This window comes from Thermosynechococcus sp. (assembly GCF_046299655.1).
GTDB lineage: Bacteria > Cyanobacteriota > Cyanobacteriia > Thermosynechococcales > Thermosynechococcaceae > Thermosynechococcus.
Genome location: NZ_JBKBHZ010000001.1, coordinates 1 through 56,229, shown reverse-complemented (window position 1 = coordinate 56,229; position 56,229 = coordinate 1). Strand labels below are relative to the sequence as shown.

At 53.4% G+C, this 56,229-nt stretch carries 57 protein-coding genes and 2 pseudogenes (1 of these 59 only partly in view); 37 read left to right on the top strand and 22 right to left on the bottom strand.

Going from position 1 to position 56,229, the window contains the following annotated elements; all coding sequences use genetic code 11:
- Window positions 1-1,371 carry the 3' portion of a 1-acyl-sn-glycerol-3-phosphate acyltransferase gene (locus ACK4HN_RS00295; RefSeq protein WP_409869323.1) on the top strand. The gene continues 3 nt to the left of window position 1, outside the view, so 1,371 of the gene's 1,374 nt are visible here — the last part of the coding sequence; the start codon falls outside the window, past its left edge; the stop codon is at window positions 1,369-1,371.
- Window positions 1,372-1,390: 19 nt separating this feature from the next.
- On the opposite strand, the gene ACK4HN_RS00290 is transcribed toward ACK4HN_RS00295, so the two are convergent.
- The 6 genes from ACK4HN_RS00290 to ACK4HN_RS00265 all read right to left on the bottom strand — a co-directional run bounded on the left by ACK4HN_RS00290 (window position 1,391) and on the right by ACK4HN_RS00265 (window position 5,923).
- Window positions 1,391-1,639, bottom strand: coding sequence for a hypothetical protein (locus tag ACK4HN_RS00290; RefSeq protein ID WP_409869324.1), 249 nt, complete (start codon window positions 1,637-1,639; stop codon window positions 1,391-1,393).
- Between the two features lie 135 nt (window positions 1,640-1,774).
- Window positions 1,775-2,341, bottom strand: a complete 567-nt coding sequence (locus tag ACK4HN_RS00285; protein WP_409852785.1) for a DUF2808 domain-containing protein — start codon at window positions 2,339-2,341, stop codon at window positions 1,775-1,777.
- 150 nt (window positions 2,342-2,491) lie between these two features.
- Window positions 2,492-2,773, bottom strand: coding sequence for a hypothetical protein (locus ACK4HN_RS00280; protein ID WP_409869325.1), 282 nt, complete (start codon window positions 2,771-2,773; stop codon window positions 2,492-2,494).
- Between the two features lie 62 nt (window positions 2,774-2,835).
- Window positions 2,836-3,621, bottom strand: coding sequence for an HAD family hydrolase (locus ACK4HN_RS00275; protein WP_409852779.1), 786 nt, complete (start codon window positions 3,619-3,621; stop codon window positions 2,836-2,838).
- Between the two features lie 33 nt (window positions 3,622-3,654).
- Window positions 3,655-4,353, bottom strand: a complete 699-nt coding sequence (locus ACK4HN_RS00270) for an FxLYD domain-containing protein (protein WP_409877068.1) — start codon at window positions 4,351-4,353, stop codon at window positions 3,655-3,657.
- Between the two features lie 142 nt (window positions 4,354-4,495).
- Window positions 4,496-5,923, bottom strand: coding sequence for a RecQ family ATP-dependent DNA helicase (locus ACK4HN_RS00265; RefSeq protein ID WP_409869328.1), 1,428 nt, complete (start codon window positions 5,921-5,923; stop codon window positions 4,496-4,498).
- A 178-nt stretch (window positions 5,924-6,101) separates the two neighbouring features.
- Here ACK4HN_RS00265 and ACK4HN_RS00260 point away from each other — a divergent pair, with 178 nt between their 5' ends.
- Both ACK4HN_RS00260 and ACK4HN_RS00255 read left to right on the top strand, forming a co-directional pair.
- Complete coding sequence (locus ACK4HN_RS00260) at window positions 6,102-6,569, top strand: hypothetical protein (protein WP_409869329.1); 468 nt, start codon at window positions 6,102-6,104, stop codon at window positions 6,567-6,569.
- A gap of 381 nt (window positions 6,570-6,950) precedes the next feature.
- Window positions 6,951-7,481, top strand: coding sequence for an NYN domain-containing protein (locus tag ACK4HN_RS00255; RefSeq protein WP_298612717.1), 531 nt, complete (start codon window positions 6,951-6,953; stop codon window positions 7,479-7,481).
- A gap of 54 nt (window positions 7,482-7,535) precedes the next feature.
- Here ACK4HN_RS00255 and petD read toward each other — a convergent pair whose 3' ends face one another.
- Window positions 7,536-8,021, bottom strand: coding sequence for a cytochrome b6-f complex subunit IV (gene petD, locus ACK4HN_RS00250; protein ID WP_409852577.1), 486 nt, complete (start codon window positions 8,019-8,021; stop codon window positions 7,536-7,538).
- Between the two features lie 105 nt (window positions 8,022-8,126).
- A complete protein-coding gene (petB, locus tag ACK4HN_RS00245) occupies window positions 8,127-8,774 on the bottom strand; it encodes a cytochrome b6 (protein ID WP_409852579.1) in 648 nt (215 codons plus the stop codon).
- A 291-nt stretch (window positions 8,775-9,065) separates the two neighbouring features.
- Here petB and ACK4HN_RS00240 point away from each other — a divergent pair, with 291 nt between their 5' ends.
- From ACK4HN_RS00240 to nusB, 9 genes are all read left to right on the top strand, one after another.
- Window positions 9,066-9,422 carry a hypothetical protein gene (locus tag ACK4HN_RS00240; RefSeq protein ID WP_409870400.1) on the top strand — a complete coding sequence of 119 codons (357 nt, stop codon included), beginning with the start codon at window positions 9,066-9,068 and terminating at the stop codon, window positions 9,420-9,422.
- A 143-nt stretch (window positions 9,423-9,565) separates the two neighbouring features.
- The gene (locus tag ACK4HN_RS00235) at window positions 9,566-10,852 is read left to right on the top strand and encodes an ABC transporter substrate-binding protein (protein ID WP_409877067.1); all 1,287 of its coding nucleotides are present in this window, start codon (window positions 9,566-9,568) and stop codon (window positions 10,850-10,852) included.
- A 2-nt stretch (window positions 10,853-10,854) separates the two neighbouring features.
- On the top strand, window positions 10,855-11,346 hold the full coding sequence (locus ACK4HN_RS00230) for a YajQ family cyclic di-GMP-binding protein (protein ID WP_409870396.1): 492 nt from the start codon (window positions 10,855-10,857) through the stop codon (window positions 11,344-11,346).
- A 13-nt stretch (window positions 11,347-11,359) separates the two neighbouring features.
- Entirely contained in the window at window positions 11,360-11,899 is a 540-nt protein-coding gene (locus tag ACK4HN_RS00225; RefSeq protein WP_409877065.1) for a DUF2854 domain-containing protein, read from the top strand.
- A gap of 178 nt (window positions 11,900-12,077) precedes the next feature.
- Window positions 12,078-14,033, top strand: coding sequence for a molecular chaperone DnaK (gene dnaK / locus ACK4HN_RS00220; RefSeq protein WP_409877064.1), 1,956 nt, complete (start codon window positions 12,078-12,080; stop codon window positions 14,031-14,033).
- A gap of 17 nt (window positions 14,034-14,050) precedes the next feature.
- Window positions 14,051-15,172, top strand: coding sequence for a molecular chaperone DnaJ (gene dnaJ, locus ACK4HN_RS00215; RefSeq protein WP_409870356.1), 1,122 nt, complete (start codon window positions 14,051-14,053; stop codon window positions 15,170-15,172).
- Between the two features lie 43 nt (window positions 15,173-15,215).
- Window positions 15,216-16,325 carry a tetratricopeptide repeat protein gene (locus ACK4HN_RS00210; protein WP_409870354.1) on the top strand — a complete coding sequence of 370 codons (1,110 nt, stop codon included), beginning with the start codon at window positions 15,216-15,218 and terminating at the stop codon, window positions 16,323-16,325.
- Window positions 16,326-16,358: 33 nt separating this feature from the next.
- On the top strand, window positions 16,359-17,018 hold the full coding sequence (locus tag ACK4HN_RS00205; RefSeq protein ID WP_409870352.1) for a DUF502 domain-containing protein: 660 nt from the start codon (window positions 16,359-16,361) through the stop codon (window positions 17,016-17,018).
- Between the two features lie 25 nt (window positions 17,019-17,043).
- Window positions 17,044-17,682, top strand: coding sequence for a transcription antitermination factor NusB (nusB, locus tag ACK4HN_RS00200; RefSeq protein WP_409870350.1), 639 nt, complete (start codon window positions 17,044-17,046; stop codon window positions 17,680-17,682).
- On the opposite strand, the gene ACK4HN_RS00195 is transcribed toward nusB, so the two are convergent.
- Entirely contained in the window at window positions 17,661-18,095 is a 435-nt protein-coding gene (locus tag ACK4HN_RS00195) for a hypothetical protein (RefSeq protein ID WP_409870348.1), read from the bottom strand. The two genes, nusB and ACK4HN_RS00195, sit on opposite strands and share 22 nt — an antisense overlap.
- Before the next feature lie 259 nt (window positions 18,096-18,354).
- Here ACK4HN_RS00195 and ACK4HN_RS00190 point away from each other — a divergent pair, with 259 nt between their 5' ends.
- A complete protein-coding gene (locus ACK4HN_RS00190; RefSeq protein WP_409877063.1) occupies window positions 18,355-18,588 on the top strand; it encodes a hypothetical protein in 234 nt (77 codons plus the stop codon).
- Here the strand turns inward: ACK4HN_RS00190 and aroB are convergent.
- From aroB to ACK4HN_RS00170, 4 genes are all read right to left on the bottom strand, one after another.
- Window positions 18,585-19,691, bottom strand: coding sequence for a 3-dehydroquinate synthase (aroB, locus tag ACK4HN_RS00185; RefSeq protein ID WP_409877062.1), 1,107 nt, complete (start codon window positions 19,689-19,691; stop codon window positions 18,585-18,587). The genes ACK4HN_RS00190 and aroB overlap by 4 nt on opposite strands.
- 35 nt (window positions 19,692-19,726) lie before the next feature.
- The gene (locus ACK4HN_RS00180) at window positions 19,727-20,992 is read right to left on the bottom strand and encodes an AmpG family muropeptide MFS transporter (RefSeq protein WP_409877061.1); all 1,266 of its coding nucleotides are present in this window, start codon (window positions 20,990-20,992) and stop codon (window positions 19,727-19,729) included.
- 56 nt (window positions 20,993-21,048) lie between these two features.
- Window positions 21,049-23,649, bottom strand: a complete 2,601-nt coding sequence (locus tag ACK4HN_RS00175) for a glycogen/starch/alpha-glucan phosphorylase (protein ID WP_409877059.1) — start codon at window positions 23,647-23,649, stop codon at window positions 21,049-21,051.
- A 163-nt stretch (window positions 23,650-23,812) separates the two neighbouring features.
- Window positions 23,813-24,244, bottom strand: coding sequence for a hypothetical protein (locus ACK4HN_RS00170; protein WP_409868467.1), 432 nt, complete (start codon window positions 24,242-24,244; stop codon window positions 23,813-23,815).
- 129 nt (window positions 24,245-24,373) lie between these two features.
- Between ACK4HN_RS00170 and murA the strand changes: the two genes are divergently transcribed.
- Complete coding sequence (gene murA / locus ACK4HN_RS00165) at window positions 24,374-25,693, top strand: UDP-N-acetylglucosamine 1-carboxyvinyltransferase (RefSeq protein ID WP_409868468.1); 1,320 nt, start codon at window positions 24,374-24,376, stop codon at window positions 25,691-25,693.
- Here murA and ACK4HN_RS00160 read toward each other — a convergent pair.
- From ACK4HN_RS00160 to ACK4HN_RS00145, 4 genes are read right to left on the bottom strand one after another with little or no spacing between them, the layout of a single operon-like run.
- Window positions 25,649-26,221 (bottom strand): hypothetical protein, encoded by a 573-nt coding sequence (locus tag ACK4HN_RS00160; protein WP_409868469.1) that lies wholly within the window; start codon window positions 26,219-26,221, stop codon window positions 25,649-25,651. The genes murA and ACK4HN_RS00160 overlap by 45 nt on opposite strands.
- Window positions 26,221-26,850 (bottom strand): methyltransferase domain-containing protein, encoded by a 630-nt coding sequence (locus ACK4HN_RS00155; protein WP_409868470.1) that lies wholly within the window; start codon window positions 26,848-26,850, stop codon window positions 26,221-26,223. Before ACK4HN_RS00155 ends, ACK4HN_RS00160 begins: the two co-directional genes overlap by 1 nt.
- Window positions 26,847-28,655, bottom strand: a complete 1,809-nt coding sequence (locus ACK4HN_RS00150) for a proline--tRNA ligase (RefSeq protein ID WP_409868471.1) — start codon at window positions 28,653-28,655, stop codon at window positions 26,847-26,849. Before ACK4HN_RS00150 ends, ACK4HN_RS00155 begins: the two co-directional genes overlap by 4 nt.
- A 53-nt stretch (window positions 28,656-28,708) precedes the next feature.
- Window positions 28,709-30,595, bottom strand: coding sequence for a hypothetical protein (locus ACK4HN_RS00145; RefSeq protein ID WP_409868472.1), 1,887 nt, complete (start codon window positions 30,593-30,595; stop codon window positions 28,709-28,711).
- Window positions 30,596-30,816: 221 nt separating this feature from the next.
- Between ACK4HN_RS00145 and ACK4HN_RS00140 the strand changes: the two genes are divergently transcribed.
- From ACK4HN_RS00140 to ACK4HN_RS00120, 5 genes are all read left to right on the top strand, one after another.
- On the top strand, window positions 30,817-31,758 hold the full coding sequence (locus tag ACK4HN_RS00140; RefSeq protein ID WP_409868545.1) for a DMT family transporter: 942 nt from the start codon (window positions 30,817-30,819) through the stop codon (window positions 31,756-31,758).
- Window positions 31,759-31,801: 43 nt separating this feature from the next.
- Window positions 31,802-32,590: a 3',5'-cyclic-AMP phosphodiesterase gene (cpdA, locus tag ACK4HN_RS00135; RefSeq protein ID WP_409877057.1), complete on the top strand. Its 789-nt coding sequence runs from the start codon at window positions 31,802-31,804 to the stop codon at window positions 32,588-32,590.
- A gap of 69 nt (window positions 32,591-32,659) precedes the next feature.
- Complete coding sequence (locus ACK4HN_RS00130; protein ID WP_409877056.1) at window positions 32,660-34,345, top strand: B12-binding domain-containing radical SAM protein; 1,686 nt, start codon at window positions 32,660-32,662, stop codon at window positions 34,343-34,345.
- Between the two features lie 94 nt (window positions 34,346-34,439).
- Complete coding sequence (locus tag ACK4HN_RS00125; RefSeq protein WP_409877055.1) at window positions 34,440-34,784, top strand: ArsR/SmtB family transcription factor; 345 nt, start codon at window positions 34,440-34,442, stop codon at window positions 34,782-34,784.
- A 79-nt stretch (window positions 34,785-34,863) separates the two neighbouring features.
- Window positions 34,864-36,495, top strand: coding sequence for a CTP synthase (locus ACK4HN_RS00120; protein WP_409849111.1), 1,632 nt, complete (start codon window positions 34,864-34,866; stop codon window positions 36,493-36,495).
- On the opposite strand, the gene ACK4HN_RS00115 is transcribed toward ACK4HN_RS00120, so the two are convergent.
- Window positions 36,478-36,738, bottom strand: coding sequence for a ferrous iron transport protein A (locus tag ACK4HN_RS00115; RefSeq protein WP_409849109.1), 261 nt, complete (start codon window positions 36,736-36,738; stop codon window positions 36,478-36,480). The genes ACK4HN_RS00120 and ACK4HN_RS00115 overlap by 18 nt on opposite strands.
- The gene (locus ACK4HN_RS00110; protein WP_409868475.1) at window positions 36,735-38,912 is read right to left on the bottom strand and encodes a CHASE2 domain-containing protein; all 2,178 of its coding nucleotides are present in this window, start codon (window positions 38,910-38,912) and stop codon (window positions 36,735-36,737) included. The genes ACK4HN_RS00115 and ACK4HN_RS00110 overlap by 4 nt, the downstream gene beginning before the upstream one ends.
- A gap of 348 nt (window positions 38,913-39,260) precedes the next feature.
- Between ACK4HN_RS00110 and ACK4HN_RS00105 the strand changes: the two genes are divergently transcribed.
- From ACK4HN_RS00105 to ACK4HN_RS00080, 6 genes are all read left to right on the top strand, one after another.
- Window positions 39,261-40,301, top strand: coding sequence for a LysR family transcriptional regulator (locus ACK4HN_RS00105; RefSeq protein ID WP_409868476.1), 1,041 nt, complete (start codon window positions 39,261-39,263; stop codon window positions 40,299-40,301).
- A gap of 106 nt (window positions 40,302-40,407) precedes the next feature.
- Window positions 40,408-40,677, top strand: coding sequence for a 30S ribosomal protein S15 (gene rpsO / locus ACK4HN_RS00100; RefSeq protein ID WP_409868477.1), 270 nt, complete (start codon window positions 40,408-40,410; stop codon window positions 40,675-40,677).
- Between the two features lie 5 nt (window positions 40,678-40,682).
- A complete protein-coding gene (locus tag ACK4HN_RS00095; RefSeq protein WP_409868478.1) occupies window positions 40,683-41,144 on the top strand; it encodes a PAM68 family protein in 462 nt (153 codons plus the stop codon).
- 168 nt (window positions 41,145-41,312) lie between these two features.
- Window positions 41,313-41,459: a hypothetical protein gene (locus ACK4HN_RS00090; protein WP_409868479.1), complete on the top strand. Its 147-nt coding sequence runs from the start codon at window positions 41,313-41,315 to the stop codon at window positions 41,457-41,459.
- A 192-nt stretch (window positions 41,460-41,651) separates the two neighbouring features.
- Window positions 41,652-42,812: a ferredoxin--NADP reductase gene (petH, locus tag ACK4HN_RS00085; protein ID WP_409868480.1), complete on the top strand. Its 1,161-nt coding sequence runs from the start codon at window positions 41,652-41,654 to the stop codon at window positions 42,810-42,812.
- A gap of 199 nt (window positions 42,813-43,011) precedes the next feature.
- Window positions 43,012-43,296: a hypothetical protein gene (locus ACK4HN_RS00080; RefSeq protein ID WP_409868481.1), complete on the top strand. Its 285-nt coding sequence runs from the start codon at window positions 43,012-43,014 to the stop codon at window positions 43,294-43,296.
- On the opposite strand, the gene ACK4HN_RS00075 is transcribed toward ACK4HN_RS00080, so the two are convergent.
- Window positions 43,293-44,666: an isochorismate synthase MenF gene (locus tag ACK4HN_RS00075; RefSeq protein WP_409868482.1), complete on the bottom strand. Its 1,374-nt coding sequence runs from the start codon at window positions 44,664-44,666 to the stop codon at window positions 43,293-43,295. The two genes, ACK4HN_RS00080 and ACK4HN_RS00075, sit on opposite strands and share 4 nt — an antisense overlap.
- Before the next feature lie 128 nt (window positions 44,667-44,794).
- Here ACK4HN_RS00075 and msrB point away from each other — a divergent pair, with 128 nt between their 5' ends.
- From msrB to ACK4HN_RS00025, 10 genes and pseudogenes are all read left to right on the top strand, one after another.
- Entirely contained in the window at window positions 44,795-45,202 is a 408-nt protein-coding gene (gene msrB / locus ACK4HN_RS00070; RefSeq protein WP_409868483.1) for a peptide-methionine (R)-S-oxide reductase MsrB, read from the top strand.
- A gap of 208 nt (window positions 45,203-45,410) precedes the next feature.
- Window positions 45,411-45,563 carry a hypothetical protein gene (locus ACK4HN_RS00065; protein ID WP_409868484.1) on the top strand — a complete coding sequence of 51 codons (153 nt, stop codon included), beginning with the start codon at window positions 45,411-45,413 and terminating at the stop codon, window positions 45,561-45,563.
- Window positions 45,564-45,620: 57 nt separating this feature from the next.
- Window positions 45,621-45,950, top strand: a complete 330-nt coding sequence (locus ACK4HN_RS00060; protein ID WP_409868485.1) for a hypothetical protein — start codon at window positions 45,621-45,623, stop codon at window positions 45,948-45,950.
- A gap of 23 nt (window positions 45,951-45,973) precedes the next feature.
- The gene (locus tag ACK4HN_RS00055; RefSeq protein WP_409868486.1) at window positions 45,974-46,201 is read left to right on the top strand and encodes a GAF domain-containing protein; all 228 of its coding nucleotides are present in this window, start codon (window positions 45,974-45,976) and stop codon (window positions 46,199-46,201) included.
- Between the two features lie 19 nt (window positions 46,202-46,220).
- Window positions 46,221-46,379 (top strand): annotated as a pseudogene (locus ACK4HN_RS00050) (ATP-binding protein); the annotation flags it as partial.
- Window positions 46,380-46,673: 294 nt separating this feature from the next.
- Entirely contained in the window at window positions 46,674-47,249 is a 576-nt protein-coding gene (locus ACK4HN_RS00045; RefSeq protein WP_409849086.1) for a cell division protein SepF, read from the top strand.
- Window positions 47,224-48,045, top strand: coding sequence for a pyrroline-5-carboxylate reductase (gene proC / locus ACK4HN_RS00040; RefSeq protein ID WP_409877054.1), 822 nt, complete (start codon window positions 47,224-47,226; stop codon window positions 48,043-48,045). The genes ACK4HN_RS00045 and proC overlap by 26 nt, the downstream gene beginning before the upstream one ends.
- A 6-nt stretch (window positions 48,046-48,051) precedes the next feature.
- Window positions 48,052-48,492, top strand: coding sequence for a hypothetical protein (locus ACK4HN_RS00035; protein WP_409868488.1), 441 nt, complete (start codon window positions 48,052-48,054; stop codon window positions 48,490-48,492).
- Complete coding sequence (gene dapA, locus ACK4HN_RS00030) at window positions 48,489-49,379, top strand: 4-hydroxy-tetrahydrodipicolinate synthase (RefSeq protein WP_409868489.1); 891 nt, start codon at window positions 48,489-48,491, stop codon at window positions 49,377-49,379. The genes ACK4HN_RS00035 and dapA overlap by 4 nt, the downstream gene beginning before the upstream one ends.
- A 60-nt stretch (window positions 49,380-49,439) precedes the next feature.
- Window positions 49,440-51,185 (top strand): ribonuclease J, encoded by a 1,746-nt coding sequence (locus ACK4HN_RS00025; protein ID WP_409868490.1) that lies wholly within the window; start codon window positions 49,440-49,442, stop codon window positions 51,183-51,185.
- A gap of 93 nt (window positions 51,186-51,278) precedes the next feature.
- Here ACK4HN_RS00025 and ACK4HN_RS00020 read toward each other — a convergent pair.
- Window positions 51,279-51,368 (bottom strand): annotated as a pseudogene (locus ACK4HN_RS00020) (DUF2442 domain-containing protein); the annotation flags it as partial.
- 368 nt (window positions 51,369-51,736) lie between these two features.
- The gene (locus ACK4HN_RS00015) at window positions 51,737-53,029 is read right to left on the bottom strand and encodes an AMP-binding protein (protein ID WP_409868491.1); all 1,293 of its coding nucleotides are present in this window, start codon (window positions 53,027-53,029) and stop codon (window positions 51,737-51,739) included.
- A 50-nt stretch (window positions 53,030-53,079) separates the two neighbouring features.
- On the opposite strand from ACK4HN_RS00015, the gene rsfS reads away from it, so the two are divergent.
- Window positions 53,080-53,499, top strand: coding sequence for a ribosome silencing factor (gene rsfS / locus ACK4HN_RS00010; protein ID WP_409877053.1), 420 nt, complete (start codon window positions 53,080-53,082; stop codon window positions 53,497-53,499).
- Window positions 53,500-53,667: 168 nt separating this feature from the next.
- Window positions 53,668-56,229 (top strand): cation-translocating P-type ATPase (locus tag ACK4HN_RS00005; protein WP_409877051.1); only part of this gene is annotated, 2,562 nt, incomplete at its 3' end.

Below are 56,229 nucleotides of genomic sequence, written 5' to 3'. Positions count from 1 at the left end.
TCCAGTGTGGTTGCGACTGCCCAACCCCCGTTGCATTTTCTCCCCCAGCGGTTTAGCTACCCAGTGTGGTGGACTGTGGCGCGACTCTTGCCCTTCTATATCCGCTATGGCCTTGGTCTCAATCGGGTGGAAGGGGTGAATGTTGAGACCCTTGCCCGTTATTACCAGCAGTTTCAACAGGGTCAGGTGCGGCTCCTTATCGCCTTTCGCCATCCCTGTACGGATGATCCTTTGGTAATGGGCTATTTGATGTGGCATCTGTTGCCGCAGACAGCACGACGGCTGGGGATTCGGCTGCGCCCGCCCACGAATGGCTATTTTCTTTACGATCGCGGGATTCCCCTCTGGGCAGGAGAGCAAATCGGCTGGCTCTTTTCACGGTTGGGGGGCATTTCCATCATGCGCGGTAAGCTCGACAGCCAAGCCCTGCGATCGGCACGGGAGTTACTCCTCAAGGGACAATTTCCCCTAGCGGCAGCTCCGGAGGGGGCAACGAATGAACACAATGAACTAGTGGCACCTTTAGAACCGGGCGTGGCGCAACTGGGGTTTTGGTGTTTAGAAGATTTGGCCAAAGCAGGGCGATCGCTCCCCGTGATCATTCTGGCGATTGGCATTCAGTACAGCCTCAGTCAGCCCTCTTGGGAACGCATGGCAATGCTGATGACCCAACTGGAGAACCGCCTTGGATGCCCCACCAATTCCCACAGTAGCGAACCGCAGGTTCTCTACCACCGTCTTCTAAATTTAGGGATGCACCTTTTGGATCGCCTCGAGACCTTTTATGCCACCTCCTACCGCCAAGATTTTCCCGAACTGCCCCCCTTTGACTCCCCCAATGCGGAATTGGCAGCACGGATTCAGCGACTCCTCAACAGTGCCTTAGTGGTGGCGGAGTCCTATTTTGGTCTTAAGCCCACTGAGGATTTTGTGAGTCGCTGTCGGCGGATTGAGCAAGCCGCTTGGGAACGGATGTTTCGCGGAGATTTGGCACAACTGTCTGCCGTAGAGCGCTGTTTAGCCGATTGGTTGGCGGAGGAAGCCAATGTGCGATTACGCCATATGCGTCTTGCGGAGCGCTTTACCTCAATTACGGGTTCCTATGTGCGTGAGAAACTCACAATTAATCGTTTTGCCGATATTCTGCTCATCCTCTGGCGCACCTTCGATTGGCTAGAGGGGAAAAGCCCGAATGTAAATCGCTTGGTGGGGTTGCGGCAGGTGCGGGTCAGTGTCGGAGAACCCTTGAATCTAGAGAGTTATTGGCCGCTGTATCGGTGCGATCGCCAAGGGGCACGCCAAGCCGTCAAGGAAGTCACCGACCAGATTCGTCAACAATTTGAAGCCCTGATTGTGCCCACAGATTCTTAGAGGGATTCAAGTTTGAGGTCTAAGCCAAACACAGGAGCGATCGCCCCTCCTGAAGCTGCTGAAGTGCCCTAAATAAATCATTGGTTAGTTGCTGGGCAACACTTTTGGGGCGGTTGACATCGTAATTCCGTGTACTCAAGGGGGCAGCAATGAGCACCTTGACCTCGCTGCCCCACGGTGGGTAGGGCTGAGCATAATCGAGTAGAATCGGCACAATATGGATCGCTTCTTCACAACGCTGCGCAGCCTGAAGGGCTAAACGAGCCAAGCCCGGCTTTAGCAGAATCTAGCATTAGGCGTGAAGAGTGAACCGGCTGTCACACATAAAAACTAGCCTAGGGCGATCGCCCCAATCTGCCTAGGGATGTCAAACCAGTTTGCAAATTAGCAAATTAAGCTTCAGTTAATTATTAGCAATACTGAGAATCCAAGTGCCCACATAGCGCATCAAGGGAATATCCCCAGGGGAGCCAATGCGTGCATTGAAGTAGAACATGCCGCCATGGTTGGGGTTGCGTACATTGTTGAGAATGATTTGAACAGGTTCCCCCGCGGGAATCACTTCTGCTGGCACGATGTCAATGACGCGATTATCCCGATCCACCGTTACCTCGGCTAGGTTAATTTTTCTGCCTAGCTCGCGCCGAAATTGGAAAAAGCTATTCCCCCGACTGCCCCCCACTCTGACCTCAATTCCCTTGGGATCAATAACGCCGTTGTAGTAGTCAGGGTAGGTGATGTTAATGCGGTTAATGGCTACTTTTTGCTGACCAAGGCGTAGCCAGTAGCGATCGCCCATAAAGCCAGGCGTGCCGTAGTCTAAGTGATATGAAAGCTGCCGTCGTCCACTGGAGCTTTCTCCCCACGTAAAGGTAAAGCCCTGGTTAGCTTGGGCACGCACAAGGGCAGGAGACACCAGACCAAGACTACACCCCAACAGAATCAGAACCGGTAGGAAACGCTTTACCATAGATAACTCTATTACGACACACCACAGATACCTGACTTTTAGACGGGGAGGATTCGCTTAACGTTCCCCTACAGATCAGTCTGCTTAGTATCCTAACGGCAAAGACTCACAATTGCGAAGAAAAATTAAAATTTATTGAGAGATTTTCCCTTAGTTGCTGCTTTGCTGCACCAATTGAGCAAAGAAGCCGCCACGACTAGTGACACTGGAGGGAGCATCCTTGTCGGCCATTTGCACCGCCACAATTTCTGAGGTGAGCACAGTCAGCTTTTTGCCCACTTGGCGATCGCACGTCAGTTCGAGGACAGTCGGAGTACCACTGGCCATGGCCTGCTGAATTTGCTGATAGAGGGCTGTCGCTGCTGCACTTTCTTTGCGTTCAATGCTGACGGGCATGGAGACATGACGCAGAATTAAATCAATCGTGTACATTGCGTTCTTTAATCACTTAGGCTAGGTTTGTATATTCACTGTAAAACGTTGTGGCTAGAAAATTAGCGGTGGCTCAACGTACTTGTCCACTGCTGGTGCAGCGATCGCAATAGGGGCACATCCACATAGGTTGTCCAGCCCACCTCACCGCGAATCACTTGGAAGGGGTAATCTGGTTCCCCTAGGCAATCCAAGACAAGCGCTGCATCCCGAAAATCATGATCCTTAGTGTAGTCGGTGATCGTGATAATGGTTGCTAGACCACTCGCAGTGGCTGCCTGAATCCCATTGGCAGAATCCTCGAAGGCAAGGCACTCTTGGGGTGAGAGGCGCATTCTTTCAAGGGTGTAGAAGTAAATGTCAGGCGCAGGTTTCTTGGCTGGCACCACATCCCCGGCAGCAATGATCTCAAACCAACTCACACCATCGGCTGCAAGGGCATTTTCTAGAAGTGCGGTGACATTAGCCGGGGTGGTCGTGGTGGCGATCGCCAAACGTAATCCTGCTTCACGGGCTTCAGTGAGCAGCCGTTTCACCCCCGGTCGCAGGGGAATCGCTCCTTCCGCCAATAGCGCCGTATAGTAGCGGGTCTTGGCCTGATGCAGATCGGCAATCAAAGCATCCAAATTTTGGGGACGTGGCCAATCGGGGCGAAAGCGATCAAGGTAATACTTCATCCGCTCTTTGCCTCCAGCCACCGCCAGCAGCTGACCATAGAGGGGAATATCCCACTCCCAATCCAGACCTGCCGCAGCAAAGGCTTTATTGAAGGCGACACGATGGCCATCCCGCTCCGTATCCGCCAAGGTGCCATCCACATCAAAAATCAGGGCTTTGAGGTGAGCCATAGAGATTTGTACCGAATCCCCGCAGGGGAAAAATTAATGGAATGACTGTAATTTTACCAGTCGTGCTCGCACTGCTTGATCATTGGTGACTGGTTCACGAAAATGCCAAGTTTCCTCAGGACCAAGGCCATAGACCTGTACCGAAACAGCGCCGACCCGCTGCCCGGCCTTGTCAAAGAGTTCAAAGTCGGCCTGAATCATGCGAAAGTAGTCTTTACTGTAGTTTTTCAGAACACCCACAATAAACGGTACGCCGCCCTCGAGATGCCACTTGAAGTCCGCCATGGTGACGCCCTGTTGTGCAAGGCTACCGCCAATCAATTGCTGCATCCGTTGCTGTTGCTGCCACTGACCGAGATGATAGCTAAAGATTACTAGTAAACTCACAACCCCAGCGGCGATCGCCACCACCCAAGGAGCCGAGGAAGCATACACAGGAGCAGCTAGGGCTGGATTGGGGGGGCGCAGATCAATGACCTCTTCCCAATCGGGTTTAGGGGAACCTTGAATGCGGCCAATAATTTTGATGCGGGCAATATCATCAAGGTGAAACTGTCCCAAGCGAGACTTGAGGAGATCCACCAAGGCAGAATAATGGGCAACGGTGCCGGGGGGTTTGTTCAAAACAATGTTTAATTGGTTGCGAAACTGGTTTACTTGCACAACAACGGCGTGTTCTGAAAGCACATCCTGAAGTGTTTCGCGAATTTGCTCAACTTGTAGTAGCCCCATGCCCGTAACCCCTACCTTGTGGCAACAGAATGACTACTGGGAAACCTTTGCCTACCAATGATAAACCTGCCGTTCTATGTGCCAGTGTACACAAAGTCCCAGTGATACAAATCTGTGGATTCACGGTACCTTACGGTTCTAGTCAGATTTGACAGCGATCGCAATGGCCACAACGCCAGGTGGCTGCTTTAGGAGCAAACCCAAAAGCCTCAAGGAGAAACTGCCAGCGGCAGCCGCGGTGATAGAGAAACTCTTGCATCAACTGTTCTTGAGTGTCTTTGGGTGGCGGTGGTACTTGTACCAAGGGTTGACGGCAATAGTGGAAGGGGTCTTGCCAGCGCAGGGCACCCTGTTGATGCAGGAGTGCCAACGTTAATTCCACCTCAGGCCACTGTTGCCGCAGTTCCTGAAGATTGCCATTGAGGGGCAGAGACGCCTGAAGTGCCATGGCGCGATTGTAAGTCTCTTGACTGTGGCGCTGAAAAAACTGCCAACGCTGTTGATCTTCGCGATCTAAACCCCAGCGATCGCTGACCAGGGCCAGCGCTTGTGCCGGCTGACCATCGCGTCCAGCGCGTCCCACCTCTTGGAGGTATTCACTGAGTTCCAAGGGCGGCTGATAGTGGCAGATCCAACGCACATTAGGTTTATTGACCCCCATACCAAAAGCATTGGTACAAACCACAAAGGATAGCTTGTCCTGCAACCAATCGCACTCAATTTGGCGTCGCTGTGCTGCCGGTAGTCCACCATGGTAAGCGGTGGTGCGGTGCCCCTGCTGCTGAAGCCAAGTGGCCAAGGTTTCACAGTCGCGGCGGGTGCGGGCATAGATCAAGCCTGAGGTTCTCCCCTGCTGCTTGAGAAATTGCTGGAGACAATGGCGGCGATAGCCCCGACTCCACACCGAGCGTACGGCTAAATAGAGATTGGCACGATAGGGGCTGTGAATGATCTGCACAGGCTGCTCTAGGCCTAAAACCTCAATGAGGGTGCGCTGGGCATTGGGATTGGCAGTGGCGGTAAAGGCGGCGATCGCCAAGGGTGGGTGGTGGGGTTTCAATTGCCGCAGGGTAGGTCGTACCGTTCCCAAGCGACGATAAACCGGTCGAAAGCGATCGCCCCACTGCACGAGGCAATGGGCTTCATCCACAATCAAGGCATTGAGGTGTACCTGTGGTGAACAGAGGCGCTGCCAAAGGGGGGTGGAAAATAAGGACTCCGGCGCAAGATACAGCAGGCGGTAGTGGGTTAAGTGCGAGAGAATCTGGCGGCGTTGGCTGCTGGGCAGTTCACTATGATAGGCTGCGGCGGCAAGACCCCGTTGCTGCAATTCAGTGATCTGATTTTCCATGAGGGCAAGCAGCGGCGAGATCACCAGTGTCAATCCGCCCTGAAGCACTGCTGGCAACTGAAAACAGAGACTTTTGCCCGCGCCAGTAGGAAGGACAATTAAAGCATCCCGTCGTTGCAAAAGTGCTGTTATCACCTCCGCTTGGGGCGATCGCAACTCAGAATAACCCCAGTAATGTTGGAGGGCAGCCTGTATTGACTCTAGAGCGGCGTCTGGCATTGCACCGACTGAAGCCTGTCAGGATTTGAATGTTGCAAAAAGCGGCACAGTCTTCTAAGGAGGATTAGAGGGAGCAATCTAGAATAATTCTAAGTAAGAAATTCTAGGATACCTAAGACCCCTTAGGCCTATCACTGTTGCCGAAGTGTAAAACGCTTATGGAGATGAACCTATGGGCATGAAACTTGTGCCTCTGGTATGCATAGCAATGTTGGCAGCGGTGGTCGCTCCGGCAACTGCCCAAAGCCGCCGCCAACCCGTTAACCCGCAACAATTTCCGGTGAATCAGCCCACCTTGCCCCAGGGCTTTGAACGCATTGATGGTAGTCAAGGGTACTGGCAGGATGAGTCGATCGCTGGCGATGCGGCTTTTACGTTCGGTGCCCCCACCTATCGTGATAATGACATCATTCACCGGGCGCGGTGGATCAACTATGTTTCTACGGATGCGTGGTATCAGCAAAGCAATCAACCCCCTGTCCGCACCCGCGATCTCGATAGCCCCTTCTGTACCTCGATGTACGGTACGCTCTTCCCCTGCAATTTAATGGTGGAGTCACCCCTGCCGCCCCCGCAGCAGCCCCTCTTTGCCCCCCCACCCCCCCCTGCGGTCATGCCCGCTCCTCCAGTACGTGCCTTGTATTAACAAGTTGTGGGATAAGGTTAGTGATGGGGGCACTGCCCCCTTTTTGGTTTTCAAGGGGCGATCGCCGAGGAGCAGAGTCTAGCATCTGTTGGACAGTTCTATTAAAATAGATTGCAGTGATTGAACAAGCATTAATAAATCTTTTCCTGTTCTTAAAAGTGTTCCCATTGAACCATGCGGTAACTTTTATTTTGCTAATTATTAGCGATCGCAGTGCTTATCTTTGATTTCTTTCTATTTTGTGGCCTTTGGAATGGCTACTTCTTTAATATCTTGAATGGTTATAAACTGTCCTCTATAGAATGTATAGAAATCACACGCGATTCAAACTACTATCCATTGTTGTCTCACTACAAACTCATCTATAGGTTCTCCCTAACTATGCTTCCCCATCAAGAACGGCTCTCAATTTTTATCGATGGGAATAATATGTTCTATGCCCAGCAGAAAAATGGCTGGTTTTTCGATCCCCGTCGTGTGCTCGAGTTCTTCACCCGTGATCCCAACATTGTATTAGTGAATGCCTTTTGGTACACCGGCATCAAAGACACCCAAGATCAGCGTTCCTTTCGTGATGCCCTGATTAACCTTGGCTATACCGTGCGCACAAAGCTGTTGAAAGAGTACTACGATGAAACCCTTGGCAAGTATTACCAAAAGGCCAATTTAGATATTGAAATTGTGATTGATATGTTCAATACGGTTGGTCAGTACGATCGCGTGGTTCTTTTCAGTGGCGATGGTGATTTTGAGCGGGCGATCGAACTCTTGCGCTCCAAGAATACCCACATTACGGTGGTTTCCACTGAAGGAATGATTGCCCGTGAACTGCGCAATGCCACCGATCGCTACATTGATCTCAATGAAATTCGCCCCTTTATTGAAAAAATTGACCTGCAAAATGCCAACTAAAAAGCGCACCCAGCGATTGCCAGATGCGCAAGCAAATGAGGTATTTTCTCAGACCTAGAACAGGCCGAGGGTCAGTGACTTATCCAAGGGAAAAGCAGCACCAATCCCCAGCCACAGCGTCACCAGTGTGCCAAAGAGAAATACGGTCATGGCCACAGGACGACGGAAGGGATTTTGGAACTTGTTGACACTCTCAATGAAAGGAATCAACATCAAGCCCAGGGGGATGGAAGCATTTATGAGGACGCCCAGCAACTTGTTGGGCACCACTCGGAAAATCTGGAAAGTGGGATAGAGGTACCACTCTGGCAAAATTTCCAAGGGGGTAGCAAAGGGATCCGCTGGTTCACCGACCATGGCAGGATCCATCACCGCTAGACCAACCACAAGGGCGATCGTACCCATAATCACCACAGGGAAGATATAGAGCAGGTCATTGGGCCAAGCGGGTTCGCCATAGTAGTTGTGGCCCATGCCTTTTTTCAGTTTTGCCCGCAGTGCCGGATTCGTCAAATCGGGCTTTTTCAAAACTTTTGCCATAAATCAATTGTTCTCCTAGAGGGTCAGCAAGGAAGAGATTACTTGGAGCATAACAAGTGGAACCGCCGCAGATGGCTGGCTCTGTTAGATTTCTTGATGCTTAGTTTACAGGGGACCGGAAATGCCCTGCTTACGAATCATCAGGAAGTGCATCAGCATAAAGACGGCGATCGACCAAGGCAGCACAAAGGTGTGCAAGCTATAGAAGCGAGTGAGGGTTGCTTGACCGACACTTTCGCCACCGCGCATGAGTTCCACCAATTGGTCACCCACCACGGGAATCGCCGCAGGGATACCAGAAACGATCTTGACCGCCCAATAGCCCACTTGATCCCAGGGCAGGGAGTAGCCCGTGACACCAAAGCTGACGGTAATCACCGCCAAGACCACACCCGTCACCCAAGTAAGTTCGCGGGGTTTCTTGAAGCCACCGGTGAGATAGACGCGAAAGACGTGCAGAATCATCATCAACACCATCATGCTGGCGGACCACTTGTGAATAGAGCGGATCAACCAGCCAAAGCTGACTTCATTCATGATGTACTGCACAGAGGCAAAGGCTTCAGCCACCGTAGGTTTGTAGTAAAACGTCATGGCAAAGCCGGTGGCAAATTGGATCAAGAAACAGGTGAGGGTAATGCCACCAAGACAGTAAAAAATGTTTACGTGCGGCGGCACGTACTTACTGGTAATGTCGTCAGCGATCGCCTGAATTTCGAGGCGTTCCTCAAACCAGTCGTAAACTTTGTTCATAACAGTGATTAGTCCTGCGAAACCGCTGCTTTACTTTGAAAAATGTAACACAAGCGCCCTCAGACTTTCTATCTTCAGTGACCGTCCTAGGGGGGGGTAAAACACCCTGCAACCCCAGCGGTTGACCTTCCCTTGGGTATTCCATCCCCGTAGAAAAGCGCTGCACAGCCGTTCTTAGGTTGATTGGTGCCACCCGCCATCCGATAATAAAGTCTCAACAGCTTCAGGATGCTGACTTGGGGCTGTCTCCTCTGCTACCTTACTGACAACGACCCCTCGGGAGGCTTTTAGATGAATCTGTTGAAGAAACTCTTTGGTGCGATTTTCGGCCTATTTGGGGCGATCGCGAAACTCTTTGGTTTGGGCAAAAAGGGCGAGTTTTACATTGAACTAGATGAAAGCACCGCTGCCCCTGCTACACCGAAAGCAACTGCTGAAGCGGCTGAACCCGCTTCGCCTTCTGAACCTGCTGCTGCTCCTCAAACCGCTCAACCCGTTGCGGCAGCACCGCCCCCTGCTGCTACAGCTCCCGCAGCACCCATGCCCGTCACCCCCAGCGTTCCCTACACCCGTTTTGCTCGTCGTCGTCCCGGCGCCAATATGGCCGCCTTCCTAGAGATGGCGCGGCAAGTTCGTCCCTCCACCTAGGAAAACTTATCCACAGAGCATTGGATGCAAGGGGGCTGTTGATGTTGGAATGCCCCTTTTTTTGTCCTAAGGTATCCTCTTTGGGCATTGCAAGATTGTCCTAGTTGCAGTAGCATTCTGGCAAATTGTGAGGGTGTACAGCGATGGTTCAACAGCCGTCAAGCGGATGGGCAGCCGCCAAGATTTTTGCAGGCTTACTTCTCCTGTTTACGATTGGTGCCTGTGAGGCAGACACCACTACCACCGCTCCAACCGGTGAAGGACTGCGCATTGGCTCATTATTGCCCTCAACCGGTGACTTGGCCTCCGTGGGAACCCCCATTGCGGAGGTGGTGCCTCTGCTGGTGGAAACGGTAAATGCCTGCGGTGGTGTCAACGGCAAACCTGTCACGCTCATTGCCGCCGATGATCAATCCAATCCTGCCTCTGGGGCAGAAGCGATGACAAAGTTGGTGGAGATTGACCGAGTTGCTGGAGTCGTTGGCTCCTTTGGTAGTAGCGTCTCCAATGCCGCCGCCGATATTGCCACGCGGGGTCAAGTGATGCTAATCTCCCCCGGCAGTACAAGCACACTCCTCACTGAACGCGCTAAGAAAGGCGACTTTAAGGGCTATTGGGCACGCACGGCTCCCCCTGACAATTACCAAGCCCAAGCCCTTGCCCAACTGGCCAAACAAGAGGGGTATCAACGGGTGGCGACCGTGGTGATTAACAATGACTATGGCCGCAGCTTTGAGCAGGAATTTACCCGCGCCTTCAAAGCCCTAGGGGGCACAGTGATCAATGAAGACCGCCCGACCCGCTATGATGAGCGGGCAACCACTTTCACGACAGAAGCGGCTGCTGCCTTTGGGGGCAAGCCCGATGCCGTGGTGGCGATTTTGTATCCCGAAACGGGGAGCCTCCTCCTAAAATCCGCTTTTGAACAAGGTCTTACCCAAAACGTGGCCATTCTCCTCACCGATGGTGTGAAGTCGGAAAGTTTCCCAGAGCAAGTGGGACGCACCCCCGATGGCAAATATATTATTGCGGGGGCAAAAGGAACGGTTCCCGGTGCCGATGGCAAGGCTCTGAGTCGCTTACAAGACCTGTGGCGCACCAAAAAAGGCGGTGATCTTCCTGCCTTTGGCGCTCAAGCTTGGGATGCCGCTGCTCTCCTTGTGTTGGCTGCCCAGGCCGCAGGACAAAATACGGGGGAAGGGATTCACAGCAAATTGCGCGATGTGGCCAATGCACCGGGCGAAGAAGTGGATGATGTGTGTACTGCCCTGGCACTCCTGCGAGAAGGCAAAGAAATCAACTACCAAGGTGCCAGTGGCAATGTGGATATTGATGAAAATGGGGATGTTGTTGGCGTTTATGACATTTGGCAGGTCACCGATGACGGTAAATTAAAGATCATTGGTCAAGTGAACCCCCAAAAATCTTAGGCATGGCAAGCACATTTTCCTTTGATATTGTGAGCGACTTTGACTGGCAAGAGCTGGTGAATGCGGTGGATCAAACGGAGCGGGAGATCAAAGCCCGTTATGACCTCAAAAACACCCAGACCACCCTTGAGTTAACCAAAGAGGGACTGACGATTCATACCGATAGTGAATTTACGCTCAATTCAGTGCAAACCATTTTGCAACAGAAGGCGGCGAAGCGGCAGTTGTCTCTGAAAATTTTTGACTATGGACCTGTGGAGGCAGCAGGCGGCCAGCGAGTCAAGCAGTTGATTAAATTGCGGCGCGGTATCAACTCAGAATTAGCCAAGGAAATTAGTAAGCTGATCCGCAACGAATTTAAGAAGGTGCAAGCCTCGATCCAAGGGGATGTGGTACGGGTCAGTGCTAAGTCCAAGGATGATCTGCAAGCCGTGATCCAACGCCTGAAAACGGAGGATTACCCAGTGCCATTACAATTTACAAATTACCGCTAGTGGTTGAAGGGTCATGTTGGGGTCTGTATCACTGGGAACGTTGGGGCTAATGGTCGGTTCACTGTTGACTGTGGTGGGAGTGGTGGCCTATGCCACGGGAAATGCCACCTTGAATCTAGCTGGCTTTTTCTACGGTGTGCCCCTACTCTTGGGCGGATTGGCACTCAAAGCGGCGGAACTCAAACCGGTGCCCTATCGTGAGACCCCAACCCCAGCGGCGATCGCTGGCCGTACCCAAGCCACCCCCACCCAAACGCAAATCCGTAAGGATGTCACCCGCTATCGGTATGGCCAAGAAGCACACCTAGATAGCACATTGGCCACTTTAGGCTTGAGTCCCTCGAAGGCCGAGCGTCCTGTCTTGGTGGCGATCGCCGAGACCTTAACAGACGGTGCCTATACACTAATTTTAGAATTTGACTCCCCAGCAGTTCCCCTTGAGGTGTGGCAAGCCAAACAAGCAAAGATGCAAACGTTCTTTGGTCCGAATATTCGTGTGGCTGTGACGGAGCAGGGAAATGAACGCGTGGCCGTGGCACTCATTCGCGAATAAGCACGAATAAAGCAGTGGTCAACCCTGTTCCAGTTAACTAAGATGATTGGTAAAGCGTTTTTCCTCGGAATTGAGGTGTTACGATAACATCGTTACTGCGGCATTCTAACCCAAGAGACAGACTCTTTGTGAGCAGTCTGCTCCCAGCAAGGCATTTTTGGAAACGGCAATTAGGGCTATGGGTAAAGTTATTGGCATCGACCTTGGAACCACCAATAGTTGTGTGGCAGTCTTAGAGGGAGGCAATCCTGTTGTGATCCCCAGTGCCGAGGGCGGACGCACTACCCCCAGTATTGTCGCCTTTGGCAAATCGGGCGAACGGTTGGTGGGTCAACTGGCAAAGCGGCAAGCCCTCACCAATGCTGAAAACACGATTTTTAGTATCAAGCGGTTTATTGGCCGCCGCTGGGAGGAAACTGCTGAAGAGCGTGCCCGTGTGCCCTATACCTGTGTGCCGGGTCGCGATGGCATGGTGGATGTGCAGATTCGCGATCGCACCTATACCCCCCAAGAAATTTCCGCCATGATCCTCCAGAAGCTCAAACAGGATGCGGAAGCCTATCTCGGGGAACCTGTCACCCAAGCTGTAATTACTGTCCCTGCCTACTTTAGTGATGCCCAGCGCCAAGCCACCAAAGATGCGGGGACGATCGCCGGCCTTGAGGTGCTGCGGATTATCAACGAGCCAACCGCCGCCTCCTTGGCCTACGGCATTGACAAGCAGGATCAAGATCAAACCATCTTGGTTTTTGACTTGGGGGGTGGCACCTTTGATGTTTCGATTCTCCAACTCGGCGATGGCGTCTTTGAGGTGCGCTCCACAGCGGGGAATAATCACCTAGGGGGCGATAATTTTGACGAATGTATTCTTGATTGGCTCTTGGCCTGTTTTAAGGAACAGGAGGGGATTGATCTCTCCAAGGACAAAATGGCACTGCAACGCCTCCGCGAAGCTGCCGAAAAAGCCAAGGTGGAGTTATCGGGCACCCTGAGCACCTCGATTAACCTGCCCTTTATTACGGCGGATGAAACGGGACCCAAGCACCTTGAAATGGAACTCACCCGCAGTAAGTTTGAGGAACTCTGCGCCCACTTGGTTCAGGCAACCCTCGAACCCATGCAGCAGGCGATCGCCGATGCCGGTCTCACGGTTCAGGACATTGACCGCGTGTTACTGGTGGGCGGTTCCACCCGTATTCCTGCTATTCAACAGTTGGTGAAGGAATTTTGTGGCAAAACGCCCGATCGCTCGGTCAATCCCGATGAAGCAGTCGCCATTGGTGCGGCCATTCAAGGCGGTATTCTCAGCAAGGAAACAACGGTTAAGGATCTGCTGCTTTTAGACGTTACGCCCCTTTCCTTGGGTCTGGAAACCCTTGGGGGTGTCTTTACGAAAATTATTGAACGCAACACCACCCTCCCCACCAGCAAAACCCAAACCTTTTCCACTGCCACCGATGGCCAAACCGTGGTTGAAATTGCTGTCTATCAAGGGGAGCGTCCCATGGCCAAGGACAATCAACAACTGGCCTGCTTTGAACTCACAGGCATTGCCCCTGCCCCCCGCGGAGTACCGCAAATTGATGTTACGTTTGATATTGATGCCAATGGCATTTTAAGTGTGTCTGCCGTTGATCGCGCCACTGGTCGCCAACAAAGTGTGCGCATTACCAATCGTGGCGGCCTCAGCAGTATGGAAATTGAGCGCATGCGCCAAGAAGCCATGATCTACGCCCAAGCAGACCAAATCAAGAAAGAGATTGCCGAATTGCGCAACCAAGCGGATGCCCTGCTCTACAGCTATGAATCAACAATCAAAAATCATGGCATTAGTTTGACTCCAGAACTGCGAGCGCAGATTGAGCCAGTGGTGCAGAGGATGCAGGCAGCGATGGTGGATGACAACATTACCCCCGATGAAATTCGCCAGCGGATGGAAGCCCTGCAGCAGGCCTTAGTGACCTTGGGAACTGTAGTGTATCAACAGACCGCAGGCGGTTCAATGATGACCTCAACCCCGACAATGGGGGGGGCTACCATGAGTTCCCAAGCCACTCAAGTTTTGGATAGTGATGCCACAATCATCAGCGATAATGAAGAAACAGTTGTTTCAGATTATGAAGCGGTTGATTAATTCAGGTAACGGTGACTATGGCTCGTGATTTCTATGAGATCTTGGGTGTTTCCCGCTCTGCGGATGCTGAAGAGATAAAACGAGCCTACCGGCGCTTGGCTCGCAAGTATCACCCTGACGTGAACAAAGAACCGGGCGCTGAAGAAAAATTCAAGGAAATCAACCGTGCCTATGAGGTGCTCTCGGATCCCCAAGCACGAGCCAACTACGATCGCTTTGGTGAAGCCGGGGTCAGTGGTGTTGGAGCGACTGGCTTTAGTGATTTTGGCATTGGCGACATGGGTGGCTTCGCCGATATTTTTGAGACCTTCTTTGGCGGCTTTGCCACGAGTAGTCGGCGACAGCAAGGACCCACCCGCGGGGAAGATTTGCGCTATGACCTGAAACTGGAATTTCGCGAAGCTGTCTTTGGCGGCGAGAAGGAAATTCGCATCAACCATTTAGAAACCTGTAAAGCCTGTCAAGGAACTGGGGCAAAACCCGGTACCCGACCAGTTACCTGTAGTACCTGTGGTGGCATTGGTCAAGTGCGGAGATCGGCACGAACCCCCTTCGGCAGTTTTACGCAACTAACCACCTGTCCTACCTGTGGTGGCTCTGGTGTGGTGATTGAAGATCGCTGTGAGTCCTGCGGTGGCCAAGGCCATATCCAAGTCAGCAAAAAGCTGAAAATTACGATTCCTGCTGGGGTGGACAATGGCACGCGGCTGCGGGTCTCAGGGGAAGGGGATGCCGGTCTGCGGGGAGGCCCGCCGGGAGATCTTTATGTGTATCTTTTTGTCGAACCTGATCCCGAATTTCAGCGCGAAGGCAACAACATTCTGTCGCGGATTAAAATTAGCTACCTGCAAGCAATTCTGGGCTGTCGGATTCCCGTGAGCACGGTGGATGGAGAAGCAGAACTCAAGATTCCCGCAGGCACCCAACCCGGTACGGTGTTAGTTCTAGAAGGCCGCGGTGTACCCCGGGTAGGCAATCCTGTGGCGCGAGGTGATCACCTCATTACCGTTAATGTGGAAATTCCCACCCACATCACCCATGAGGAGCGAGAACTGCTGGAGAAATTGGCAAAAATTCGCGGCGAGCGCATGGGCAAGGGTGGTTTAGAGGGCTTCCTCGGCAGCTTATTTGGTGGTTAGGGCGCATTGCCTAAAATAGAAAAAACGTCGGGGGGCGCCGGCCATGCTGACTGAGGTCTTAACAGCACTGGATGAAGGAAATTTCCAACAGGCAGAAAAGTTGCTGGCCACCTTGCCTCCTGATGATCCCCGTGTGCTTCTGTGCCGCGGTCAACTCCACCTCAAGACAGAGCGATTAGAGGCAGCGGAGTCAGACTTTCGCCAATTACTGCGCCTCAACTGCGGTTCCAAGCTGACCCAAATGGCCCGGCGCGGTCTCGAAAAAATTGAGCAAATTCGTCAACAACAGCGACAACAGGCGATTTTAGCAACCCATGCCGTGGTGGGAGTGGAGCAGCAGGGTGTTCTTGTTCTAGAGGGGGTGGCTGCCCCTGAGCAACGCACGATCCTTGCTCGTCTTTTGGCCACCATGTTTAAGATTGACCCCTACACGGCGCGACTGTTAATTCCGTCGCGGGGCTGGCGCTTAATTCGCACGGGTAATTTTGCAGAACTCACGGTCTATTGCCAAGAGCTGAAACAGCAGGGGTTTACTCTCTTTTGTGTCCCCTTTGAGGCACTGACAGCCACACCCGTCTTGCAGGTGCGTTATTTTGCGGCCTTGCAGCCACAGCCCCGTGTGGTGTGTACTAGTTCATTATCACCAGAACCTGTGGAGCTAACGTTTACTTGGTCACAGGTTAGCCAGCGAGTGGAGGGGTTGCTGCCAATTTTTGAGCAGGTGTTCGATCGCGATCGCCAAGGGAAAATCACCCGCAAAGAACAAATTCAGGATCATGCCCAGTGCTGTGATCTCCACCTCTTTCAGCAAAATCAAATCCTGCGCTTTTATCGTGGCGGTTACCAATTTCATCAGGGGATTCCCCTCAATCAGGTGGCGGCGGTGATCCAAAGTGATTTAGATCTGGATCAAAATACCTCATGGGTGAAGTGGCGGCAGTTATCGAGTTTGTGGCAGCAGCACTGTGGCGATCGCCCCGTATGGCAAGACTTCACCAGCTTTGCTGAAACCGCCTTGGACTTTACCGAACTCCTGAGTAAAATTCCCCCCCACATTAACCTCTTTCGTCGCGAAGACAGTCTTTGGGATGCCGCTTTCATGCTCTACAGCAGCTTGGCCTTTCACCGTGCCCGCAGTGGCAGCAACCGCTAAGCTAGAAACAGAAGTCTGCTCGCGCGAGTATCTGTGCTGCACCAACTCCAACAAGCAATTAACAATGATCTCATTGCTGGTCTGCTGGTGGTGATCCCACTGGCAACGACGATTTGGCTATCGATTTCTGTCTCCAGTTGGGTGTTGGCTCTCCTCACCCGTATTCCTAAGCAAGTGAATCCCTTCAAAACATGGCACCCCCTGTTGGTGGATCTGCTCAATGTGGCAGTGGAGATTTTCGTGCCCTTAACAGGGATTCTGCGCATTGGCTTGATGGCACGCAATATCTTTGGCCAGTGGCTCTTGAACACGGGTGAGAGCATCCTCAAGCGCGGTGCCATTTATAAAGTGCTGCAACAGCTTCTAGAGACGATTCTGCGGGATTCGCGCGATCGCTTTCGGCGGGTGGTGCTCGTAGAATACCCGCGTCCGGGTCTGTGGGCGGTGGCTTTTGTGACTGGCACAATTAATGGTTCATTGCAGACGGTGTTTTCCGAGCCGATGTTGAGCTTATTTATCCCCTCATCCCCTAACCCCACCACGGGTTGGTATGTGATTGCCAGTGAGCGGGATGTGCGGGATTTGGACATTTGGATCGAGGATGCCTTTAAGCTGATTATTTCGGGGGGGATTGTGACACCAGAATCAGTTCCGACCTCGACTCTGCCCCCTGCCCCTGCTTCGTTGCGCTAAAAACTCGTTTTTGAGGATTTGCCCCATGATTACTGCTCGTCGTGTTGCCCGTGAATTGGCGTTGCTCAATGCCGCTCAAGTGCTGCGCCAACCGAAACTACTTGATGAAAGTGACTGCCGCAGTTTGATCTTAACGGCTGTACGGACGTTGGCAAGTGATGTGCGCGATACCCTCGAACAGGCCGGCAGTAAACTCAGTGAAAGTCAGCGACTGCTTCGCCACAGTGAGTTTCAGTTGCCCCACCTCGAAAAGGCACAGGTGGCGCTTCAAGATGCTCTCCAGCAAGCCGAACAGGGCTTGAACAAAATGGGCGCTGCCCTTGATTTACCTGAGATCCTCTACTTTGCCCACCAAGATGAGGTGCAAGCCTACGCGATCGCCCTGCTGCGCTGTTTACAGCGGCATCGAGCCGAGATTGAGGATCTGGTGAATCGCTCCATGGTGGATTGGCAGCTGGAGCGACTGACACAAATAGACCGCGCCATTCTTGAAATTGCCGTCGCGGAGATGCGCTATCTTGACGTGGCCAAGCAAGTGGCGATTAACGAGGCCATTGAACTGGCCAAACGCTATAGTGACGAGGGCAGCCACCGCTTTATCAATGGCGTACTGCGGCGGATTAGTGAAGTCCTTGACACAGTTCAGGCGGCCACTGGTAACTGAAACGACTGCCACAATTGCTGCCGACCCAATTCTACATCCTGAGGCCGACATTGCCAGTGGGGATGGGCACTCATCACTAAACTTTCGAGGGTTTCACGATCAAAAAGATGCCAAGTCAGAGCACCGTCAACAGGGTGGGCGATCGCCAGCAGATTGTCCGCCACACAGTGAATTTCTAGGCAGCTAGCTGCCCGCTGAATTTGCAACTGCTGCCCCGGTAGGAGCGATCGCACCGCCTCCATAATCTCCCGCAGTTCTGAGATGCTCTGGACACAGACCCCCGGAATGGCCACCCGTTGTTGGGGATTCCCATTGACTTGCAGCCAATAGTGACGGCTGGGATCAATTCCCAAGAGCCAAGGATCAACATCATCTAAACGATAACGGGGAGCCAAGGAGAGTCCGTGCATCATGTATCTATTTCCCAAATAACAGCATTGATATCCAGCGATCGCTAGGGATCGCGCTTCCCTTATGTAGTGTGATAAGTCTCCTTTATTTGATCAATCAGAGTTAATAATGCTTAACCATTTGCCAACAGTTGTTAACAAAGCCCCGTTTTCCCGCCAGTAAGATCACGGTTTTGTTACCGCAGCTACGGTTATCTGAGAGAAATTAGTTAAAATGAAGTTAAAGCTAGGTTAATTTCTGAGAAAAAAGGATAGGTAAGCAATGAATAAATACGAATTTTTACATCCCCATAGCCGTTACCACGGTGACTTTACACCCGAAAACTTTTTATTTGATGCTAACTTGCAGGAGTTTGCCACCCGCGTGAGCTATATTGCCGGCCTTGAAAACAGTGGCAAGCTCTCCCCTCAGGAAGCTTACGAGCAAATCAAAAATCTCTGGAAGGAATTAAAAGCCAGCAAAAAATGTTTGCTAGATACCTCATCCCCTAGCTAGGCTTGGAGCCGATGGAGTGTTTCCCGAATTAGTTCTGTTGGCACCTGATCAAAAATTTCCACATGGCCAATGGCAGTGGGGAGAATAAACCGCACCTTTTGTGCCTGAACCTTCTTGTCATGTTGCAGAAGTGCCAGCAGTCCCTCGACATCAAAGTGAGCTGGGATCGTTGTCGGTAGTTTTGCCTTGAGAATCAATGCCCGTTGGGCAGCAGCCTCTTCAACTGACCAATACCCCAACGCCACCGCCAGTTCGCCAGCGGCAATCATACCAATGGCCACAGCCTCGCCGTGGTTCAAAAGACGATAGTTACCCATACTTTCAAGGGCATGGCCAATGGTGTGCCCGTAATTCAAAATAGCCCGCAAACCCGCTTCTCGCTCATCCTTGCTGACCACATCCACCTTTGCTTGACAGGAACGCTCTAGAATTTGAAGCAACTGTTCAGCAGGCAAAGCAACCATACGATCCAAGCACGGCAACTGACTCAGCAGGTCAAATAGCTGAGCATCCCAAATCACGCCGTATTTGATCACCTCTGCCATGCCAGCCCGAAATTCTCTGGGGGGCAAGGTTACCAAAACATCGGGATCAATGACCACAAGACGGGGTTGATGAAAGGCACCGATGAGATTTTTGCCCTGGGGATGGTTCACCCCTGTTTTGCCGCCAATGGCTGCATCCACCATCGCCAAGAGACTGGTGGGAATCTGAACCACGGCAATCCCCCGCAGCCAGGTCGCTGCCGCAAAGCCGGTCATGTCACCAATGACCCCACCGCCAAGGGCAAAGAGAGTGGAACCCCGCTCCAAGCCCTGACTCAGGGCAGCATCATAGATCTTCTCCACGGTTCTGAGGGTTTTGTAGCGTTCCCCCGCCGGTAGGATGCAAGGGGTAACCTGCCAGCCCGCTTGCGTTAATGCCTCGTGCACGTCCGTGCCATAGTGTCGCCAAATTTGCGGATTGGAGACGATCAGGGCAGGGGCTTGGGGGGTCAAGGACGTATATGCAGCCAACAGCGTAGGCAACTGCCGCCGTATATTGGCACCAATGGCGATGCGGTAGGCGTGCTCACCAAGGGGAACGGAAATCAAAGTGGTCATTGTTGACTTTGCTAGGGACATCTACTCCAATCTTTTCATTCATCACTACCCGGTCGGGGGAACGCTGGCTTCCCTCGCCAAGGGGCAAAAAATGGCAGCAGTAGCAGGGCTGGTAAGGCAGCCCCAATCGTAAAGAGAAAAAAGAGCGGCCACCCCATGATCTCTGCGGCTTTACCTGCAGGAGCCGCCAGAACATCCCGACTAAAAGCAAAAAGACTAGAGAGCAGGGCATACTGCGTGGCACTAAATTGGGGATTACAGAGGCTCATCAGGAGTGCAGTTAAGGCCGCGATCGCCAGCCCCGCACAGAAGTTATCAATACTAATGGCCGCCACCATCACCGTGGGGTTGGCACCGGCATTGGCCAACACAAAATAGGAGATATTGCTGGAGGCTTGCAATCCCCCCATGATCCACAGGGCACGGTGAATCCCGATTTGGCTGATGGCCGCCCCGCCGGCAAGGGCACCCACAATTGTGGCCATCAACCCCACCCCCCCCTGCACTGCCCCAATTTGGGTTTGGCTAAAGCCCTGCTGCAACAGAAAAGGGGTCATCATGTTGCCAGTGAGGGCATCCCCCAAGCGATAGAGGCAGATAAAGAGGAGAATCACCAACCCCGTTCCCCAGCCGTAGCGCTGGAAAAAGTCCAAGAAGGGGCGAATCACTGCTTCAGCTAAGGAACGCGGCGCTGGGGGATGTACGGCTGGTTCCGGTGCCCAGAGGGTCGTGACCATGCCCACTAGCATGAGCAGCGCCATGAGGACGTAAACCACTGGCCAGGGCAGGTGATCGGCAAGGATCAGGGCAAGGGAACCCGTGACCAAGAGCGCAAGGCGGTAGCCAAGAACGTAAATCCCTGCCCCTGCTCCCATTTCTAGGGGGTCAAGGACATCGGCACGGTAGGCATCCACGGCAATATCTTGGCTGGCGCTCAAGAAGGCAATGGCCAAGGCATTCACCGCCAACAGGCGCAGGCTCGTACTGGGATCCTGTACCGCCATGAGGGCGATCGCCCCTAGGAGAAGCACTTGAATCAGCAGTAACCAACCCCGCCGCCGTCCCAAAAAAGGGAGCGTATAGCGATCCAGCAAGGGTGACCAGAGAAACTTTAGGGAATAGGGTAACCCCACCAAGCTGAAGAGGCCAATGGCAGTCAAGTCAATGCCCTCAACGGTCATCCAAGCTTGCAGCGTCCGACTGGTGAGAAACAGCGGCAACCCTGACGAAAATCCCAACAGGAGCAGTGCCAGCATTTTGCGACTTTGAAACACTCGTAGGGCTGCGCTGATTCCCGCCATTTATTTTGTTCCACTGCTTAGGACTTGCCCTAGTTTAGAGCAAAAAGGGCAGGAACCTAAAGACTACTGGCTTGACTGGCACGGCTAGGGCGAAAAGCAGGCCGACAGGTATCTAGGGAAACAGGGACGGGTTTGACGTGCCAGATGTCTTTGCAGTACTCAGCAATCGTGCGATCGCTCGAGAATTTGCCCATGCGCGCCACATTGAGAATCGACATCTGTGTCCAGTGAGCCTTGTTGCGGAAGGCTTGGGCTGCCCGTTGCTGACAGTCCACATAGGATTGGTAGTCCGCTAGGAGCATGTACTGGTCTTCATTCAGTAATGAGTTGACAATGGGTTCAAATAGCCCTGGCTCACGCGGATTGAAGTAATTGGAAATCAGACTGTCAATCACCTTCTTGAGCATTGGGTTGCTGTTGTAATACTCACGGGGATTGTAGCCCTCTGCTTTCAGGCTCATCACCTCTTGTGCCGTCAAACCAAAGAGGAAGAAGTTCTCTGCCCCCACCTCTTGGCGGATCTCCACATTGGCGCCATCAAGTGTGCCAATCGTCAGGGCACCATTGAGGGCAAACTTCATGTTCCCAGTGCCAGAGGCCTCTTTGCCAGCAGTGGAGATCTGTTCTGAGAGATCAGCAGCTGGGTAAACGATTTCGCCAAGGGAAACAGAGTAGTTGCTCAGGAACACCACCTTAAGGCGGCCATTTACATCACTATCGTGGTTCACCATGTCAGCCACAGAATTGATCAGCTTGATGATCATCTTGGCCATGAAATAGCCGGGGGCTGCCTTGCCGCCAAAAATAAACGTGCGCGGCTGAATGTCCATGTGGGGATTGGCTTTGAGTTGCTCGTAGAGCGTAATGATGTGGAGCACCGCTAAGTGCTGCCGCTTATACTCGTGGATGCGCTTAACTTGAATGTCAAAGAGGGAATAGGGATCGACTTCGATTTGATTGTTGCGCCAGATATACTCCGCCAAGCGCTCTTTATTGGCTTGTTTGATTTGCTGCCACTTGGCTTGAAAGGCGGGATCGGTAGCGTAGGGTTCTAGGCCTCGTAGATCTTCTAAGTGGGTAATCCAGCGATCGCTCTTCAGGGTTTCGGTAATCAAACTGGCCAAGCGCGGATTGCTCATCAACAGCCAACGGCGGGGAGTAATCCCATTGGTTTTGTTCTGGAACTTGTTGGGGTACATCTCATGGAAGTCCCGCATCAGCTCCTGCTTGATCAGCTCAGTGTGCAGTTCGGCTACGCCATTCACCGTATGGCTGCCGACACAGGCCAAATGCGCCATGCGCACCTGCTTGGGATAGCCTTCCTCAATTAGGGACATCCGTGCCAACCGTGCGGTGTTACCGGGGTAGCGCAGGCGAACCTCATTTAGAAAGCGATAGTTAATCTCGTAAATGATTTCTAGATGACGCGGTAGCAGTTGACCAAAAAGTTCTACCGACCAGCGTTCGAGGGCTTCCGCCAGCAGCGTGTGGTTGGTATAGGCAAAGGTGCGCTGGGTGATGTCCCAGGCTTTTTCCCACGGAAGTTGGTACTCATCCACCAGCAGTCGCATCAGTTCAGCCACACCAATGGCAGGGTGAGTATCGTTGAGCTGAATGGCCACTTTATCGGGGAAAGCATCAAAGCTGGTGTGCCGCCGTAGATAGAGACGAATAATGTCCTGCAACGAACAGGAGACAAAGAAATACTGTTGCCGCAGCCGCAATTCTTTGCCTTGGGGGGTGTTGTCGTTGGGGTAGAGGACCTTCGAGATATTCTCACTAAAGGTTTTTTCGGAGACGGCTTGGGTGTAGTCACCCGCGTTGAACACCTGAAGGTTAAAGTCCTGCGCTGCACGGGCACTCCACAGCCGGAGCGTATTTACCGTATTTTTGCCATAGCCGGGAATGGGCGTATCATAGGGTGTGCCAAAAACCGTGGTGCTAGGAACCCAGCGCACGCGGTAGTGCCCCTGGGCATCGGTGTAGGCTTCGGTGTGGCCGCCAAATTTGACTTCAACGTTGTAATCGGGACGGGCAATCTCCCAAGGGTTACCAAAGCGCAGCCAGTTGTCGGGCACTTCGTGCTGCCAGCCATTGGTGATGATTTGCTCGAAAATACCAAATTCGTAGCGAATGCCGTAGCCGACAGCGGGAATTTCAAGAGTTGCGAGAGAGTCGAGGAAACAAGCCGCCAAGCGTCCTAAACCGCCATTGCCTAGCCCCGGCTCCGGTTCGCCCTCCATGAGTTCATTGAGGTCAAGGCCAAAGTCGGCCATTGCTTGTTGGGTTTGCTCGTAGAGGCCAACGTTAATCAGGTTGTTCAGGAGCAGGCGACCAATGAGAAACTCTGCCGACAGATAATAGACCACCTTGGCATCCTGCTCAAAATAGGTTTGGGCGGTTTTAATCCGCCGATGCAGTAGGCGATCGCGCACCGTGTAGGCCAGTGCCATGAAGTAATCGTAGGGGGTGGCAAACATGGCATCCTTGCCCTGGATGTAGTGGAGATTATCAACAAAGGCGCGCTTCAGGGTTTCCACTGTCATCCCTGTGCGATCGCTTTCGATATACAGATCGCAGTGTTTGTCCTTGGCAGGAGAGTTGGTGTGGGAAACTGAATCAACAGGAGTACCGTTAGGAGTGGCGGAATTATTCATGCAACCTGTGGCTCTGAAGGAATCGGAAATAACTTAACTTAAGGCTAATACAGATTTGTGAAATGTACATTAGATTACCGCTGCGGGAATTTTAATAATTGATTTATCTGCCTTTACATTTTTTTAATCTTCTCAAAACGTGACCTCAGTGCCTAGACCATTCCTAGTCAAACCAACCCATTTCCGCATCGCCGAGGTGAGACCCATTGGGATTGGGGGTGGGAATCTCATTAACAAGGGGCTTAAATCCCACATCCTCAAAACGGTAGGGCTGAGGCGCAGTAAGTTGGCGAATGACTTCTTTCGCCTCTTCAAATTCGGCTTCTAAGGCCTGATGGCGGGTTTGGAGTTCCTGAAGCTCATTTTCAAAGGCTTGGGCGCGATCGCGCCACGTTTGCACTTCCTTTTGTAGTTGCTCTATCTGGGTGCTCTGAGCGGTTTTCTCAGCTTCTGCGGCGGCTAAGGCTGCTTTGAGGATGGTCAGTTCTTGCTCCAGTTCTGCCTTGGTGGGCTGGTGGCGACTCCGCTTGCTGGGAGCTTGACGCTGTTTGGCTGCCTCTTGCCGCAGTAAATCACTGAGGTTTTGATGTTCCATCCAATCGTTAAATTATTTGCAAAACAACAAGGGAGCGTTTGTCACTCTTTTGTCAATACTGATCCTTGCATAAAATTCGCACTGATAGGATATAATCGCTTGGAATTCTTTTGGCTGTGAGAGTGAAATATGCTAACCTCGACCGCAACGCCGCTGACCACAGAGCAGGCACATCTCAAGATTCAGGGGGGCTATCGGTTATCGGGTGAGGTGAGGATTAGCGGAGCCAAGAATTCAGCACTGGTGTTGATGGCGGGGGCACTCTTGGCAGCCGATACAACCGTTCTCTATGGGGTGCCTGACTTAGCGGATATTCGTCGCCTTGGGGAAATTTTACAGGCATTGGGGGTCAAAGTACAACGCCTCGGTAGTGAAGCGATCGCCATTGATGCCACGGACTTAAATACCAATGATCCCCCCTATCGCTTGGTCAGCCAACTGCGGGCAAGTTTCTTTGCCATTGGCCCTTTAGTGGCACGCTTGGGCGTTGCCCGCGTTCCTTTGCCCGGTGGCTGTGCCATTGGTGCCCGTCCAGTGGAACTCCATGTGCGGGGTCTGCAAGCAATGGGGGCCGAAGTCACGATTGATCATGGTGTCGTTACTGCCAAGGCAGCCAAACTTAAGGGAACACGGATTTATTTGGACTATCCCAGCGTCGGCGCCACGGAAACCCTAATGATGGCCGCCACCCTTGCCGAGGGGGAAACCACGATTGAAAATGCCGCCCAAGAACCGGAAGTAGTGGATTTGGCCAACTTCTGCATCGCCATGGGGGCAAAAATCTATGGCGCCGGCACCAATTCGATCACCATTGTCGGGGTCGATCGCCTCCACAGCACTGAATACGAAATTATTCCCGATCGCATTGAAGCGGGTACATTTCTCTTGGCCGCTGCTGTCACCCGCTCGGCCATTACCCTTGCACCGGTGATTCCCAGTCATCTCACTCCCGTTATCGCCAAACTCGAAGAAATGGGAGCAACGGTTGAATTTCCCGATCCTACTCGTGCGCGCTTTACCCCTGCCCAGCGCTATCGTGCCACCGATATTGAAACGCTCCCATACCCCGGCTTTCCCACGGATATGCAGGCCTTGATGATGACATTGCTGGCCATCAGTGAGGGGAATAGTTTAGTCAGCGAAACGGTGTTTGAAAATCGCTTTGGCCATGTGGCTGAACTCAATCGCATGGGGGCCGATATTCGTGTCAAAGGGAATCACGCCGCTATCCGAGGGGTGCCTCATCTTTCGGGTGCACCCGTAACGGGGACGGATTTACGTGCCACAGCGGCTTTAGTTGTTGCTGGACTGGCTGCCCACGGGGAAACCCACGTCTATGGCTTGCAGCACTTAGATCGGGGCTACTGGCAAATTGAAGCCAAGCTGCGGGGTTTGGGCGCCCAGCTAGAGCGCTATATTCCAAGTGCAGCGCCTTCGCCAGTTTTTTAGTGCGGCCTTGGGGGCAACTGCAATCTCGGTTCCTATACCGCCTGTCCATTGCGCCATCGCATTCCTCAGTACTTCAGCTACGGTGGGTGTCCAATGCTCCCATGCGCTGAGGGGTAAGGCCAATGCTCCCCAATAGGCACCAAAAAGACAGCTTAAGAGAAGACCAGCGCTGGGTTGCTGCTGGATAACAATTTCATGGGCTAATTCTAAGTCCCAAGGGGCGATCGCCAAGGCATAGCGGATCATCTCCCCTCTCTCTGGGGGTACGGGCAAAGGCTCAGGTGCCCAAGCCGCCTTGAGGTATTCATGGAGCAGGGTCTGAATCTCCTGCAACTCCCCGCAGACTGCAATCAGAGGCTGATCCCATGAGGCCAACAACTGCGGAAGCTGAACTGGCCACTCCCCTTGGTTGGGAGCTAACCATTGGTGCGGCAGTGCCTGTGCAAACTGAGGATTCTCTTTGGCAATGCCCCAGAGGAGTCCAAGGAGGGCACCGCGAAACTGCTCATAGACACCCCCTCTAACCATCACGCCAACTGCTTTTGACCAACGACAGCGTAGAAGGGATCGGTGAATCCCAGCCAAGACCAGGGACGGGGTAGATGGGTCTCGATGACTTTCAGGGAGGGAATGCTGTTGATATAGGCTTGCACCAACTGCACGCGATCGCCCTCAGTAGCGTCTCGCCACGCCTGAATTGCCTTCTCAAAAAACATTCGATTCGAGAAGCTGACAATGACGACCCCTTGGGGCTTGAGGATGCGGGCAATTTCTGTGAAGATGGCCTCTGGATACTGCAGATACTGCACCGATACCGCCATCAGCACAGCGTCAAAACTGGCATCCTCGAGGGGCAGAGCCAACTCTTCATTGAGGTTTTGAACGAAATAACGATCCAGCCGCGGGTTGCGGGCTAGCTCCAACGCATTCAGGCCATGACCCACCACTTCCTGAAAGGAGATTTCTGGGGGCAGATGGGACACCCAACTACTCATTAAGTCCAAAACCCGCATCTGCGGCTGCAAGTATTGGCGGTAGAGATCCGTGAGGCGCGCTAGAAAGAAATCATCCACATGCGTGACAAAGCGCGGTGCCGCATAAAAGAGATCATCGCTGCGGCTATCCAATTTCGTGCGCTGTTGGGGATTGAGAATCATCGGGCTAACTGCTCAGCAATCTCCTTCTGAAGATAACGAACAACCTCCGTTAAGGGGAGGGTGGATTTAGCCCCTGTTGCGCGGATAACGAGTTCCACTTCCCCATTGGCGATCGCCCGCCCTGTCACCAGCCGATAGGGAATGCCAATGAGATCAGCATCTTTGAATTTCACCCCTGCCCGTTCATCGCGATCGTCGAGGAGCACCTCAATGCCTGCTGCTTGAAGCCGTTTGTAGAGGTCAGTGGCCACCTGCATTTGCTGGCTGTCCTCAATGTTGGGCACGACAATGATCACTTGATAGGGAGCGATCGCCAGCGGCCAAATGATGCCGTTTTCATCGTGGTGCTGCTCCACCGCCGCCTGAGCCAAGCGGGAAACGCCAATGCCATAGCAGCCCATCACCAGCGGCACTTCTTCCCCCCGTTCATTGGTGTAAGTGGCCTTCATCGCCTCCGAATACTTGGTGCCCAACTGAAAAATATGTCCAATTTCAATCCCCCGTGCACTTTCTAGGTACTGGTTGGGATCGTGACAGGCGCGATCGCCCGCTTGGGCTTTGCGCACATCGGCCACAATCGCTGGCAAGGGACAGGATTTACCCCAATTCACCCCCACCCGATGCTGTTGATCTCGATTGGCGCCGGTAATAAATCGCTTCAATTCCGTCACGGTGCGATCGGCAATGCGAATCCACTGGGGAATAATTTGGGGATCGGCTTTAATCACCGCATCTTCTAAATCAGGGCCAATGTAACCAAAGGGAATGGGGGTTGCTGCCCACTCTTGGGCTGTATTGGCATCCGCCACCCGCAGATCCAGCAATTTTGTTCCCCCGTAGTTGGGCGCAAGGGAAGTGAGGGTATTGTGCAGCTTAACGCTATTCACCTCTTGATCGCCGCGAATACTCACCAACACTAGCCCCACTCGCCCATTATCGAAAACCGCTCGATAGAGGACATTTTTCACAATTTGGCTGGGATGGCACTGCAAGTGTTCAACAAGGGCATCAATAGTTGGTGTATTGGGAGTATCCAGCGTCGCCACCTTTTTGTAGGTTGTGGGCACAGGGTCAGGGGGTAGGGAAACAGCCTTTTCCACATTGGCGGCGTATTGGCCATCAGCGGTATAGAGCACCTCATCTTCGCCAGCGGCAGCCAGCACCATAAACTCATGGGATCCTGATCCGCCAATCGCACCCGAATCCGCTTCCACAGCTCGAAACGTCAAGCCACAGCGCTGAAGAATGCGGCTATAGGTGTCATACATCACCTGATAGGTTTCCTTAAGACTGGCCACATCAGCATGAAACGAGTAGCCGTCCTTCATAATAAATTCCCGTCCCCGCATCAGACCAAATCGCGGGCGAATCTCATCACGAAATTTTGTTTGAATTTGGTACAGATGAACGGGCAACTGCCGATAGGAGCGAATCAAGTCCTTGGCGAGGGTGGTGATCACCTCCTCATGGGTGGGTCCTAGTGCCAACTGCCGCTCAGCACGATCTGTGAGGGAAAACATGATCCCTTCGGCCTTGGTATAGGTATCCCAGCGTCCGGACTCTTGCCAAAGTTCAGCAGGTTGCAGTTGCGGCAGCAAACACTCCAAGGCACCACTGCGATTCATTTCCTCGCGGACAATGGCGCTGACTTTTTGCAGCACTCGCCACATCAAGGGCAGATAGCTATAGATGCCACTGGCAATCCGCCGAATGTACCCTGCCCGCAGCAATAGTTTGTGGCTGGGAATTTCTGCTTCCGCTGGATCATCGCGAAGCGTAACAAAAAGCATTTGCGAGAGGCGCATAGCTGGGCTACCGATACTGCACAGAGCCTCTATTTTACGATGGCAGGCGATCCCTAGGGGGTAACCGTTGGTTCGGGTGCCGCTGGTGGCGGTTGAACAGGGGTCGGCGCTGGAGCAGCCGTGGCTTCAGGGGTCGGTGTAGGACTAGCAGGGGTGGGGGCAACTGTGGTTTCAGGGGTGGGCGTAGGGGATGCCTCAGGTGTCGGCGCGGGCGTCACTGCTTCTGGCGGCGGTGTTACTGGGGGAGCTGATTCTGGCTCGGCGGCTGGCTGGGAGGAACTTTCGGGGGGACTTTCCCACCAAGCGGGAGTTGGTGCTGCCTGTTGACGTTGGCGCACGCTGAGTTCGTAATCCCACTGCCAAATCCGATTGAGGGCCTCACGGTAGAGGGCGCGATCGCGACCAATTTGCTCAGCAGTTTGAATGGCTTCCTCCAGTTTGCCTTCCCGCGCCAAGCGAATGGCGCGATCCAGAATGGGACGATCCTCAATTTCTTCTAGTTTGGCTTGCCAGTCGTCACGGTAGTTAGCAACCACTCTGGCTAATACGGCATTAGGCGGGAAGTGGTTCAAAACTGTCAAGGCAGCTCGATACTCCTTCTGCTGGGCAAGGGCAATGGCCGCATGGAGCAGGGGGCGCTCATCAATCGTGCGCAAATCCCGTTGCCACAGGGCAATTAAACTCTGGGCTTGACCCCGTTCCGGTTGACCCAAGGGCACCTGCTGCGCTTGAGCAATGGCTAGGGCATAGCCCCAACGGAGATGAGAATTAGCAAGCCAAGTTGCCCACTGCAGTTGCTGTTGGTTGCGCAATTGCTGCTGCCATGTCTTGAGGTAAGCTTGAGCCAACTCATAGAAGGTATCCGTGGCAGGAATCTGCTGCACGCGAGCGATCGCCTCCCAATAGCCCAAGACTGTTCCCTTAGCGGCGAGGGCTTTGGCCTGTCCCAAGATGACAATCGGGCGATTGTGGTAGGACACATCAAGGGCGGGGGCAATTTTCTCAATAAGGGCTAAAGCGCCCTCGCGATCGCCGGCCGCTAAGCGTTCTTCTGCATAGGTAAACACTTCGGGAATCCAACGGCGAATATCCGCTTGGGCTTGGGCATAGACAACCGCCTCAGGCGGAATTTTCAAGGCCAGCATGACCGCCTCTGCCAGTTCATTGGCCGTTAGCCAAGCCGCCAAATCCCGTGCCTGTACCAATTGCACCCATGCGTCCTGTTCTTGGGAAATGCGCACCGAGAGCTTTTGTGCTTGCTCCCGCCAGTAGTCAGTTCCCAATTGGTTCATCAACTTCACTTGCAGCAAGGCCAATCCCCAATCCTGCTGGCGTAGCGCCGCCTCAGCCGTGGCCAATAAGTTCCCCCCTTCTCCTACATTGGTTGCGGTCAGTAGCTCTTGGGCTTGGGAGTAGCTCGCTGCAGTGGGGGGGATCTTTTTCAACAGCAGAGTGGCTAGGTCGATATTGCCTTGGCTCAACTGTTGACGGGCAATCACCAATAGGGCAGCGGACCATTCATCCACCCGCCGTTTCGCTTGAGGAAAAAGGGGGTGATCCTGCGGCCACCGACTAATGGTTTCAATGACTTGCGCAAGAGAGGGCAAGTTGCCGTGGAGAGCGGTTTGATCGGCACAGTAGAGGCGGTCTCTGTCACCCATGATAAGACCGGGGTGACGACAATCAGGCAACGGGGGTAAAACCAATAGCCAGGCACAGGCGGTCACGAGGGTTGTCCCGGAGATTAAAAAAGGGATGAGCCAAGGCCACCCCTCGTATGCCATGAGGCGTTGGCGGTAGGTTTGCCAGGGGGAGGGTACAGGGGCTGTCGCTGCTGTCTCCACAGGGGCGATCGCGAGCTGCGCTGACTTAGGCATCCGCCGAAACCACCGTTGCCAGCCCTCTGATGCCTTCATTTCCTGCTGCGGCTCCTCACCCACTGCCTCGAGTTCCCCTAGGATGCTAGGAAAGGTATTAGAACTTGTTATAGCAAATCAACTTGGCCATTCCCCCCTCAAGTTGCTGTTTCCCACAGCAGGATTATAATTTGAGGATACGAATCGCAATAATCCTTAACATTTATCCGCATCTTGCTACGCCTGTGACTGCACTTTGGCAACGTTTGATTTTAATCTCCCCCTTTTTCTTCTGGGGAACTGCCATGGTGGCCATGAAGGAGGTGATGCCCCACACTTCGCCCCTTTGGGTCGCCGGCGTACGTTTAGTGCCCGCAGGTCTTCTGGTTTTAGCGGTGGCGATCGCCCTCGGTAAGCCCCAACCCAATAGCTTGCGCGCTTGGGCATGGATTGGTCTGTTTGCCTTTGTGGATGGCTTTTTATTTCAGGGGTTTCTGGCCACGGGCTTAGCAAAAACTGGCGCCGGTCTTGGCTCTGTGATGATTGACTCCCAACCCTTGGCGGTGGCACTGCTGTCCCGCTGGCTGTATCAGGAGCGGGTTGGAGGTTGGGGCTGGCTGGGGCTATTCCTTGGCTTAGTGGGCATTAGTGGCATTGGTCTAGGCGATGATCTGTTGACGCTGCTCCAGCAACCTAGCGCATGGCAAGGCATTCCTTGGGGACAGTGGTGGCAGCGGGGCGAACTGTGGATGCTGTTGGCTGCCCTCTCGATGGCCGTGGGAACAATTCTCATGCGTCCCTTGGCACGTTATGCCGATCCAGTTATGGCGACAGGCTGGCACATGGTCTTGGGTGGCTTGCCCCTATTGCTCTTACCGAGCTTGAATACACCAGCGCCTTGGGCAGCCCTCCACTGGCCGGATGTCCTCAACCTTGGCTATGCCACCCTCTTTGGTAGTGCCCTGTCCTACGGTGTCTTTTTCTATTTTGCTGCCAAAGGAAATCTCACCAGTCTCAGTGCCCTGACGTTTCTCACGCCCATCTTTGCCCTTACCTTTGGGCATTGGTTCTTGGGAGAAACCCTGAGTCCAGTTCAGTTGGTGGGGGTGGGTCTGACGCTGGTTAGCATTTACATCATCAATCAACGCCAAGTGCTGGGGCAGTGGTGGCAACAACTCCCCTTACCTACACGCTTGCGTGAATCGACAACCTCTGTGAGTGTTAAGGTGATTGATCAGATGAAGTAGCCTGAGCACCCGAGCCGCAGCGTTCTCCGACCCCAGCGAGTTTATGAAGCAACCTGTTCGCCTGATCCAGTTATCGGATCTGCATTTATTTGCCACTGATGCCGGCAGACTCCTTGGCCTGCCTACGGCTCAATCCCTCGCTGCGGTTTTAGAGATCATTCGCAATCATTTTCCTGTGGATGCTTTACTGCTCACAGGAGACTTAGCCCAAGAACCGATTGCTGCCACCTACGAGCGTTTGGCCACTGCCTTTGGGAACTTCACCTGTCCCGTCTATTGGATTCCCGGTAACCATGATGAACCTAGGGCAATGCTGCCGGCCTTGGAACGTCCCCCGCTGAAGTGCGATCGCCAGATCAATCTTGGGGCTTGGCAAGGCCTGCTTCTCAGTTCCCAAGCAGATGGTAAAGTCCATGGCGAATTGAGTCCTGAAACCCTAAGCTGGCTAGAGGCAACCTTGAGTCGCAGTGGCGATCGCCCCACCTTTATTGCCCTGCACCACCCCCCCTTTGAGACCGGTGCCCCTTGGCTTGACAGCAGTCGCCTCCAAAACCCAGAGCACCTTTTTGCCGTTTTAGACCGCCATCCCCAGGTGAAGCTCGTCCTCTTTGGTCATATCCATCAAGAATTTGCCACCGAGCGGCAAGGGGTGACGTATCTCGGTTGCCCCTCCACCTGTATCCAGTTTTTGCCCCGCGCCCCTGAATTTTCCCTTGAACCCATTGGTCCGGGATTTCGTCATCTATCCCTATACCCCGATGGCACCTTTAGCACCCACATTGAGCGGGTAGAGATTCCCCTGACATTGGACTTTAGTGCCAAAGGGTACTAAAACCTAGGCGATAGCCGCGTTTGTAGGCTATACCTATTGAAAAGTGCGTGTCGGTAGGAGTGGTGGGCTATGAACCTCAGTCGGAGCACCGATGAGATTAAAGTGGTTCCCGAGATGACCGATGGTCGAGTCCCCTATACCCCCCGCAACCATCGCCGTATCCTTTGCATTTTTCCCCGCTATAGCCGCTCCTTTGGGACGTTTCACCACGCCTACCCTCTCATGGGCACGGTGCGCGCCTTTATGCCACCCCAAGGAATTCTATTGGTGGCTGCCTATCTGCCAGAGTCTTGGGAGGTGCGCCTCATTGATGAAAACGTACGTCCAGCAACCGATGCTGACTATGCTTGGGCTGATATTGTCATTACCAGCGGCATGCACATTCAGCGGCCGCAAATTTTAGAAATCAACGACATTGCCCATCGTCACGGTAAACTCACTGCCCTCGGCGGGCCTTCGGTCTCCAGTTGTCCGGAATACTATCCCGATGTGGATATTCTCCATCTTGGGGAACTGGGGGATGCTACAGACAAAATGATTGCCTACTTTGACGAGTACGGCAGCCAGCGTCCACCCCAACAATTAATCTTTGAAACCACGGCACGCTTACCCCTGAGTGAGTTTCCCATCCCTGCCTACCAGCACGTGCGCATGGAAAATTACTTCCTCGGCAGTGTGCAGTTTTCCAGTGGCTGTCCCTTTCGCTGTGAGTTTTGCGATATTCCCGAACTCTATGGCCGCAATCCACGCCTGAAAACGCCGCAGCAGATCCTCAAGGAATTGGATACGATGCTCGCTTCTGGGAATCCGGGGGCGGTCTATTTCGTTGACGATAACTTTATTGGCAATCGCCGCGCCGTAACTGAACTGCTACCGCACCTCATTGACTGGCAAAAGGCCAATGGCTACCCGCTGCAATTTGCCTGCGAAGCAACGCTGAACATTGCCCAAAGCCCAAAACTCCTAGAAATGATGCGGGAAGCCTATTTCTGTACCATTTTCTGTGGCATTGAAACTCCAGAACCTGAAGCACTCCACGCCATCCACAAGGATCAAAACCTAAGCATGCCCATTTTACAGGCGGTGCAAACCCTCAATCGTTACGGCATGGAAGTGGTTTCTGGGATCATCATCGGCTTTGATACCGATACGCCCCAAACGGGCGATCGCATCCTTGAGTTTATTCGCGCCTCCCATATTCCCATATTGACGATTAACTTGCTGCACGCCCTACCCCGTACTCCCCTCTGGCGCCGCCTTGAAGCGGAAGGCCGCCTCAACCATGACGAAAGCCGTGAATCCAATGTGGAGTTCCTCATGCCCTACGAAGAGGTGGTGGAAATGTGGCGCCGCACGATCACAGCCGCCTATGAACCAGAATTCCTCTACGAACGGTTTGCCTACCAAATGGAGCACACCTATCCCAACCGCATTGCCGTGCCCAATAGTCCGGCTCGCCTCAGCCGTGAAAATATCCTGCGGGGACTGCGGATTATGAAAAATCTCCTCTGGCACGTGGGGCTTTGGGGGAGCTATCGCAAGACCTTCTGGAAACTGGCATGGCCTGCTCTGAAAAAAGGCCAAATCGAACAAGTGATCCATGTCGGTGTTGTGGGGCATCATTTGATTAACTTTGCCCAAGAATGTGCCCGTGGTGATGAAGCGGCGTCTTTCTATGCCCAACGCCTACGCCGACAAAATTCAACGTCCTCATCATCCACATCCGCAATCAAGTTGGCGGTCAAACTGCGTTAGCCACGGGGTAGGTTGGTTTATTTATTTACTGTAGAGTCATATAATAGAACTATTAAGCTAAGTTATCCTGATCTGTGTCTCTGCAATACTCTCTATGGTTGACCTCCCCTCCCCTGATTTACTTGTCCACGTTGCTGACTATTTCAAAGTGCTGGCAGAACCCAGTCGCCTACAGGTGCTCTGTGCCCTAAAACAGGGACGGCGCAATGTCTCGGAGATTATTCAGGAGACGGGGTTGGGACAGGCCAATGTCTCCAAGCATTTGAAAACCCTTGCTCAGGCGGGTCTGGTGCGGCGACAACCCCAAGGGGTTACTGTCTATTACGAAATTGCTGACCCGACAATCTTTCCCCTGTGTGATTTAGTATGTCAGCGGCTGAGGCAGCGCATTGAGGAGCAATCCCAAATCGTCAAGGAATTGGCAAGCAATTTCTCCTAGGCCTCCTGCCCCAATATGCGAGAATAATGGCGTACGGTTTGACGAGGATGCCCCTGTGGCGAGGGGCGAGTATTCGGCAATGACAAAATACGTTTTTGTGACCGGCGGTGTCGTCTCTAGCATTGGGAAAGGAATTGTTGCCGCTAGTCTAGGACGACTGCTGAAATCTCGGCAGTATTCTGTTTCGATTCTCAAGCTCGATCCCTACATCAATGTGGATCCGGGCACAATGAGTCCCTTTCAGCATGGGGAAGTGTTCGTCACCGACGATGGCGCCGAAACAGACTTGGATTTGGGGCACTACGAACGCTTTACAGACACGCCCATGTCCCGCCTGAATAGCGTCACGACGGGATCCATTTACCAAGCCGTGATTAACAAAGAGCGGCGCGGTGACTACAAGGGGGGAACGGTGCAGGTGATCCCCCACATTACGAATGAGATTAAAGAACGCATTTTACGGGTGGCCAAGGATAAAAACCCCGATGTGGTGATTATTGAAATTGGGGGAACCGTTGGCGATATTGAGTCACTGCCGTTTCTGGAGGCTATCCGCCAGTTTCGCACTGAAGTGGGGCGGCACCATGTGCTGTTTATGCATGTCACCTTGGTGCCTTGGATTCCCTCGGCGGGAGAGATGAAAACAAAACCCACCCAACACTCGGTGAAGGAATTGCGCTCGATTGGAATTCAGCCGGATATTCTCATCTGCCGTTGCGATCGCCCCCTTGTGCCCGGCATCAAGGAAAAGCTCTCTCAATTTTGTGATGTCCCTGTGGAATGCGTCATTCCCTCTCCAGATGCCAAAAGCATCTACGAAGTGCCCCTGCTCCTTGAGCGCGAAGGGTTAGCCACTCAAGTGTTGAGTCTTTTGAACTTGGAGCAGCGGCAACCGGATCTCAGTCAGTGGCAGGCCCTTGTGGAGCGGCTCTACCGTTCCCATACGCCCTTAGAGGTGGCGATCGTTGGCAAGTATGTGCGCCTCAGCGATGCCTATCTTTCAGTGGTGGAAGCCCTGCGGCACTCGGCGATCGCCCTTGATCAGGAACTGCGTATTCGCTGGGTCAACTCTGAAGAAATTGTTGAAAATGGTGTGGAAAATGCCCTCAGCAATGTCGCGGCCATCGTTGTACCAGGGGGCTTCGGCATTCGGGGAGTTGAGGGCAAAATTGCCGCCATTCAGTATGCCCGTGAACAGGGAATTCCCTTTTTGGGGCTGTGTTTGGGAATGCAGTGCGCGGTGATTGAGTGGGCACGCCATATTGCGGGTTTAGAGAATGCCAACAGTGCCGAGTTTGATGCCAATACCCCCCATCCAGTGATTCACCTGTTGCCCGAACAGCAAGACATTGTGGATTTAGGGGGAACGATGCGCTTGGGCTTGTATGCCTGCCGCTTGGCCCCCAATTCCCTAGCGGAAAAACTCTACGGGGAGACAGTCATTTACGAGCGACACCGCCACCGCTACGAGTTCAACAATGCCTATCGCAGCCTCTTTTTGGAAACGGGCTACCAAATTACGGGCACCTCTCCCGATGGCCGCTTAGTGGAAATTATCGAGTATCCGGCTCACCCCTTCTTTATTGCGGTGCAGTTTCACCCCGAGTTTCGCTCTCGTCCCAATGCGCCCCATCCCCTCTTTTACGGCTTGCTGGCAGCGGCAGCCAAGGATTCTAACCGTGAGGATGCGCAGTTAGTGCCGAGTCTCTAAATTTCTCAACGGTTCCACAAGGATGGTGCTGGCATCTGTTGCCCGTATGGCCACATCAGTCAGGGCACCCACCCGTACGGCCAAAGTTTGACTGAAGGGGGCACGATGCAGCAGGGTAACGGTTTCCCCAACCGTGAATCCCACGGCGGCAAGGCGGCGTTGCCAAGCGGCTGTTCCCTCAATGGCAGTGATCCGCGCCGTCGTCCCCAAGGGGAGGTCAGAGAGCAACACAGGATAATTCATGAGACGGGTGAAGCAAGTGTCGCCAAGCGCCGCACCTCTTGAAGGGCTTCCTTGGCCGAAGGGTAGCGATCGCTAAAGTTAAATTTTACCATCTTATTGAGCACTGCCGCTAGACCCTCACTCACGGTGACACACCGTTGCCAATCCACTTCACCTGTGCGCGAATCTCGCGGTAGATCGCGGGGTTTAATGCCCGTTAAAGCCTGAAGGACAATCATGCCTACGGCGTAAATATCACTGCTGAGGGTGGGCTGACCGGAGAGCTGTTCTGGCGGAGCATAACCCATCGTCCCGATGACGACGGTGCTCCCTTGGGTTTTTGCCACTTCTTGGGGTTGCATTTGCTTTACCGCCCCAAAGTCAATCAGGACTAGCTTGCGATCGCTAGCACGGCGAATAATATTATCGGGCTTAATATCGCGGTGAATCACATAGTGACTGTGGACAAAACTCAGTACTTCCAAGATTTCCCGTAGGAGTTGGATGGCTTCGGCTTCCGTGTGTTTGCGTTTCAGTTCCTCACTGAGAGAAGCGCCATCAATGAACTCCTGCACCAGATAGAATTCTTGATTTTCCTCCACATAGGCCAGCAAGAGGGGAATTTGATCGTGGCGTCCTAGCTTTTCAAGGATTTCTGCTTCGGTATTAAAGAGTCGCCGCGCCACCTGCATAAAGCGCTCATCGGTGCGTCCCGGTCGCAAATGCTTGACAACACAGAGGGGGTTTCCCGGTCGTTGGGTATCCTGAGCCAAATAGGTGCGGCCAAAGCCCCCTGACCCCAAGACTTTTTGGATTTTGTAGCGGCCACTGAGAAGGGAACGGGGTTTGCCGGTAATTTCTGTGGGTTCCCGCAGCGCGGCATTGAGGGCTGCTGTATCCTCGGCCATGAGCGATCGCAACAGCGCCAAGGCTTTTTCCTGCTCCTGCACTTTTTCTCGGAAAGATTTTTGCTCCTGCTGTGCCTGATAGCTGACGTAGCCCACCATACCCACACTGCTGAGCACAAGGGCGATCGCTGGCGGCACCACGGGAATCCAACCACTCGCCATGACAAAAACGCCAAAGCCACCACCGAAGAGAATGATTAGCCCCCCCACGACTGCGCCCGCCAACCACAGGGGTTGCCGCAACCACCAGCCAAGGACACTGCCCACCCCGGCCCACAGGAGAATCCAGCCGAGCACCACCGGCAGCGGCCAGTACCAAATGGGACTTTCCCCGTCGAGGGCAGCACTCAGAAATTGACTCACCATCTGGCCATGGACAACCACCCCCGGCATTTGCTGCGTCACGGCATCACTACCGCTATAGGGGGTGAGGAAAATATCCTTGATACTCGGGGCAGACACCCCAATCAAAACCACGCGATCGCGAATCAGGTCTTCCCTCACCCGCCCCGTCAAGACATCCGTGAGGGAAACCGTTGGCCCCACCGCGGTGCGGGAGCGGTACTTCAGCAGGGTTTGCATGCCCCGATCATCCACCCCCACATAGCCACCGGCATCACTGCTGAGGAGGGGAAAATGCACATCGTTCAGCGTCAAACCCTTGTCATCGAGTTTAATGGTCTGAGTTGGCTCCTGATCCAAGTAACGTAGTGCCAGCATTAGGGCAAAGGAAAAGGGCGTTGTACACCGCTGCGCCTTGGGATTGCTGATCACAAACAGATTGCGGCGAATGACACCATCGTTATCGAGGGGAATATCGGCAAAGCCCACCCGCTCTGGCACTTGCTGCAAGGGAATACTCGGTGGCGGCGGCACCTCAGGTTGTTCCGCTGTTTCACCCGTTGATTTGCACACGGGAATAATGCGCGGGTTGAGGCGAATCATGTTTTGCAGCTCGTCGTGGCCGGGGGGCTGCGGCAAATCGCGGAAAATATCCAAGCCAATGGCACGCGGGCTAGCGGCATTGAGGCGGGTGAGCAGCTCCGCCAGCGTCGCATCCGGCAGTGGCCACGTTTTTTGGGCTTGAATGTCCTGCTCCGTCACCAGCACCGTCAGGATGCGCGAATCTGGATCGCGGGCGGGTTGCAATTGCACATAAAAGTCATACAAACTCAGTTCCGATGACTGAAGCAGTCCCAGTTGGCGCATGCCCATCACCACAGCAGCCACCCCCAAGGTGGTAGCAACAACCGGCAGCGGCAGCCATTTTGGCCAAGGGTAGGGCACGATTTCAACTCCTCGCGCAATTGGGCAGCGGCTCCCCGAGAGCATCGCTAGACCGATTTTAGCGAACCACAATCTTCTCTTTCCTCTGTTGCTAGAGAACTAAGCAACGGGATATGGGGTCAAGAAGGCGATCGCCCGCTCCCCAGCGCAATAATGTAACAACACGTAACAAAAGTCAGCGATCGCATGGGGGAAATCCAACCCTTACAATAGGTTTGAGACGTGCTATTTTGCGTCACTGGCACACCAGAATTAGCTTTCTTGTGCAGGGGTAGAGATCAATTGGGCATGATTCCTGATAAGTTCAGAAAAACGCCTCTTAGTGGCATGCCTATGGCCTCAATGCCTATGTCCGAACTGCCCTTTTCCCTTGATCAATTGCGAATCCTCAAGGCGATCGCCCTCGAAGGCAGCTTTAAGCGAGCCGCTGACAGCCTCTACGTCTCCCAACCCGCCGTGAGCTTACAGGTGCAAAACCTAGAGCGCCAACTGGATGTTCCCCTATTTGATCGTGGGGGACGCCGCGCCCAACTCACCGAAGCTGGACAACTCCTACTGGCCTATGGTGATAAAATCCTCTCCCTGTGCCACGAAGCCTGTCGTGCCATTGAAGACCTGCAAAAATTGCAAGGCGGCACCCTGATCATTGGGGCCAGCCAAACCACTGGTACCTATCTGATGCCCCGCATGATTGGGCTATTTCGCAGCAAGTATCCCGAAGTAGCTGTGCAACTGCATGTGCATTCCACCCGCCGCACCTGCTGGAGCTTGGTCAACGGCCAAATTGATCTAGCCATTATTGGCGGGGAAGTCCCCTCGGAACTGAGTGAGCAAATTACCGTTACCCCCTACGCTGAGGATGAACTGGCACTCATTTTACCGATGGATCATCCCTTGGCGAGTGCTGAAACCCTGACCAAAGAAGACTTGTACAAGCTGGGCTTTATTGCCCTTGATGCCCAATCCACCATTCGCAAGGTGATTGATCAGGTACTGCAGCGCGCCAACATTGACCCTCGCCGCCTCAAGGTAGAGATGGAATTAAATTCTATCGAAGCGATTAAAAACGCTGTGCAGTCGGGTTTGGGGGCTGCCTTTGTCTCCATTTCTGCCATTGAAAAGGAGCTACAATTGGGCAGCCTACGGCGGATGAACATTGAAAATGTGGTGGTGAAACGCACCCTGTCGCTGATTACCAATCCCCATCGCTATCGATCGCGGGCAGCGGAGGTTTTCTGTCGCGAAATTCTCACCCAATTTGCCACTTTTGCCATTGATACAGAACTGACAACGCCTAAACCCCCCATCTCCGATAGTGAAAAACCCCTCAAAGAACTCCTGGCGATCGCCCCGATTGAGGAAAACAGCACCAATGTCAGCAATTCCTAGGGCAGCGCAGTGGCAGCTCACAGACAGAATGGTTGCGCTCAGGAGAGTTTATTATTTCAAAAGATCGGAGTATGATAATAGATCGCGCTGTTCATAACTGATGACCATGGCTCTGCAACACGACGTCAAACAGGAAATCATTAACGCCTATCAAATCCACGCTACGGATACTGGCTCTGCGGATGTCCAAGTTGCCATCCTCACAGAGCGGATTAAGCAACTTTCGGAGCATCTCAAGACGAATAAAAAAGACCACGCCTCCCGCCGCGGACTGCTAAAAATTATTGGCCGTCGCAAGCGGCTATTGGCCTATATCCATCGCCAAGATGCCCAACGTTATCGTCAACTCATTGAACGTCTCGGAATTCGGGGTTAAAAACCATGGCAAAACGGTCGGACCTGCCTTTTGAGCCTAAAAAGAAAAAAGGAGCAACTCAGTCTGCCAAAGCCCCTGTCACCGCAGCCGTCCGTTCTAATGCCGCAAAACCTTCATCCAAGGAAGCGAAAAGTAGAGGAATTCCAGAGATTGTTAGCCAGCGGATGGTGACCCGTATGGCCATTTTCTGTGGCACCCCCACCCTTTTGGGATTGATGACGTTTCCCCTGAGCTATTTCATTGTCCACGAGGGCTGGTTTAAGTTGCCCAATGTAGTTGTTGTCATTGCCAGTCTCGGTCTCTTTGGCCTTGGTGCCCTTGGACTGAGCTATGGCATTCTTTCGGCCTCTTGGGATGAGGACGAACAGGGGACTTGGCTTGGATGGCGGGAGTTCCGCACCAACTTCGGTCGGGTTGTGGAGAGTTGGCAGGCCTATCAAGCCCAGCGATCGCCGAATGCGGATTGAGTTCTCTCCTCTCCTTAAGAACATTGAGAACATCTGAAGAATTGGTGATAGATTTTCATTGCTGCCCTAGGTTGATTCTGGACTATCCTATTGCGCTAGCTCCCCATGGCGTTGTTGCCTGTGTTTTAACCCAGGTTTCTAAGGACATCCCCAATTTAGGGATTACCTATGCCAAGTTGCCAGTGCAACCCTACCTTCGGCATTGGCATCCTGGTCACCAGCTTTGGAGACTGTCCTATGGCAAAATTAGTGGCAGCTGCTGATGCCGCTTGGTATGAAGCCAAGCTCTTGGGGCGCGATCGCTCACTTGGCTAAGTGAGCCAGTGTATTCCAGCCAAGAAATCTCGCTCCATGCCTAGGAAAAGCCCCCTGTCGCTGCCCTTGCTAGATATAATGTGGGTGGCCGAAGCACGGCAATCCCGTAGTCAAAACGTGATAGTTGATCGCGGTTGGGACGTTGTGTTGCAGAATGTAAAGCTGAGTTAATTTTTGGAGATCGTGTAGCCCATGTACAATGCGACGAATTCTGGCAGTCGGATGTTTCGCTATGAAGTGGTGGGACTGCGACAAAATGCCGAAACCGATAAAACCGACTATGCCATCCGCAACAGTGGCAGTCAATTTTTCAACGTTCCCTATGACCGCATGAGTCAGTTTATGCAGCAGATTACCCGTTGGGGGGGCAAAATTGTTAGCATTCAGCCCCTCAATGGTATCGGTGCGCCCTTAGCTGCTAGTACGGAATCGCCATCCAATAACGGTGCTGCCCCTGTTAAAGAAAAGAAAGTTGATATTCCCGTTAATATCTATCGTCCCAACAATCCCTGCATTGGTAAGGTCATTTCCAATGAAGAGTTAGTGCGGGAAGGAGGCGAGGGAACCGTCAAGCACATTATTTTTGATATTTCCGGCACCGAGTTGCGCTATCTCGAAGGCCAAAGTATTGGCATTATTCCTGCGGGTACTGACGCCAACGGCAAACCCCACAAGCTGCGTCTCTACTCCATTGCCTCGACCCGCCATGGTGACTTTCAAGATGATAAAACGGTCTCCCTGTGTGTACGGCGCCTAGAGTACAAAGACAAAGAAACCGGTGAAACCATCTACGGCGTGTGTTCCTCCTACCTCAACCAGTTAAAACCCGGCGATGAGGTGAAAATCACCGGGCCAGTGGGGAAAGAAATGCTCCTGCCCGATGATCCCGAAGTCACGATCATCATGCTGGCAACAGGAACGGGGATTGCCCCCTTCCGTGCCTTTTTGTGGCGCATGTTCAAAGAAAATAACCCTGATTATCAATTCAAGGGGCTAGCGTGGCTCTTCTTTGGTGTCGCTTACACTGCCAATATCCTCTACAAGGATGAATTAGAGGAACTACAGGCCAAGTATCCCGATCACTTCCGCCTCACCTATGCCATCAGCCGTGAGCAAAAAACTCCTGACGGTGGCAAGATGTATATCCAAGGTCGCATTGCGGAGCATGCGGATGAAATCTGGCAACTCCTCCAGAAGAAAAATACCCATGTCTATATGTGTGGTCTCAAGGGGATGGAGCCGGGGATTGATGAGGCAATGACCGCAGCAGCAGCTAAAAATGGTGCCGATTGGCAAGAGTTTCTCAAGGGGACGCTCAAAAAAGAAGGCCGCTGGCACGTGGAAACCTACTAGGGAAAATCTCTGGGGGGCGATCGCCCCCTTTTGCCCTCAATGCCAATTGCCGCTTGGATCTGTCAGGATAGAAGTAAATCACCTGATGGAGCTGTTATTGAGAGATCAATGTTTGGCGTACGGTCGCTAAAATGTAACCTACTTAACGCCAAGTTGTCAGTATTCCCGTATTCTGATGGTGAGTAGCCAGCAATCGCCTATGATTTATCCCCGCTTTCTGCGCAAAGCCTACCGTAAAGAACCCATCTCCGCCTTCCTTCTGCTGATGGGGGGGGTTGATTCGACCATTGGCGGTTTGGGGGGCTACAACGGTCTATTGCTATTGGGTTTGGGTCTCATAGGAAGTGCGCTGCTCTATCGCCTGCTCCAGCGATCGCCTGAGCGTCCTCTCCCTGAGAAAGTGCCCCAGTATGCCCTCCCGCCCCAATCTTCCCAGCCTTTGCCCATGTTGACCATGAGCAAAAAACAGCCCCCCCTGCGCTAGGCCAAAGCTGAAATCATCGTCTGAAATTTCCACAGGATTTCCTGCCACTCCCGTTGCGGCTGAGAACCTTTGACAATACCCGCCCCAGCAAAAAGATAGGCATGGGTGCCCTGAAGGTGGGCAGAGCGAATGCCGACAATGAATTCCCCTTCGCCCGTCGCTGTCACCCAACCAAGGGGAGCCGCATAGCCATGGCGATCAAAGGGTTCCAGTTGCCGCAGCCAGTCTTGTGCCCGTGAAGCAGGATAGCCCGCCACTGCTGGCGTAGGATGTAGAGCCGCCACCACTTTGAGAATATGAATGGGTTGAGGCAGCGGTGCCTGAATCAGCGTTTGCAGATGTTGGATATGACTGAGTTCAAGGATGCGTGGTTTGGTCGGCACCTCGCAGCTTATGCCCAACTGTTGGAGGGTTTGGCAAAGAAACTCAACAATCACCTGATGCTCGTAGCGTTCCTTGGAGCTGTGGTAAAGGCCATTGCGCAGGCGTTGATCCTCCTGTTGGGTTTGCCCCCGAGGACGGGAACCCGCCAAGGCATCAGCGCAGAGAACGCCATCGCCAATTTTGACCAAGCGTTCGGGACTCGCCCCCAAAAAGACCTGTTGCCGCTTTTGACCGACACTGAAGATGTAGCAATTGGCGTACTGCTGACGCAGGTTTTGCAACGTTCCCAGCCAGTTAAACCCTTGGGGCTGCTCTAGGGTGAGGGCGGCAGCCAAAACCAATTTTTCGAGGTCTCCCTCCTCGAGGAGCTGGAGGGCACGCTTGACACTGGTAATAAATTGCCCATATTGCTCAGTTAGCGGCGGTAGGGCGATCACCCGTGGCGGTGAACAGGGGGGCGGATCAGCAAGAAGGTGTGCCAGTGCCCGCTGTACGAGTTGCCAGTCTTGCCAGAGGCGATGGGGTGTACTGGTTTCTAAGGCACAACTGAGGGTAAGGCAAACCTGATCGCGACGCTGAATCACCTGCCAGCGGGGTAAAAAGGCACGGTTGGCGGCATCATCCCAAAAACTGAATTGACAAAAAATGCGGGGTTCCGCCGGAGCGATCGCCCACACGCGATTGAGAATCCTTTCACTAAAATGCTGGAGGTCACTAAACCGTTGGCTTCCCTGAACACTCCTGGTTGCCACTGCGCCACAGGCGGCAACGATCTCCACCGCTTGCTCAAGGTAAAAATGCTCATTTTCGCCACTGACCTGCATCAGACCAGCCAACAGCATCAGGGGATCAACCGTTGGCAAAGGGATGCCTAAACTGAGGAACTGACAATTGGCTTGCTGTGCTGCCTGAATGCCAGTGCTGACCTGAGTATAAAACTCGGATTCAGAGGACAAATCAAAGGTGAGGGGCAGCGAAACGGGCATAACCAAACAAGGTCAAGATTGCCCTTACATTTTCCCCTTGGCAGGGAACCTTTGGCAAAAAGACTGCAACTTCCCTGTCTGCCTGATTATGCTGAGGAGTAGAATCACTGTCTATTTGTGAGGCAAGCATGGCGAAGGTTATTAAAACAGATGCGGAATGGCAAGCTCAACTTACCCCTGAGCAGTACTATGTCACCCGCAAAAAGGGAACGGAGCGCGCCTTCACGGGCTGCTACTGGAATAACAAAAAGCCCGGTCTCTATCGCTGTGTCTGCTGTGGCACGCCGCTTTTTCGCTCCGAAACCAAGTATGACTCTGGCAGCGGCTGGCCGAGTTTTTGGCAACCCCTTGACCCCAAAAATATCCGCATGGAGCGGGATCTTTCCCATGGCATGGTGCGTACGGAGGTCCTCTGTGATGTCTGTGATGCCCATCTAGGCCACGTCTTTGAGGATGGCCCGCCACCCACAGGACTGCGCTACTGCATTAACTCAGCGGCGCTGGAATTTATCCCTGACGCTGTTGCCTCTTCATGACCGCGGTGATTGAACAACTACACAACTACCATCACTACAAAGCCTCAACCGCATCTTGGTAGAACTGGCGCGGCGGCAGCCGTTCCACGGAGCAAACTTTGAGGAGATTTTGCAGGACATTCTCTGCACGAGTGCCCGCAGTCTCCATGTCGCACGGGTGAGTCCTTAGTTTTATTTGGGCGATCGCCAGCAGATTGAATGTGCGCACTTGTTTCAACAATCACCGCGGGGGTTGACAGCAGGGATGAAATTGACGGCCAGTGACTATCCTTGCTACTTTACGGCTCTAAAAGAGGAGCGCACGATTACTGCCCATGACGCTTGGCCTGATCCACGCACCCAAGAGTTTCGCCACAGTTAGTTGAGACCCCTTGGCGTTAGCTCACTGCTGGATGTGCCGATTTGGGTTGAGGGGATCATGATTGGCATTCTGTGCCACGAGCACATCGGCCCGCCTCGCCAGTGGACTGTTGCTGAGGAGCAGTTTGCAGCTTCCCTAGCGGATCTGGTGTCCTTGATGGTGGAAACTCGCGATCGCCACCGTGCCCTGAGAGCACTGGAGGAAAGTGAAGCCCGCTTGGCCACTTTCTTTCAAGCCACCTCCGAGGCGGTCATTATCACAGAACGTGCAATTGGCTGCCCAACGGCAACAACTGCCTTCCGGAAATTGCCCTGCGCATTCGTCAAACGCTGGAACTGTCTGAAATTTCAATACCACGGTGGTGGAAGTGCGCTGCTGTCTCCTTAGCGATCGCGTGTTTATTGTTGCCTATGAACCGAGGACGGCTGAGATTCAAATTGTCGCCGCTGCCATGGCGCTCGAATCTGCGACAGGTATATGAAGTGCACCACATCCAATTCTGTCTATGCGTTTCTATTCGCCATCAGCCCCAAGGCCCGTGCTTCTTACTGGGCGTCCACCAATGTGACCGGCAGCGAGAGTGGCAGCCCCACGAGCGAGCTTTTTTAGATTTTGAGAGCAGTTGGCCATTCAGTTGATCTCTAGTTTGATCTCTACTACCGTGGCAGTGAAAGCCACCCCCGCACTGGCATTGGTTTAGGGCTATACCTAGGTCGGCAAATTATCACTGCTCATGGGAGTGAAATCGCGGTCAAAGCGGGCGATTCTCAGGGAGCAGCCTTTTGGTTTCGACTTCCCCTAGCCAACCCAGCTTAGGGCATTGTTACCCTTGACAAACCCAATGCAAAAGCGAGACACTTAAGGCCAAATTCACCAAATTCATCTTTTTCTCTCGGTTTCGTGTAAAATGGCCAGTTGAGTCCTCCTGTTTTAACACAACTATCGTGGATGTTTGTGCATAGGTTCCCTTTTAGCCACGAAACTAAGATTGTTAAAACATGAAACATATCATCTGGCTTTTACCGTCCTGACCCGCTGTGGTGACCTAGCCATAGCGCTTTGGGTCATCTTAGAACTACCTACATTTATTGGGAGCAATAGTGAGTCGTTATGTTGGGCAAACTCCGTGACCTCATGGGCCTAACCCCAGAGACTGACATCTATGATGAGGAATACCCTCAAGGAACGCCACGAACGGCAGCCATGGACTCTGACGTGGAACCGTTGCCCACATCACGGCCAACCTTGAGTCATGACTTTGAAACTAGCCCATCCCCCTCAGTGACCACTGGTTCAGTGCCGACAGGATCAGCTCCTTCTAATGTGATTGGTATGCCGAATGCGGGTCGTTGGTGGGGGGCAGTGGCAGAAGTCTTGGTGATGCAGCCGCGCAGTTTTAGTGAAATGCCTGAGGTGATCAAAGCCCTCAAGGAGCGGAAGTCGGTGGTGCTGAATCTGACATTGATGGAGCCGGAGCAAGCCCAGCGCTCGGTAGATTTTGTTGCGGGTGCTACCTACACCATTGATGGTCACCAAGAGCGCATTGGCGAGAGTATTTTCCTGTTTACGCCCAGTTGTGTTCGAGTGAGTACCCAAGTCGGCGGTGTTCGTCCAAGCGTAAACCCCACACCCGTTGCCCCACCCTCCGCTTGGGGGATGGATGCTCAACAGCAGCGTAGTGCCTAGGGTGCCTGCTCTTGGGATTGTTGGCTGTGGCCGCATGGCGGAGGCAATGCTTTCGCGGTTGCTGGCCAATGAGCTATCGCCAGAACAGGTTTGGGTATCGGTGCGATCGCCCCAGCGGCAGCAGTATTTGGCCGACACCTATGGGGTTAGAGTGGCAACGAACCTAGAGGTGGCCACAGCCGAAACGCTTTTGCTGGCGGTCAAGCCACAGGTTTTTGCTGATATTGAGTCAGAACTAGCAGATACGCCAGTGGCTCAGGGGACTGGAGTTGCCCTTTCCATCATGGCAGGGATCAACAGTGGGCGGCTGCGGCGACTCTTTCCGCAGCGGTTAATCTTTCGAGCAATGCCGAATACCCCCGCACAGGTGGGCGCCGGCGTGATTGCCCTTGCCAGCGATAGTGCCGCCAGTGAACTGGAGATCCGAAAGATTAAGAATTTGTTAGGGGTGCTGGGGCAGGTGGTGGCTGTCAGTGAAGGGCAAATGGATGCGGTAACGGCGCTGTCTGGCTCTGGCCCTGCCTTTGTTGCCCTGATTGTGGAGGCGCTCTGTGATGCTGGGGTGGCGGTGGGTCTCTCGCGATCGCTGACACAGGAACTCGTTTATGGCACAATAGCAGGCACAGTACAATTACTTAATGAGCGCGGGCTGCATCCAGCCCAACTTAAGGATGCAGTCACCAGTCCTGCGGGGACAACCATTGCGGGTCTCGAAGTACTGGAAACTGCTGGTGTGCGTGGAACCCTCATGCAAACGGTAAAAGCGGCCTACGAGCGTGCCCAAGCCCTCAACTAAGTGCCTATGCCCAACCCTTCTCCAACCGCTGACCCCCCCGCCATCGAAGGCTTAGATGTGAAGGTGGTGTTCATTTATTACTTTGCCTGCATCACTGCCATTACCGCTTTGAGTTTGAGCCAAATTTGCCACTGGAGTCTATTGTCTCCCTTGCCCTACCGTTGGGGATTAGCTGTGGGGGTCGTTGTGGGAGCGATCGCTGCCTATCGGAATCATACGCAAGTCCTTGCCGTCGCCCTACCGCAACTGTCGCGACTGGAGGCATGGCTGAAGGATAATGGCTATCAAATTGCTGAGACCAACGAGAATTTGACCATTTATCGCTCGCCCCAAAGCTGGCGACGGGGGGTAATTATCTTAGAAACCTTGGGCGATCGCCGGCGCGTGTATAGCCGCGCGGTTACAATTCGACAACTGCAACGGGATTTGGCTGAGGGTGGCCTGTGACTGACTTTGGACGCGTAATTACCGCAATGGTTACACCATTTACCGCCGATGGGGCGATCGCCTACGATGTGGCGGCAGACCTAGCGCAGCACCTTGTGGCCAATGGCTCCGATGGTATTGTGGTTTGCGGCACCACAGGGGAATCCCCCACCCTCACTTGGGAAGAGGAATTTCAGCTTTTTCAAACGGTGCAGCAGGCGGTGGCGGGCAAAGCTAAGGTGATTGCTGGGACGGGTTCCAACTCCACCCGTGAAGCGATTCATGCCACGGCAAAGGCAGCAGAACTCGGCCTCGATGGTGCTCTTTTGGTGGTACCCTACTACAACAAACCGCCCCAGGAAGGACTCTACGCCCATTTTCAGGCGATCGCCAAGGCCGTGCCCGACTTTCCCCTCATGCTCTACAACATCCCTAGCCGCACAGGGCAAAACCTCCTGCCGGAAACTGTGATTCGCCTTGCGGAATACCCCAACATTGTAGCCATCAAGGAGGCCAGCGGCAGCCTTGATCAAGTCAGTGCCCTGCGCGCTGCCCTACCCCCCACGTTTCGCATTTACGCCGGCGATGATTCCCTGACGTTGCCCTTACTGGCCGTGGGTGGTTATGGTGTAGTCAGTGTGGCCAGCCACCTTGTTGGCTCACGCATTCAAGAGATGATCCAAGCCTTTGTCCAAGGAGAGACGGCCAAAGCGACCGCTATTCATTGTCAACTATTACCCCTGTTCAAGGTTTTATTTGTGACGACGAATCCGATTCCGATTAAAGCGGCCCTCAGCCTGCAAGGTTGGGCGGTGGGTGAACCTCGACTACCCCTCACGTCTGCGAGTGACGCTGTGATGAGCCAATTGAAGCCTGTTTTAGATGATCTTGGCCTGCTGAAGTCTTAAGACAACGCTGGGTATTTCCCAAGCTGCACCTTTTTTGTTCGTTTCATCATAAGGAGACCTATGAGTCAATCCGCTGCAACTGCTGCCCTAAAAATTATTCCCCTCGGTGGGCTGCATGAAATTGGCAAGAACACCTGCGTTTTTGAATTCCAAGATGAAATTATTTTGCTGGACGCTGGGCTAGCCTTTCCCACCGATGGCATGCACGGGGTGAATATCGTCTTGCCTGACATGACGTACCTACGGCAAAATCGCGACAAAATCAAGGGGATGATTGTGACCCACGGCCACGAGGATCACATTGGGGGTATTCCCTTTCACCTCAAGCAGTTTGATATTCCCGTTATCTATGGCCCTCGCCTTGCCATGGCCTTGCTGCAAGGGAAACTCGAAGAGGCGGGGGTGGCCGATCGCACCGAACTTCGCACGGTACAGCCTCGGGACATGGTGCGCTTGGGCAAAAACTTTCTTGTGGAGTATATCCGCAACACCCACTCCATTGCCGATAGCTTCTCAGTGGCGATTTATACCCCCATTGGCGTGATTATCCACACGGGAGATTTCAAATTTGACTTTACCCCCGTTGATGGCGAGTGCTTTGATATTCAGCGGCTCGCGGAGCATGGGGAAAAGGGGGTGCTTTGTCTCATTAGTGACTCTACCAACTCGGAAGTGCCCGGCCATACTCCTTCGGAGCGATCGGTTTTTCCCAACTTGGATCGTGCCTTTAGCCAAGCGGAGGGGCGGATTATTTTTACCACCTTTGCCTCTTCGGTGCATCGCCTCAGTATGGCCTTGGAATTGGCGCAAAAGCATGGCCGCGTGGTCTCCGTTTTGGGGCGATCGATGCTCAATGTCATCGCCCATGCGCGGCAGTTGGGCTACATCTGCTGCCCTGATGATCTCTTTGTACCGCTGCACATGACGCACAAGTACCCCGATCATCAGGTGATGTACCTCACCACTGGCTCCCAAGGGGAACCACTTTCGGCGCTGACGCGGATTTCTAAAGGGGAACACAACAAAATTAAAATTCGCCCCGGTGATACGGTGATTCTCTCGGCTCACCCCATTCCGGGAAACACGATTGCCGTGGTCAACATGATCGATCGCCTGATGATGCAAGGTGCGAAAGTCATCTACGGTCGCGAACAGGGCATTCACGTCTCTGGCCATGCCTGCCAAGAGGATCAAAAGCTGATGCTGGCTCTGACAAAGCCCAAGTTCTTTTTGCCCATGCATGGTGAGCACCGCATGTTGGTAAAACATGCCCAAACGGCCCAGAGCATGGGCATTCCCCCTGAGAACATGGTGATTATTGACAACGGTGATGTGGTAGAACTCACCCGTGACTCGATTCGGGTCATAGATAAGGTGCCCGCGGGCATCGAGCTACTGGATCGCGGCGGCATTGTCAAAGCCCATGTGTTGCAAGAGCGGCAACAACTGGCCGAGGAAGGCATTATCACCGTAGCGGTGGCGGTGGGTACGGATGGCACCCTGAAAGCCACGCCTGAAGTGCACCTGCGGGGTGTTGTAACGGCCATTGAGCCACAGGCTTGGCAGGCTTGGGTACATGCTACGGTGGAAACCGCTTTGAGCGATCGCTGGAGCGAGTACGCCCGCAACGGCGACATTGATTGGGCAGGGGTCAAAGCCCACATTGAGCGGGAACTCGTGCGACTGGTGCGCCGTGAACTTCAGGGTAATGCCTCAGTCCTATTGCTCCTGCAACCCATCGATGTCACTCCCACTGTGACGACAGGAATTCGGCGGCGTCGCAGCACCGCTTCTGTGGTTGGTTAACATCAAGCCCCTTGGGCAGGAGATTGCGATCCCTGCCCGTTTATTTTTGCGTCCGCTGCGCTAGCCAGCGTTGAAACGATCAAGGGTTTTCAGTTGATTTTTTGTGGTGGCATAGGCTAAACGTGGATACCACGCGATCGTTCGCCCATCCTCTAGATCAACGCTAAGAGTATCGTCTGTTACCTAGTTATAGCTTCATTGACTCGCTTCTCAAAGTCGTTGTCCATTGTTTCCAAAAGAAAATCAGAAGTGAGTGTACGAATTGTGTTGATTTTATTGGATGACAGTCCCAGATTTAATCCTTGAAAACTCTTGGCAAGTCGGAATCGGACGTGCCACTTGGCCAAATGTCCGTAATCTCGCACTAGGTTTCTGTAGTTTCCTTGGCAGATACGATTGGCTTTAATAAATTTCGCCCACGCGCGAGGAGAAGTTTGACGAGTTGGATTTGTGGCTGTTGGGACATTGTTGGATATGGCTAGGAACGCTCTAGTTTTTTTCGTATTTTAGGATTGCTGGGTGAGTTACCCCCAAGCACTACCCACAAAACTTCAAAGTGCCTCCATGATCGAGGATAATCGCACTTTTCCTTGGGGCGTGCGGGGAATTTGGGGTACAGCAATCCATGTCTTGGGGCATTTGTAGGCACTGCACTGCTGTTTGAGCCATCTGCTTAGCTCCTCAGGGGAGGCATCTCCCACATAGAGGGCAATGACTTGTTCGCCCCACAGGGGGTCGGGTGCGCCGTAGATGTGAATGTCTTGGACAAGGCCACTGTCAAGGAGTAAGGCTTCTAACTCTTCGGGGTAGATGTTCTCGCCGCCACTGATGATTTTGCGGCTACTGCGTCCCAAAATGTAAAGGCGATCGCCCTGCCATTGGGCGCGATCGTCGGTTTGGAAGAGCCTCTCAGCAAATAGGTGGGGATAATAACCTAGGGCAAGGGAGGCCGACTGAATCTGAATCTCCCCCGTAGGGATTAAATCAATCTGGGCATGGGGTAAGACTTGACCACAGGAGCGATCGCCCGCCAAAAAGTCTCCCTGTCGCTGGGCACAGATCATGCCTGCGGTTTCGGTCATGCCATAGCTGAGACACAGCGGCAATTGCTGCGCTGCTGCTTGATCCAATAGTTGCGACCAAGTGGGGCCACCGCCAATAAAAATCCCCCTTAACTTGTCTAACCACGGTAGCGGCTCTGTAAGCACCTGTTGCAGTTGCCGAGGCACTAGAGACAGCCACAGATCCCAATTGGCGGGGGGGGCTGTTTGCCGTAAGTCCCGTAAATGGCTCGCCAGATAGAGTTGGCCGCCACTCCAGAGCGATCGCACCACGGGCATCAGACCACTGACATGGTACAAAGGCAAAATACTCAGACAGTGAATCGCCCCTTGTTGTAAGTGGCATTGCAGCCCCATCACCGCCGCCTGCAGGGTAGCTACCGTGTGAATTGCCCACCGCAACCGCCCTTGAGTGCCGCCAGTGGGAATCAGAATCCAGCCCTGGGGCAATGGTTCTTCAGCGCCTTGGGGGTCTAAGGGGGGCACCGTTCCCCAGGCGATAAAATTCTGGGGCAAGATCGCTGCCACTTGCTGCCACTCTTGGGACTGCCATTGGGGATTGGCCAGCAATAGGGGCGTGCCTGTAGAGAGAGCTGCTAGAAAACCACTGATAAAACACAGGGGATCGGGTTCGGCCAGCACAAGGATCGTCGGCTGCCGCTCTTGAAGTTGCGCCTGATAGTTGGCTAATTGCTCGAGAAGGATGGCGCTAGCCGTGTGCCATTGTCCGTTGTGGGGATACCACAGCCAGTGGGGGTCAATGCTTGTAAGGTTTTGTAACAAATTTGTCCTGCGCCTCCCTAAACCAATGGGTAAAATCAAAGGATAAAGGAGTGCGTTTAGGAGACAGCAGCCTGACTATTCAACAGATGCAACGGGTAGCCGCAATTACTGACCCTAGCCTTAAACTAGCATGGACCGCAGCCTATGCCGCCGACGATCGCAAGGGAGTGGATATCTGCCTTTTGGATGTGAGTGGCGTGTCCTACCTCACCGATTACTTTGTGATCATTACGGGACTCTCAAAAACCCAAGTGCGCGCCATTTACCAAGGGATTGAGGAGGCAGTGCTCGAACATTGCCAACGCCAGCCCCAACATATTGAAGGCCAAGCGGAATGTTCATGGGTGCTGATGGACTACGGCGATGTGATTGCCCATGTGCAGTTGCCCAAGGAACGCCAATACTACAACCTTGAGGCTTTTTGGGGGCACGCCCAGCGCATTCCCTTTGAGTCATTGATCACGACCTAGGCCACTCCCCTTTCTGCGGAATAGGAGTGCCTTTCCTTTAGGGGCTGCCAAGACCCGTGTTGCATCTAGGCGATTGCTGAGGGAGGAGGAGCAGTGCTTTCCGAAGGCGGCAGCAACATGGATCACGATTAAAGCCACAATGAAATATAGTCCCTTGTTTCAGCCAACATGACTTCTTCTTATTCTCCCTCCAACCCTAAGCCGCAAGCAGTGTGGCATGCGTTGAGCGCCGATGAAGTCATTAATCGCCTGGGGAGCGATCGCCAAGAGGGATTGAGTTTTGCAGAGGTTGAACGGCGACAGGCAGCATATGGCCGCAACGAACTCATCGACAATGGCCGCCGACCCCGCTGGCAGATTTTCATTGATCAGTTTCGCAATGTGATGCTGATCATGCTTTTGGTGGTAGCCATTGTTTCTGCCACGTTAGATATTCTCGAATCTCTCGAAGAAAACACCTTCCCCTTTCCCAAGGATGCAACGGCCATTCTGGTTGTTGTCATTCTCAATGCCATTTTGGGCTATGTCCAAGAATCCCGGGCCGAAGAGGCGCTGGCAGCCTTAAAAAATATGGCAGCTCCTAAAGTGCGTGTGCTCCGCCAAGGAAAGGTCATGGAAATTGACTCCCCTGAACTGGTTGTCGGGGACATTTTCTTTTTGGAAGCTGGGGTGAAAGTCGCTGCCGATGGTCGCCTCCTTGAAGCGGTGAATTTACAAATTCGCGAAGCCGCCCTCACTGGCGAAGCAGAAGCCACTAGTAAAGATGCTGAGAAAGTTTTGCCCATTGATACAGAAGTGGGCGATCGCGCCAATCTCGTCTTTGCCGGCACCGAAGTCAACCAAGGCCGCGGTGTGGCCGTCGTCACGGCGATCGGCATGGACACCGAGCTGGGGAAAATTGCCGCTGCTCTGCAAGAGGTGGAGCAAGAACCGACACCGCTGCAAAAACGGATGACGGAACTGGGTAATCGCTTGGTCTGGATTGCCTTAGTGCTGGTGGGAATTGTGGTGGTTGGCGGTAGTCTCTACGATGTTTCCCTCCTCAGGGAACTGATTGAAGTGTCCCTCAGTATGGCCGTGGCCGTGGTACCCGAAGGCTTGCCGGCAGTCATTACCGTCACGCTCGCATTGGGAACGCAGCGGATGGTAAAACGTCATGCCCTCATCCGTCGTCTGCCCGCTGTGGAGACCCTTGGTAGTATAACGACGATCTGCTCCGACAAAACGGGTACTCTCACCCAAAACAAAATGGTGGTGCAGGCGGTAGCTACTAGCTCCTATTGCGCCAAAGTGAGCGGTAATGGCTACGAACCCAAGGGCGACTTCTACAACGCCAATACCGACGACCCTGCCGCACTCTACGAACGGCAATTGCTCCTTCTGGCAGGCGCACTGTGTAATGATGCGCTCCTCAAACAACACGCAGCGGAGTGGGTGATTCTCGGTGACCCGACGGAAGGCTCCCTCTTGCCCTTGGCCGTTAAAGGGGGAATTGATCTCAAGGCCTTGCAGCAGCAGGCGGAGCGGGTGGCGGAGTTTCCCTTTGATGCCGATCGCAAGCGGATGAGTACGTTCTACCGCAGTGAATCCATTCCTGAGATGCCCGCCACAGAACCCTACTGGATGATTACCAAAGGGTCACCTGAACTGACATTAGAACGCTGCCGATGGCGGCAGGTGGGGCAGGACATTCAACCCCTAACCCTAGCGGATCGCCAAGAGATTCTGGCTGAAAACGATCGCTTTGCTGCTCAAGGGCTGCGGGTCTTGGGCATTGCCCATCGCTACTGGTCAGAGCTGCCACCCGCGGCGAGTGTAGAGACCAGTGAGCAGGAGTTGATCTGGTTGGGGCTAGTGGGCATTCTTGATCCTCCGCGGCCGGAAGTTCTAGAGGCTGTCGCCACCTGTCGTAGGGCTGGGATTCGCCCGATCATGATTACGGGGGATCATCAATTAACAGCGCAGGCGATCGCCAGTCAAATTGGCATTTGTGAGTGGGGCGATCGCGCTCTGACCGGTCGAGAGATTGAAAAGCTCAGTCCTGAGGAATTAGACGCTGCCACCCTCACGGTGAGTGTTTATGCCCGCGTCTCGCCGGAACATAAGCTGCGCATTGTGCAATCCCTTCAACGGAACGGTGAGATTGTGGCTATGACCGGGGATGGCGTCAATGATGCCCCTGCCCTCAAACAAGCGGATATTGGTGTAGCGATGGGGATGACGGGCACCGATGTCACCAAGGAAGCCAGTGATATGGTGCTGTTGGACGATAACTTTGCCACCATTGTGGCCGCCACCGAGGAAGGGCGGGTTATTTACAGCAACATTCGCCGCTTTATCAAATACATTCTCGGCTCCAACATTGGGGAAGTCATTACAATTGCCTGCTCACCCCTCTTGGGATTAGGCGGGGTTCCTCTGACTCCCTTGCAAATCCTCTGGATGAACTTGGTGACCGATGGCTTGCCTGCCCTTGCTCTGGCCGTTGAACCGGGGGATCCCGATGTCATGAAGCGTCCTCCCGTTAAGCCCAACGAAAGTATTTTCGGCCGTGGTTTGGGTTCCTATATGATTCGCGTGGGCTTAATTTTGGCCATAGTTGGCCTTTCCCTGATGGTATGGGCCTATAGCTATACCAGTGAACATATAGAAGGGGGACTCGATCCAAGACGTTGGACAACCATGGTGTTCACCACCCTCTGTCTCGCTCAAATGGGTCATGCCCTTGCT

Excerpts from the sequence above, each read along its gene's own strand:
- cpdA (WP_409877057.1), top strand. The coding sequence starts at position 31,802 with ATGAAGCAACCTGTTCGCCTGATCCAGTTATCGGATCTGCATTTATTT.
- ACK4HN_RS00255 (WP_298612717.1), top strand. The coding sequence starts at position 6,951 with ATGCTTCCCCATCAAGAACGGCTCTCAATTTTTATCGATGGGAATAAT.
- petB (WP_409852579.1), bottom strand. The coding sequence starts at position 8,774 with ATGAACAAAGTTTACGACTGGTTTGAGGAACGCCTCGAAATTCAGGCG.
- ACK4HN_RS00260 (WP_409869329.1), top strand. The coding sequence starts at position 6,102 with ATGAAACTTGTGCCTCTGGTATGCATAGCAATGTTGGCAGCGGTGGTC.
- ACK4HN_RS00190 (WP_409877063.1), top strand. The coding sequence starts at position 18,355 with ATGAATAAATACGAATTTTTACATCCCCATAGCCGTTACCACGGTGAC.
- ACK4HN_RS00120 (WP_409849111.1), top strand. The coding sequence starts at position 34,864 with ATGACAAAATACGTTTTTGTGACCGGCGGTGTCGTCTCTAGCATTGGG.
- ACK4HN_RS00080 (WP_409868481.1), top strand. The coding sequence starts at position 43,012 with ATGATTTATCCCCGCTTTCTGCGCAAAGCCTACCGTAAAGAACCCATC.
- ACK4HN_RS00275 (WP_409852779.1), bottom strand. The coding sequence starts at position 3,621 with ATGGCTCACCTCAAAGCCCTGATTTTTGATGTGGATGGCACCTTGGCG.
- ACK4HN_RS00210 (WP_409870354.1), top strand. The coding sequence starts at position 15,216 with ATGCTGACTGAGGTCTTAACAGCACTGGATGAAGGAAATTTCCAACAG.
- ACK4HN_RS00045 (WP_409849086.1), top strand. The coding sequence starts at position 46,674 with ATGTTGGGCAAACTCCGTGACCTCATGGGCCTAACCCCAGAGACTGAC.
- ACK4HN_RS00055 (WP_409868486.1), top strand. The coding sequence starts at position 45,974 with ATGAACCGAGGACGGCTGAGATTCAAATTGTCGCCGCTGCCATGGCGC.
- ACK4HN_RS00115 (WP_409849109.1), bottom strand. The coding sequence starts at position 36,738 with ATGAATTATCCTGTGTTGCTCTCTGACCTCCCCTTGGGGACGACGGCG.
- ACK4HN_RS00140 (WP_409868545.1), top strand. The coding sequence starts at position 30,817 with ATGGTGGCCATGAAGGAGGTGATGCCCCACACTTCGCCCCTTTGGGTC.
- ACK4HN_RS00060 (WP_409868485.1), top strand. The coding sequence starts at position 45,621 with ATGATTGGCATTCTGTGCCACGAGCACATCGGCCCGCCTCGCCAGTGG.
- ACK4HN_RS00150 (WP_409868471.1), bottom strand. The coding sequence starts at position 28,655 with ATGCGCCTCTCGCAAATGCTTTTTGTTACGCTTCGCGATGATCCAGCG.
- nusB (WP_409870350.1), top strand. The coding sequence starts at position 17,044 with ATGATTACTGCTCGTCGTGTTGCCCGTGAATTGGCGTTGCTCAATGCC.
- ACK4HN_RS00230 (WP_409870396.1), top strand. The coding sequence starts at position 10,855 with ATGGCAAGCACATTTTCCTTTGATATTGTGAGCGACTTTGACTGGCAA.
- ACK4HN_RS00025 (WP_409868490.1), top strand. The coding sequence starts at position 49,440 with ATGAGTCAATCCGCTGCAACTGCTGCCCTAAAAATTATTCCCCTCGGT.
- ACK4HN_RS00160 (WP_409868469.1), bottom strand. The coding sequence starts at position 26,221 with ATGGTTAGAGGGGGTGTCTATGAGCAGTTTCGCGGTGCCCTCCTTGGA.
- petD (WP_409852577.1), bottom strand. The coding sequence starts at position 8,021 with ATGGCAAAAGTTTTGAAAAAGCCCGATTTGACGAATCCGGCACTGCGG.
- dnaK (WP_409877064.1), top strand. The coding sequence starts at position 12,078 with ATGGGTAAAGTTATTGGCATCGACCTTGGAACCACCAATAGTTGTGTG.
- ACK4HN_RS00280 (WP_409869325.1), bottom strand. The coding sequence starts at position 2,773 with ATGTACACGATTGATTTAATTCTGCGTCATGTCTCCATGCCCGTCAGC.
- ACK4HN_RS00225 (WP_409877065.1), top strand. The coding sequence starts at position 11,360 with ATGTTGGGGTCTGTATCACTGGGAACGTTGGGGCTAATGGTCGGTTCA.
- ACK4HN_RS00265 (WP_409869328.1), bottom strand. The coding sequence starts at position 5,923 with ATGCCAGACGCCGCTCTAGAGTCAATACAGGCTGCCCTCCAACATTAC.
- ACK4HN_RS00180 (WP_409877061.1), bottom strand. The coding sequence starts at position 20,992 with ATGGCGGGAATCAGCGCAGCCCTACGAGTGTTTCAAAGTCGCAAAATG.
- ACK4HN_RS00235 (WP_409877067.1), top strand. The coding sequence starts at position 9,566 with ATGGTTCAACAGCCGTCAAGCGGATGGGCAGCCGCCAAGATTTTTGCA.
- ACK4HN_RS00270 (WP_409877068.1), bottom strand. The coding sequence starts at position 4,353 with ATGGGGCTACTACAAGTTGAGCAAATTCGCGAAACACTTCAGGATGTG.
- ACK4HN_RS00155 (WP_409868470.1), bottom strand. The coding sequence starts at position 26,850 with ATGATTCTCAATCCCCAACAGCGCACGAAATTGGATAGCCGCAGCGAT.
- ACK4HN_RS00035 (WP_409868488.1), top strand. The coding sequence starts at position 48,052 with ATGCCCAACCCTTCTCCAACCGCTGACCCCCCCGCCATCGAAGGCTTA.
- ACK4HN_RS00105 (WP_409868476.1), top strand. The coding sequence starts at position 39,261 with ATGTCCGAACTGCCCTTTTCCCTTGATCAATTGCGAATCCTCAAGGCG.
- rpsO (WP_409868477.1), top strand. The coding sequence starts at position 40,408 with ATGGCTCTGCAACACGACGTCAAACAGGAAATCATTAACGCCTATCAA.
- proC (WP_409877054.1), top strand. The coding sequence starts at position 47,224 with ATGCTCAACAGCAGCGTAGTGCCTAGGGTGCCTGCTCTTGGGATTGTT.
- msrB (WP_409868483.1), top strand. The coding sequence starts at position 44,795 with ATGGCGAAGGTTATTAAAACAGATGCGGAATGGCAAGCTCAACTTACC.
- ACK4HN_RS00170 (WP_409868467.1), bottom strand. The coding sequence starts at position 24,244 with ATGGAACATCAAAACCTCAGTGATTTACTGCGGCAAGAGGCAGCCAAA.
- ACK4HN_RS00095 (WP_409868478.1), top strand. The coding sequence starts at position 40,683 with ATGGCAAAACGGTCGGACCTGCCTTTTGAGCCTAAAAAGAAAAAAGGA.
- petH (WP_409868480.1), top strand. The coding sequence starts at position 41,652 with ATGTACAATGCGACGAATTCTGGCAGTCGGATGTTTCGCTATGAAGTG.
- murA (WP_409868468.1), top strand. The coding sequence starts at position 24,374 with ATGCTAACCTCGACCGCAACGCCGCTGACCACAGAGCAGGCACATCTC.
- ACK4HN_RS00125 (WP_409877055.1), top strand. The coding sequence starts at position 34,440 with ATGGTTGACCTCCCCTCCCCTGATTTACTTGTCCACGTTGCTGACTAT.
- ACK4HN_RS00195 (WP_409870348.1), bottom strand. The coding sequence starts at position 18,095 with ATGATGCACGGACTCTCCTTGGCTCCCCGTTATCGTTTAGATGATGTT.
- ACK4HN_RS00175 (WP_409877059.1), bottom strand. The coding sequence starts at position 23,649 with ATGAATAATTCCGCCACTCCTAACGGTACTCCTGTTGATTCAGTTTCC.
- ACK4HN_RS00130 (WP_409877056.1), top strand. The coding sequence starts at position 32,660 with ATGAACCTCAGTCGGAGCACCGATGAGATTAAAGTGGTTCCCGAGATG.
- ACK4HN_RS00090 (WP_409868479.1), top strand. The coding sequence starts at position 41,313 with ATGCCAAGTTGCCAGTGCAACCCTACCTTCGGCATTGGCATCCTGGTC.
- ACK4HN_RS00285 (WP_409852785.1), bottom strand. The coding sequence starts at position 2,341 with ATGGTAAAGCGTTTCCTACCGGTTCTGATTCTGTTGGGGTGTAGTCTT.
- ACK4HN_RS00240 (WP_409870400.1), top strand. The coding sequence starts at position 9,066 with ATGAATCTGTTGAAGAAACTCTTTGGTGCGATTTTCGGCCTATTTGGG.
- dnaJ (WP_409870356.1), top strand. The coding sequence starts at position 14,051 with ATGGCTCGTGATTTCTATGAGATCTTGGGTGTTTCCCGCTCTGCGGAT.
- ACK4HN_RS00075 (WP_409868482.1), bottom strand. The coding sequence starts at position 44,666 with ATGCCCGTTTCGCTGCCCCTCACCTTTGATTTGTCCTCTGAATCCGAG.
- aroB (WP_409877062.1), bottom strand. The coding sequence starts at position 19,691 with ATGACCACTTTGATTTCCGTTCCCCTTGGTGAGCACGCCTACCGCATC.